We start from the raw sequence: 57,671 nt of genomic DNA, 5'->3' as shown, positions 1-57,671 counted from the left end.
CCGACACTATTTGCATTAATATAACGACGAGCCCAAGACATTCCAGACCATGCAACAGTAACGGTTTTACCATTTTGCATTAAGGCTTCAAAGCTATTGCTATTTACCTTAACCACCTTAGCTGGGAAAGTGTTGGCATATGGATAGAATTCTTCTAGTGGTTTGTCATGTGCCTCAGCACCACGCCAACCATGACGAATATCATAAGCTTCTAAGCCCTTACGTACCGATTCTTCAGCGTATTCCTGACGTTTTGAGTCAATAGTTGTATATACTTTATACCCAGAATCGATCGCTTGTTCCCCAAATTTGTCGATCATTTCAGCGCGAACCATTTCCCCTACATAAAGGAAACGGTTGTTGACACTGCGATCGGGCATATCTAGGTTAATCGGTTCAGCAACTGCTTTTTGGTATTCGGTTTGATTAATATAACCTAACTGTAGCATACGCCCTAAAATCCAATTACGACGTTCTAATGCTCGCTCTGGATTTACCACTGGGTTGTATTTTGATGGTGCTTTAGGGAGACCTGCGATCATCGCCATTTGGGCAATGCTGAGCTCATTTAAGTTTTTGTTATAGTAAATCTTGGCTGCTGCAGCAATACCATAAGCATTTTTACCTAAGAAAATTTTATTTACATATAAAGATAAAATTTCTGGCTTAGTTAGGTTTTGTTCAATTTTACGTGCCAAAAATACTTCTGTAAGTTTACGCTTTAATGTTCTTTCAGGGCTTAGATAATAGTTCTTTGCAACCTGCATGGTGATGGTTGAACCACCTGTTTGCACATCAGAGCCAGATAAGCTTTCACTTAATGCACGTCCCAAGCTTTTAAAGCTAATACCACTGTGTTCAAAAAATGATGAATCTTCAGCGGCAAGGAAGGCATGAATAAAGTGTGGTGGTATTTGTTCATATTCAACTGGAACTGACAATTTACCGCCAAACTCAGAAATTAATTGATTATCAGCACTGTAAACTTGCAGAGGTTTAATCAATGGCGCTTTTTTTAACGATTTCATATCAGGGAGCGATGGAGCGATGTAAAGATACATCCCATAAAAGCCCATAGGAATCGCAATCAACAAGATGATGATCAGCAAAAAAAACGGATGGACTGAACCTGAACTGGATAGCTTTTTCATAACAAGTAAGTTTTAATATGAGCTCTTGGCAAGCATAATTGCTGGTCAGTATAACTTCTCATCTAATTGATTGTTAGATGAAGATGCCAGTCTAAGATAAAAATAAGACCAACAGCTTTGCGTTTAGGTTACTGGGCAAAATAAAAAGGAAAAAACCGTGCTTAGACTATTCCATAGGCGAAACAAGCGGCTACTAATAGGTGTAGATATTAGTTCTACAGCTGTAAAAATACTAGAACTTTCTAAAAAAAATGGGCGATATCAAGTTGAAAGTTATGGTGTAAGCCTTTTAGATGAAGGCTGTGTGTTTGAAAAAAATATTCTCAATTCAGATGCTGTTATTGAGGCATTAAGGCAGGCTTTACGGATTGCCAACCCTCGAAGTTCGAGTGCAGCTATTGCAATTCCAACGGCCTTAGTTATTGATAAATTAATTGAAATTGATGCAAACCTAACAACACATCAACGTGAATTACAAATACGTATTGAGGCTGAGCAATATATTCCTTTCCCTTTGAATCAAGTCAATTTGGATTTTACTTATTTAAAAGAGCAAGAGCTTTTGTCTGGTCGTTATAAAGTACTCTTGGCTGCGACGCCAACGGAACATGTAGATACACGTATTGAGTTATTGGAGTTGGCTGGTCTAAATGCTCAGATTGTTGATGTAGAAGCTTATGCTTTAGAACGTGTTTATCGGTATTTAATGATGCTGTTGCCTGAACAAATCGACACGGTTGCTTTACTTGATATTGGACATTACAACACAACACTTACCGTATTTGCACAAGACAAAACAATTTATAGCCATGAACAGCTGTTTGGTGGACAACAATTGACTCAACATATTCAGCGTTACTATGGCTTGTCTTTGAGTGAGGCTCAACGTGCAAAACAACAAGGTGTGAAGGCTTTACCTAAAGATTATGAAGTTGAAGTACTATCGCCTTTTCTACAAGCAACAGTACAACAAGCTGCTCGTGCATTACATCTTTTTCAAGCTTCTGAGGTTGCACGACCCATTCAACATATATGGTTAGCTGGAGGTAGTGCTCAACTTGCAGGTCTAGTGGTATTGCTACAGCAAAAGTTGGCTTATACCGTTTCGCTTGTAAACCCCTTCATGCAAATGAATATATCTGCGCAGGTGGATAAAACACAATTAATGCATGATGCACCAGCCATGCTATTAGCTTGTGGTTTAGCACTTAGGTGTGCGACGTGAAGGGTGAAATTAATTTATTTCCGTGGCGTGAACGACAGAGAGAAGAACAGAAAAAAAATTTTGTGATGATTTCTGGAGGGGCAGGTTTCTTGGCATTGTTTTTGGCATTCATTGACTGGTCGTATCAAGCGTATAGATTAGACGACCAGATTCAAGCGAATCAGTTGATTTCAAGTGCCCAGCAAGATTTGGATATAGAACTCAAACAGATTGAGCAGATAAATACAAACGATCAAATACAATTTAAACAAATACAGTTTCTTCACCATTTACAAGGACAAAGACCAGTAACTGCACGATTGATGGATGAGTTAGTACGTTTATTACCTGAAGATTTACATCTTGAGAAAGTGAGTCGAAATGGTAGTGGTTTAACATTAGAAGGCAAAGCAGTTCATCCAAGTACAGTCTCTACTTTACTGCGTCAATTGGAACATTCGATCTGGTTTCAAAATGCAGTAATACGCTCCTTTGTCATGCCAGATGAACTTCCGTCTTCACAGTCTGCTGATGTGCATCATGAGGGCCGTTATGGACGTTATGTGGTTACTGTTGATTTAAGTAATATTGCACTTGATTTGCCGCATTCTAAGTCTCCTTAACGAAAAAAATAGAACTGCTGAATATTAGGAAATTTCGATACCTTAAGTTATGAAAAGCATAAAACAAAAGTTAATTTTCTATATCCATGCCTTACAAAAAATCGATTTGCAGGATTATGCTCATTGGCCACGTTTACTTAAGTTTTGTTATTTGATTGTACTTTTTACTGTGGTGTTGGCTCTAGCTTATGGTTTATTTGTTTATCCTAAAGTTGTGGAAATTGAGCAGGCAAGAATTCATCAACAGAAGTTACTTAACACCTATCGTTCTCGTTATTATCGACTGATGCGTGCAAGGTATGAACAGCAAAATATGCAGCAGTTAAGAGCTTATTTTTCAAAACAATTACAACTATTAGTTAGGCCTGAGCAGTTACCTGAGCTCATTGCAACACTGCATCAAAGCGCACGAGTATCGGGTCTAAAGATTAAAAATATACAGTTAGAGACAACAGTTCAGCAGGATTTTTTATTGATACAGCCCATTTTGATTGAAGCACAAGGTGACTATCATGCTTTGGGGCACTTTGTAAGTGAAATAGCTAAGCTGCCACAGTTAATAAGTTTGCATGATTTTAGTATTGAGTTGGAGAGTGAAGCCAACCAACATTCAGCAGCGACATTACTCAAATATCAATTGCAGATCAAAACTTATCATCAAGCTCACTTGTAAAATAATAGCCGATGTGTAGGTGTGTAAATGACATGAAAAATTAAAGATCAGTGTATAAATAAAAAGTGATATATGAAAATACCTTTGATAGAAAAAATAAGACGTACTTTCTATGCCTTGCCACTTTTGATTTCTGCGTGCAGCTCTCAAATTGATACGGTGAGTCATGATTTAGCAGAAATTCACCAGCTAAAATTAAAAAATGATGTGGCTCTATACACTTTTCAGCCAGCCCCACATTTTCAATATAATGCACAGCATTTAAGAAGCCCATTTGTACCGAGCACAGTTTTAACTGAATCGGCGCTGCAAAAGCCTTTGAATTTACCATCAGAAAGATCACAGCCATTGGCACTGTTTTCTTTGGAGAGCTTACTTTTTAAGGGCAGTCTACGTAATGCTACAGGTGAATATGTTGCGTTAGTTCAAACACCAGAAGGTGATTTGGAATGGGTACATCGCGGAGCAACTTTAGGGCCTAACCAAGCAAAAGTAGTACACATTGATGCCTCGAAAATTTGCTTAGTAGAAAAAAAATATGATGCAAAGCAAGGATATATTGAGGTCAAAAAAAATATTGCACTGAGTGCCAAGTAATGAAAACTAAATTTTTCATTGCTAGAGCATTTAGCAGTAAATCATAAAAATATTCAGTCAGTTAGCGTGTCTAAATAAAAATAATGAAAAGGAGGCAAATGTGATGAAGCTTAAAGTGCTATGGGGCGTTCTTTTCTTGGTTTGGGGAGGAGAGATAGAGGCTCAGCCACAAGTGATTGATCAAATACCATCAGCACACCACCAAGACAAGGATTTAACATTAGAATCCAAGGCACTTGAAGCGACAGAAGTGGGTGTAAATGTTTTGAATAAGCAATTAGCTCAATCTAAGTCAAATTTAGCTGAAGATAAGCTGGCTGATACGGAAGGGCTGACAGAAGCTATAAGCACCCCTGTTTATACAGGTAAAAAAATTTCTTTAGATTTTCAGGACATTGATATTCGCCGTGTTTTACAGCTTTTAGCCAGTTATACTGGACAAAATATACTCGTTGCAGACTCGGTGCGAGGCAATATTACTTTACTTTTAAAGGATATTCCTTGGGATCATGCACTGGATTTGATATTGAAAAGTAAGGGGTTGGCGAAGCGTCAGCAGGCAAATGTGATTTGGATTGCGCCTGCTGCAGAATTAAATAAAGTTGAGGATGAAGAGGCGCGTGCAGAAACACAGCGTTTAAAAACTGCGCTGCTGCATACTGTTTATATTCAACTGAAATATGCTAAAGCAAGCGATATTGAAAAACTAATTGATCGAAACCAAGCAAATTATTCACAGGCATCTGGTAGTGAACATGCGACTAAATCTACAGCGCATACAGAAGATGAGTGGAGCAGTTTATTAAGTCATAGAGGACGTGTTTCGGTAGATCAACGGACCAATACTTTAATTATTATAGATACCAAAATTAAATTAGAACAAATCAGTAAAATGATTGAACTACTTGATGTACCTGTACGTCAGGTCATGATTGAGGCACGCGTTATACGTGCTTCTACGGATTTTACTAAAGAGCTAGGGGTGAAATGGAGCGCTGTGACTAAAGGTGGTGATCGTGGTTTTTTAACCAGCAACTTAAATATAGATTTGGGAGTGAGTAGTGCGAGTGTAAGTAAAATTGCATTTGGCTTAATTCATTTAGCAGATACTGTATTGGATTTAGAGTTATCTGCCTTACAAGCAGATGGTACTGCCGAAGTGATTTCGAGCCCTAAAGTTTTAACTGCGGATAAACAAAAAGCCAATGTCGCAGCAGGCCGACAAGTACCTTATCAAACTCGGGAAAACACAGGAGGGGTAACAAATACCGCAACATCATTTAAAGATGCATTACTCAGTTTAGATGTAACACCAAGTATTACCCCTGATGGTCGTGTAGAAATGCAATTGCATATTACCAGTGATTCTCCTGGCGAACTTGCTCCAAATGGTGAGTTTATTTTGAATAAAAATCAGATTAATACAAATGTCTTGGTAAAGGATGGTGAAACAGTGGTGCTTGGTGGAATATTTGAGCAAGATAATAGGCATACTAAGACTAAAGTTCCATTATTGGGCAATATTCCGGGAATAGGTGGATTATTTAGACGTACAGAGAAAATTGATAAGAAAAGTGAGCTATTGATTTTTGTGACACCAAGAATTGTTAATGACAGTTTGCAGATAAATCATTAAGATGGATTTCAACGCAGTAATAAAATAGGTGACTCCTTGCCAAGCAAAGAGTTTAATAGTCTGCCCAATATTTATTTGGTCGGACCTATGGGTGCAGGGAAGACCACAGTAGGACGTCATCTGGCTGACTTCTTAGATCGGCAGTTTCTAGATAGTGATCATGAAATTGAACGTAAAACTGGGGCAAATATTCCGTGGATTTTTGAGAAAGAAGGTGAGGTCGGATTTCGCCAACGTGAGACCACGGTGATTGACGAGTTAACCAATAAGTCTGGTATTGTGCTTGCAACTGGTGGCGGTGCTGTTACTCAAGCAGCTAATCGAGAGTTTCTGAAGCAGCGAGGTATTGTTATTTATCTCTATACTCCTGTGGAAATTCAGCTACAAAGAACATATCGGGATAAGAATCGACCACTATTACAAGTGGAAAATCCAGCAGAAAAGTTAAGCAGTCTTCTCGCGGCACGAGACCCGTTATATCGAGATGTAGCACATTATATTATTGAAACAAATCAAGGTGCTGCGCGTGATCTTGCACAGCGCATTTTACAAATGATCATTGACAAGAAAATTAAATAAATTGTGATGATCTGTTTTTAAGCAACCGTTCTTTAGTTTAATCTAGAGGGCGGTTTGGATTTTCTGGAATGGCACAACACCTCATGCAAACACTTCATGTTGAACTCGGCGATCGTCGTTATCCTATTTTTATTGGTAGTGAATTAGATACTGCTCAATTGCTTGCTCCTTATATTATGGGGAAACAAGTTATGATCGTGACCAACACCACTGTGGCTGCACTTTATTTAGAGCAATATCGTTCAGCTTTACAAGGCTTGGGTAAAGATGTGTCGACATGTGTTTTGCCAGATGGTGAAAAATATAAAAATATTGAACATTTGCAGTTAATTTTTGATGCTTTATTACAAGCTGGTTTTAATCGCGACTGTACTGTACTTGCACTGGGTGGTGGTGTGATTGGAGACATGGCTGGTTTTGCTTCGGCATGTTTTCAGCGTGGTGTGTATTTTATACAGGTTCCTACCACACTCTTGTCACAAGTTGATTCAAGTGTAGGTGGCAAAACAGGGATTAATCATCCACTGGGTAAAAATATGATTGGGGCATTTCAGCAGCCGCAAGTGGTTTTGGCTGATATGTCTCACTTAAAGACATTAGACAAACGTGAATTGTCAGCTGGATTAGCTGAAGTGATTAAATATGCACTTCTTGGTGATTTAGATTTTCTAGTCTGGCTTGAGACGCATATGGAGCAATTGGTTGAGGGTGATCTCAATTTACTTGCTGAGGCAGTTTATCGCTCATGTGCACATAAAGCACGTATTGTAGCAGCAGATGAAAAAGAGCAAGGTGAACGTGCATTGCTTAATTTAGGTCATACTTTCGGTCATGCAATTGAATCATATCTTGGCTATGGTCAGTGGTTGCATGGTGAGGCTGTCGCTACGGGTATGGTTATGGCTGCTGATTTATCTATGCGTATGGGATGGATTGACCAAGCAGATCTAGATCGTGTTAAAGATATTATTGAACGTGCTCAATTACCTGTGACTTGTCCTGCTATTCCGTTAACAGAATTCTTGGCATATATGTCGCATGATAAAAAAGTATTAAATGGTCAATTACGATTAGTTTTGTTGAAACGACTTGGTCAAGCTATAATCTGCAAAGATTTTGATGTTGAACATATGCATCAAGCGATATTAGCCAATCAAAACTTAAGTTAAGGATTTTTATTGCATGCAGGCATCTCATTCAATTTGGCAAAATATTCGATCTTCAGTATGGTTGATTGGAGGCGTAGTTTGTTTATTTAGCGCACTGATATTTTGGGCAATTACAGACACCTCTAAATTAGTTGAAGTTAGTGAGCCTATTGAAGAGGTTCAGGTTCAAATACAACCAGAAAAAGTTGCAGCAAGTACAGATTTAGGTGTGCTAAGTGATGAAGTTCGACCATTAGAGATAACGACTCGGGTGGTCGCATCAGGCAATCATGATCCTGAATTTCGAGGCACGCGTTTTATCGAAGAAAACCAAAAAAGTTGGACCATTGAACTATTTCGCGCTAGTGAAGAAGATGTCATTAAAAGCTTCTTACAACGTCAACCAGAACGTAAGAACTTTATCTACTTTCGCTTAAGTGGTGAAAATCAGGCTGAACAATATGTTCTCGTATATGGGCTCTTTAAAAAACAGGCTGATTTTAAACCATTAATGGATCAACTTAATATTAAGTTGCCAAGTTCAGTACGCCCTCAAGTGCGCCAGTTAAAGCAATATGCTGGTCTGGTGAATGATCTTGGGAGCGAAGAAATGGCAAGTAATCAGAAGATTTATGAAATTAATTTGAGAAATGCGCCATTACCCGTCATAGATGAATCTGTTTTAGCTCAAATTAAGGCAGCACCAACGATCATTACTGATGCAGTACGGTCAACACCAACACCTTCTCCTGTTGATAAACCGAAGTCAGATCCAGTTGTTGAAGCACCAAAAGTGAAAACGGAGCCAAAGCCAAGCGTATCTTCTAATCCCGATAGACCTGCTGCAGCACGTAATCCAGCATCAAATAACCATAACAGTCATGAGTCAATTGATCCGTTCAATTAGAAATATGATTTTTAGGTGCTAAAATAGAGCATCATTTTGATCGGTTTTTATTAAATTGCACTTTCAAAGTGCAATTTTTTTAATATAACTAAAGTTAACATCTACTCATTCAAATTTATCTTGAAAAATTAAAGCACTTTATTGAATAATTTTATTGGCATCATTTTTGCTTCTATAGCGTGCTAATAGACGGAAATCTCCCTATTTTGGCGCGGTCAAGCCTATTGGTGTGTAATTTAAGACGTTTTACTTGCTTTAAATAAGTGCAGTTTTGAAAAATCTGTTTGCAATTAAAGTAAATGTAAATTACAGCAAAGTGTCCGTCTCATGCTTTACTAAAACCTAGCGGTTTCACTATCACTGTTATGCTACATAAGTAATATACTAAACGATTCGCCCTAGTTCAGGGCCTCTAATATAAGGGTACGCTATGCACATGCCATCGCCGAATACTATAGCCCCCCAAGGTTTATATCAACCGGATGAATTTAAAGATAACTGTGGATTTGGATTAATTGCCCATATGCAAGGTGATGAGAGCCATCATCTTGTTAAGACAGCAATCCATAGTCTGAGTTGTATGACCCACCGTGGCGGGATTGCTGCTGATGGTAAAACGGGAGATGGATGTGGTCTGCTCTTAGCGATGCCTAAGGCATTTTTCAAAGAAGAGGCGAAAAAGCTTAGCGATATTACTTTAAGCGAAATTTTTGCAGTGGGTACAGTATTTTTAAATGTAGACCCTGCACTTGCGGCTCATGCGAAGTCGGTTTTAAACAAAGAAATTGAAACTGAAGGTCTAAGAGTATTGGCTTGGCGTGTCGTGCCAACCAATAATGCTGCTTTGGGTGAAATTGCACTACAATCTTTACCTGTTTTTGAACAGATTATTGTCAATTGTCCTATGGGGGTAACAGAGGTTGAGTTTAACCGTAAGTTATTCCTTGCACGTCGTCGTGCAGAACAACAGTTAACACAAGATCCGCTTTTTTATGTAACAACGCTATGTTCAACTGTGATTAGCTATAAAGGCTTGATGATGCCTGAAGCAATTGCAGATTTTTATACTGATTTAGCAGATGAGCGATTAGCATCGCACATTGTGGTCTTCCATCAGCGTTTTTCTACAAATACTTTGCCTCGTTGGCCATTGGCTCAACCATTTCGTTATTTGGCACATAATGGTGAAATTAATACCATTACTGCTAACCGTAACTGGGCTATGGCACGTACACCAAAGTTTGCTAACCCATTACTGCCTGGTTTAACTGAGCTAAATCCGATTGTAAACCGTACAGGTTCTGACTCTTCAAGTCTTGATAATATGCTTGAAATTTTAGTTGGCGGTGGCATGGACTTATTCCGTGCCCTACGTATGCTCGTACCACCAGCTTGGCAGAATGTTGAAACATTAGATGCAGATCTTCGTGCATTTTATGAATTCAACTCTAAGCATATGGAAGCATGGGATGGCCCAGCTGGTTTGGTTATCCAAGATGGTCGTCATGCCATTTGTATGCTGGACCGTAATGGTTTACGTCCTGCGCGTTGGGTGATTACCAAAAACGGTTATATTACTTTAGCTTCTGAGATTGGTGTTTGGGGCTATGAGCCAGAGGATGTACTTTCCAAAGGCCGAGTGGGTCCTGGGCAAATCTTGGTTGTTGATACATTAACTGGAAAAATGCTCGATACAGAGGATGTCAGTCATCATTTGAAAAAGATGCGTCCTTATCGTGAATGGCTACGAGATAATTCGATTCGTGTCCAAGGTAGTCCAGAACTTGAAGAATATTTATGTGATCAGGGCTTAAAAGGCGATGCACTTAAGTCTGCACAAAAAATGTTTATGGTTACTTTTGAGGAACGTGATCAATTATTACGTCCGATCGCAGAAAGTGGTCAGGAAGCGGTAGGCTCAATGGGTGATGATACGCCAATGGCAGTATTATCACGTCAGATTCGTCACGTGTCAGATTATTTCCGTCAACAATTTGCACAAGTAACTAATCCACCTATTGATCCTTTACGTGAATCGATTGTGATGTCTTTAGAGACATGCATTGGTCGTGAGCAAAATGTCTTTGAACAAGGCCCTGAGCATGCAGATCGCTTAATTATCTCAAGCCCAGTTTTGTCAAACTCAAAAATGCACCAGATTCGTACGCTGGGACGTAAAGGCTATGAAATTGCAGATATTGATTTGAATTATGCAGGAGCTGAAGGCTTACAGACAGCAATTCAACGTATTTGTGAAGAAGCGGCTCAAGCAATTCGTGATGGTAAAACTTTATTGGTTTTATCTGACAAAAAAATTCGTGAAGGTTATTTACCTGCCAATGCCTTAATGGCAACAGGTGCTGTGCATCACCACTTGATTAAACAAGGTTTACGTACTGATGCCAATATCATTGTTGAAACAGCATTAGCACGTGATCCTCACCAATTTGCAGTTATTTTAGGCTTTGGTGCGACTGCAATTTACCCATATTTGGCTTATGACGTAATTAATGATTTGATTGCGAAGGGTGAGTTATTAGGTGATCCAATTCATGCCCAAGCGAATTTCCGCAAAGGGATTGAAAAAGGCTTGCTGAAAGTATTATCCAAAATGGGTATTTCTACTGTTGCATCTTATCGTGGTGGGCAGCTTTTTGAAGCGGTTGGTTTATCTTCTGAAGTTGTTGATCTATGTTTCAGTGGTGTACCGAGCCGAATTCAGGGTGCGACTTTTGCTGACCTCGAGAATGATCAGAAAAAACTTGCAGAAATTGCATGGAAGCTTCGTAAACCTATCGATCAGGGCGGCTTACTGAAGTTTGTATTTGATAAGGAATACCATGCTTTCAATCCAGATGTAATTAATGCACTGCATAAAGCTGTACGTAGTGGTAATTACGCTGATTTTAAAGCCTATGCTGAGCTAGTAAATACACGTCCAATTGCAACGATTCGAGATTTATTTAAATTAAAAACAGATCAATCGATTGCACTTGATCAAGTAGAATCTGTTGAAGACATTTTACCTCGCTTTGACTCAGCAGGGATGTCTTTAGGAGCTCTGTCACCAGAAGCACATGAAGCCATTGCCATTGCAATGAACACGATTGGTGGACGTTCTAACTCAGGTGAAGGCGGTGAAGATCCAGCGCGTTACGGTACAATTCGTAATTCGAAAATCAAACAGATTGCTTCTGGTCGATTTGGTGTAACACCTGCTTATTTGACATCTGCTGAAGTACTTCAAATTAAAGTTGCGCAGGGTGCTAAACCAGGTGAAGGTGGTCAGTTACCTGGCGGTAAAGTAAATGGTCTTATTGCACGTTTACGTTACTCTGTGCCTGGGGTTACATTAATTTCTCCACCACCACATCATGATATTTATTCAATCGAAGACTTATCACAGCTGATTTTTGACTTAAAACAAGTTAATCCTAAGGCAATGGTATCGGTGAAATTGGTTTCTGAACCTGGTGTGGGAACTATCGCAGCTGGTGTAGCTAAAGCCTATGCTGATTTTATTACTATTTCTGGTTATGACGGTGGTACAGCAGCATCACCATTATCTTCAATTCATCATGCTGGTTCACCGTGGGAGCTTGGCTTATCTGAAGCACACCAAGCTTTACGTGTGAATGATTTACGTGGCAAAGTTCGTGTACAAACAGATGGTGGCTTAAAAACAGGGCTTGACGTTGTTAAAGCGGCAATTTTAGGTGCTGAAAGTTTTGGCTTTGGTTCAACACCAATGATTGCTTTAGGTTGTAAATACTTACGTATTTGTCACTTGAATAACTGTGCAACTGGTGTAGCGACTCAACAAGATCACTTACGTGATAGTCATTACATTGGCGAACCTGAAATGTTAATTAATTTCTTCCATTTTATTGCAGAAGAAACACGTGAATGGCTTGCCGCGCTTGGTGTATCAAGTCTTAAAGATTTGATTGGCCGTACAGATTTGTTGGAAATTTTACCTGGTAATACTGAAAAACATGCTCATCTAGATTTGTCAGCATTATTGCAATCGCATCCTGCTGCTGATGGTAAAGCACAGTACTGTCAGGTACAGGGTAACGCACCATTTGATAAAGGCATCTTGGCTGAAAAAATGGTAAGCGATATGTTGCCAGCATTAGAAGCGAGTATGGGTGGTGAATTCCACTATACAGTGAGTAACTGTGATCGTTCGATTGGTGCACGTATTTCAGGTGAAATTGCTCGTCGTTATGGTAATTTGAGTATGGAAGCACATCCAATTAAACTCAATTTAGTTGGTACTGCAGGTCAATCGCTTGGTGTGTGGAATGCAGGTGGTTTACATATTAAACTCGAAGGCGATGCTAACGATTACGTGGGTAAAGGTATGGCTGGTGGTCGTGTATCGATCTTCCCACCAAAAGGATCTCCATTCCAAACACAATTGACCGCGATTATTGGTAATACATGTTTATATGGTGCTACTGGCGGTAAATTATTTGCTGCGGGTACAGCAGGCGAACGTTTCGCGGTGCGTAACTCTGGTGCATTTGCTGTAATTGAAGGGGCAGGTGACCATTGCTGTGAATATATGACTGGCGGTATTGTGACTGTGCTAGGTAAAGTTGGCCATAACTTTGGTGCAGGTATGACGGGTGGTTTTGCTTATGTACTCGATTTAGATAATGATTTTGTAGATCATTACAACCATGAATTGATTGAGTTAAATCGTATTTCGACAGAAGCGATGGAAGAACACAAAGAATTCTTGGGCCGTATTTTAGATGAGCATATTGCTGAAACAGGTAGTGCTTGGGCTTATAAAATTCGTAATGAGTTTGACTATTACAGCCGTAAATTCTGGTTAGTTAAACCTAAGGCTGCGAATTTACAAACCTTGCTTAAAACAACTCAGGCTGACCCTCAATAATTTTACGACTCAAAATTTCAGGCAGGTGTGGATAACTTTTTGTTTATCCACACTCACCTACGGAGAGAGAAATGGCAGAATGCCTAAACAATGATTTCCAATTTTTGGATGTCGCACGCCAAGATCCAGAAAAAAAAGATGTTGCTGTCCGCAAAGCTGAGTTTGTGGAAATTTACAAGCCTTTTACTGCGGAAGTCGTTGCAAATCAGACTCATCGCTGTCTTGGTTGTGGTAATCCTTATTGTGAATGGAAGTGTCCTGTACACAACTATATTCCGAACTGGTTAAAACTGATTACTGAGGGGCGTATTTTTCAAGCAGCTGAACTATGCCATCAAACCAATACATTACCTGAGGTATGTGGCCGTGTGTGCCCACAAGATCGTCTTTGTGAAGGTGCATGTACCTTAAATGATGGTTTTGGTGCAGTAACGATTGGTAATGCTGAAAAGTATATTAATGATACGGCCTTTGCCCTAGGGTGGCGTCCAGACATGTCACATGTGAAATGGACGAATAAGAAGGTTGCTATTATTGGTGCTGGTCCTGCTGGCCTTGGTTGTGCTGATATTTTGGTGCGTAATGGGGTCAAACCTGTTGTATTTGATAAACGACCTGAAATTGGTGGCTTACTTACTTTTGGTATTCCAGAATTTAAAATGGAAAAAGATGTAATGAAACGCCGCCGTGAGATTTTTTCGGGGATGGGTGTTGAATTCAAACTCAATGTTGAAGTGGGTACCGACATTAGTATTGAGCAATTACTTTCAGATTATGATGCTGTCTTCATGGGTATGGGTACATATACTTATATGAAAGGCGGTTTTGCTGGTGAAGAGTTAGAGGGTGTACACGATGCCCTAGATTTTTTAATTGCCAATGTAAACCGCTGCCAAGGCTGGGAAAAAGATCCAAGCGAATATATCAGTGTTGAAGGTAAAAAAGTCATTGTCTTGGGTGGTGGTGATACAGCAATGGACTGTAACCGTACCTCAATTCGTCAAGGTGCTACACAGGTGAGTTGTGCTTATCGCCGTGATGAAGCCAATATGCCAGGTTCACGTCGTGAAGTAACCAATGCACGCGAAGAAGGTGTTGAGTTCTTATTTAACCGTCAACCTATTGAAATTGTAGGTGAAAATGGCAAGGTTACAGGTGTTAAAGTAGTCACAACTCAACTAGGAGAAGCTGACAGTCGTGGACGCCGTAGCCCTGAACCTATTCCTGGTTCTGAGGAGATACTTGACGCTGATGCGGTTTTATTGGCTTTTGGTTTCCGTGCTAGTCCAGCAGACTGGTTTGCTGGGGCGAATATTGCGTTAGATGGTGCAGGTCGTGTTGTTGCAGCAGAACAGCAGACATATAAGTTCCAGACATCGAATCCAAAGATTTTTGCTGGCGGTGATATGGTACGAGGTTCTGACTTGGTTGTAACTGCAATTTGGGAAGGTCGTCAAGCTGCAGAAGGAATTTTAGATTACCTTGATGTTTGATCATTGCTGACTAACAAAAAGCCCACTGCATTATGCAGTGGGCTTTTTGTTGGAATAAGGCATTTGTAAATCATCTATAATCATGCGAACAAAAGCTTGAAGTAAATTGTTTTATTTAGGCGTGAGATCTTGCAATATCTGTTGAGCAGTGTCTTGGCCACTGATATAAGCGCCATGTACCGTACCTGAAAAGCGTTCATGGCAGTGTTCGCCTGTAAAATAAAGTTGTTGATCAATTGATTGTTGAAATGCCTGACTTAGCATTACATTATGTTCTGGCAGAGGGAAACTGAAACTGCCATAACTATAAGGATCACTTCCCCAGCGTGTAATATGTAGTGCTTTGGGGGATGTGGGGATATCTATGAAGTTATCCACAAGTCCTGTTCGAATTTGCTGCCAAACAGCTTCATCTGTATTTTGGTCAATCCACTTCGATTGTGGGCCACCAAATAAAAATAAGTAGACAGGTTTTTGATAAACAAAGAAAAGATCCAATATGTTATAACAAACTTGATCATGAAAATAAAAAATACTTTTCTGCTGTTGCTTTGAGGCTTTCTGTAGGGGTAATTCCTGTTCTAGCTCAATAAAAACCTTGTTAAAAGAACCAAACCCATAGTTTTCAATGGCATGATTGAGATATTTAGGCAAAATGGGTTCAAACTTAATCACTTGTTGTTTGAGTACACCTAATGGAATACTCAGTACAACTTGCTTTGCCAAATGTTTTGTTCCATGTTGGTCAATAAGTTCTACATGATTTGCATGTCTAATCACTTCTTTGATTTCGACATTACATTGAATATGGATATCTTGAGCAATCGCATCAATGAGTTGCATATAACCATCTGGAAAAATAACTTCATCACCAGTGAAATAACCTTCAAAGTCATTAAAGTGAGTACAAAGCTGCGTCAGGGTTGTTGCGAATGGATCATTGGCAAAGCGTTCAAAGTAAAGTCTTGCTAGATCATCTAACTGTGATTTAGAGAAATGCTGATGCTGTGGTTTTAGCTTTGGTAAAATTTGTTCAATTGCGAGAGCGGCATTGCTGGCTTGACTAATTGATAAAAGTTTTTCAATTTCAGCTATATACTGTAAAAAAACTGACTTTTCTTCAATAGAAAATAACCGACCACCTGTATGATAAAAATCTGCTTCAATGTAGTTAAATACGGTTGTTTTAATACGATTGCGCTGAGTGATTTCCCAGATAGGATTATCTTGAATGCCATGAATCCAAGAGGCGCCAAGATCAAATACGCTAAGCTGTTGTTGAATCGAGTGAATTCGACCACCAAGACGTGATCTAGCTTCAAGTATATGAACATTCTGCCCAGCATCCTGAAGCATTTTGGCGCAGCTTAGACCTGCAGCACCAGCACCAACAACAATAATAGGAAGGCTAGACTTAGAGAGAGAATTGGGCAGAGTATTCATAGGGTTGTATTTAGTTTAACGCGTTATTTAATCTGTTGAATGCTACTTTTTAGGAAAAAGAAGTTTGGTTGTTTTAGGGTCAATTGCACTACGTTGGTTATTAGCTTCAAAATAACGATCTACATGGCATAACTGTGTTTTAGTGTCACAGAATACACCATTAGCAAAGGTAAATTGTGTGGTATCAAACTCACCTTGAGAAAAAGCTTTATTCGCCTGTTTTTTACCTAAATATTTAGTTGTTAATGTTTTAGAAACACCTTTTTTATCAGCACAGATATATTGATCACAGACCACACCTGCTGTCGGTGATTTTAATGGTGTTGTTTTAGCAAAACTGTTAGCACTGCATAACAATGCTACACAGGTAAACATAAGTGGTATTGTTTTCATGATTGGGTACTTCTGATGATTTATTTGTAGTGCTTCAAAGCATAAAGGAAAATTGTGTATATACTGTCAAGAAATTTGATTAACATGTGATTAATTGTTGGTTTTTTACTTCAGTAGATAAAATCAACTAACGACAACTAAATCGTATGCGTTTTGGCATGTTTGAAGGACTTTATTCAATGACGTGTAAAACTTCACGTTCAGGGAAAGGATGTCAGTAAGTCTATTAATTCCCTAGAAGCTTTTGATAATGCTTTCCTTTTTAATCCAATAAGATATATGGCAGTTGGTAAATGGTTTTGAGTATTTTGAAAATTGAGTTGAATAAGGCGCCCACTTTTAATTAAAGGCTGTACCAGTGAGAGTGGGAAGTTACCCCAGCCAAGGCCAGTTTCCACCATGTTAATTGCTGTATTGATATCATTTGTTTTCCAATAAGACGCTGCCACAACGGGTCTGACATCACTGATTTCTAATTCACTACTTGCGACAACAATTTGCCTAATATTGATTAAGTCTTCGATATTTATATCTTTTTTGAGTATATCTTTAATCAGAACATGCTTTGGTGAGATTGTTGCAACAATAGTTTCAGTGGTGACCAATTGCAGGTGTTCTTCAATATTTATACGGATTGGCGCGCTAGAAAGGCAAAGCGCAATTTTTTCAGAATAGAGTAATTTAAAGAGATCATCTTGAGGAGCAGTGATAATTTCAATGTTTAATAAGGGATACTTAAGTGAAAGTTGTTGAATGGCACACAGCATTTTTTGATGATTTACATCTGAGGCAATACCTAGCTTGAGTGTGCTCTCTAAGCCCAATGACATTTCATAAGCATGTTTATTTAACTGTTTTAATTGTTCCGAAATAATTCGAGCTTGTGGCGCTAAGGCAAGTGCCTCTGCTGTAGGAATGACTTTACGTGGGGTGCGTATGAATAAGTCGATTCCTAATTCAGCTTCTATATTTGCGATATTCATACTAACTGCAGAGGGCACCCGATTTAGGGCACGTGCTGCAGCAGAAAATGATCCTGTATCTAAAATTTTTAGAAATACGTCTATATTTTCAGTCGTAAAATTCATTTTGGTATCAGTCTAACTGAAAGCTGTTGTCTTTATGTGTGAGTATAACTGAAATTAGAATGACCCAAAGTTATTTATTGGGGGAAAAAATGCAAGGTATCAAACGCAGATTAGTTTATGTCAGTACATATGAAATATTTGGACTCGTCATATCTTCTTCAATTCTTGCCATACTTTCACAATCGCAGTTGAGTCATACTGCATTATTATCTGTAGCGATAACGACAATCGCAGTGCTATGGAATTTAATTTATAACTTCATATTTGAAGCTTGGGAAAGTAAACAAATATCGAGAGAACGAACCTTTAAACGTCGATTACTTCATGCAGTTGGATTTCAATTGACGCTGATTATATTTTTAATTCCTTTGATTGCTTGGTGGATGAATATCTCTTTAATTCAAGCATTTATATTGGATGCGGCACTCATTGTGATTATTCCAGTGTACACATTTGTATTTAATTGGAGTTTTGATCGAATTTTTGGTGTTCCACTTTCAGCTCAATAAGTTTGAGCTGAAAGTCATAAAACCTCATGAGGGTACTGCGGTATCCTATAGGGGATTAGAGTTCATCTTTATCCGATGGAGCGTAAAACCTCATCGTTCAGGATGAGGATATAAGCGACTGGCGTAAGCCATATGACACATTTCGTCGCTTAACCTTATGCTATAAAGCTTTTGGTATATTAAATTGCTATAATTTGGCTATGAAAACCCTTAAATTACGAATAAAAGACAAACATTGTAAGATGCTAGATCAACTTGCATCAGAGGTTAATTTTGTCTGGAACTATGTTAATGATTTGTGTTTCAAACATCTTAAACGTACAGGGCATTTTTTTAGTGCCTACGATGTCAATGAATATACTTCAGGTACATCAAAACTGTGTAATTTGCATAGCCAAACTATTCAAGCAATTACCGAGGAATTGGTCACACGTAGAACGCAATTCAAAAAAGCAAAACTTAAATGGCGTGTGAGTAACAAGAAATCTGCTAGACGTTCACTTGGATGGATACCCTTTAAAAAGGCTGCAATTAGATGCACGGATGGATCTGTTCAATATGGCAAGCGTCAATTCAAAGTATGGGATAGCTACGGCTTAAGCAAATACAGTGTTAAGACTGGTTCATTCGTTGAAGATAGTCGTGGTCGTTGGTATGTTTGCCTTGTTGTGGACTCACCGAAGCAAGAACAATCCACTGCAAAGCAATCTATAGGTATTGATCTGGGCTTAAAGGATGTGGCGACTTGTTCTGATGGCACAGTCATATCTAATCCTAAATTCTATCGAAAATATGAACAGCAACTCGGGATTGCCCAACGAGCAAGGAATAAAAAGCGTGTACGTGCCTTACATGCCAAGATTGTAAACTGTCGCAAAGACCACTTGCATAAGGCAAGTACGATGCTTGTTAAGAATAATGCACTGATAGTCGTTGGTAATTTAAGTGCAGCCAAACTGGTAAAAACTAAAATGGCTAAGTCTGTTTTAGATGCTGGTTTTTCGGCACTAAAAACAATGCTCAAGTATAAATGCGAGAACGCAGGGGTATCGTTTGAAGAAGTCAATGAATCCTATACCACCCAAACTTGTTCGTACTGCAAGAGTATATCAAGCAGTAGTCCGAAAGGTAGATCAGGGCTTGGAATAAGAGCATGGCAGTGCATCTTGCGCAGCAGTGCTGCTCAGGTACACTCCATGATCGGGATATAAATTCCGCACTGAACATACTTGCGCTTGGACATAAGCGTCTAGCAGGAGGAATCACCGTCCTTTAGGTCGGGGAGGATGTCAAACTTAGGAACACGACGCTGTTTTTGCCAAGGCAATAAACGATCAATAGATTCTGGTACGTCACCACCTTTTGAGCGCAAACGAAGGTGAATTGCGGCTTGTGCGATTAAATTTGCAGATACTGGTGCTGTTACAAAAGCCAAGAAAGTAATCAGTAGCTCAGCAAATCCAAGACGGCCATGAAATGCAGCATAAATCATTGCTGCAATTAAAAAACTTCCTAGACCTAATGTGCTGGACTTAGTGGGTGCGTGTAAACGCATGAATAAGTCAGGCAAACGAATCATTCCTACTGCGCCAACCAGTGTAAAAAATGCACCGACGAGCAAGAAAAAAGAAACAATAATTTCCATTGCAAGTTGCATAAGTTGTGCTCCTAGTCGATGACATGTCCAGTCGTAAAGTAGCGGGCTAAAGCTGCTGTTGAGATAAAGCCTAGCATTGCAACTAACAAAGCACCTTCAAATAATGAAGTGGTACTCCAGAAAATTCCCAAAATAATAATCAAACAAGTCGCATTTAAAAACAAAGTATCCAAAGCAAGTAGTCGGTCTACAATCGAGGGTCCCATAATCATGCGAATCAGACATAAAAACATAGAAATGGTGACTGCAAGCGTACACAGTCCTAAGACATAAGGTAGAATAATCATGCATTATCTCCTTGTTTTACATTGAATATTTCAATGAGTGGCGCTTCGTAGCGAGTTTTAATATCTATGATATCTGCTTCGGTATCATCACAGCTTAGCGCATGCACTAAGATGTCACCACGTTCTTGATCAATACCTGCTGTGACCGTGCCAGGTGTGGTTGTAATGATCATTGCCAATAAAGTATTAACATAATCATCATCTGTATCGAGTGGAACGCGATACCATTTGGGATGTAGTTGATCAATAGGTCCCAATACTTGTTTAGCAACACGAAGGTTTGAAAGAATGATGTCTTTTAGTACCACGAGAAAGAGTGCAGCAGCTTTTGCCCATTGAATTTCGGGTGTGTGAATAATAAAGGGTTGTACTAATTTGGGGATAATTAATCCTAAAATTACTGCAACGACAATATCAAATGGGTCTAAGCTGTGATTAAGCATTAACCAGCTGACTGTCACCAAGGTGCTCACAAAAGGATATGGCAAAAGGCGGTTAAATAAATTTTGCATCATAACTTAGGGCTCCACTGCATTGAGCTGAGCTTGATCAGGCGTATTTGCCTGCTGATTCTGTTGTTCAGCTTGTTGTTTCTTATACGGTGATATATGTGGACCTTGCCAAGTATCTTCACTGACTAAGTCTGGAATCAACTGTGCATAAGGGTCTGCTTGCTCACCATTATATTTTGTTTCTGGAACATAGTTAGGATCAAAAGGCTGAACAGAAATAACTTCGCCTTGCTGATCCTGTTTTAGGATTGTATCAATGTACTGTTGAGAGTTTTTCAACTGTATAGCTGTTTGTTCAACATAATTGAAGATTGGTGCAGCGCAGACCACATAGATAACTAAAGCAGAGAGTAAAAGATAAATGGCCTTATCATTACGTGGGGGGGCATGTTCTGGCAGTTTTTGGTATGCAGCATATGCTTTTTCTTGAGGATCATCCTCAGGAGCACTGGCTTGCCAAAACAGCACAAAGCCTGCGCGTGTAAAAGCAAGGATACTGATTAAACTCACCAAAAGAACAATCGCAATCACCCAAGCCTGTGCGTGGAATTGAGCTGTAGCACCTAAGATGAGTACTTTGCCCCAGAAACCGCTAAAAGGGGGAAGGCCTGCCATCATTAATGCAATGGCAAAGAAACAGAGTGAGACCACATGTGCTTGCTTCATTTTAGGGGCAACATAAAGATGATCAGTATGTTCGCCTCTTTGTGAAGTGATCCAACCACAAAGCAGATAAAAAGCAGCTGCGATGAGTGTACTATGCACCAGATAGTACAGGGCGGCTGCCCATGCCGCAGTGTTCATCATCGACAATGCAATTAAAATTGTTCCGACTGAAGATAACACCATAAAGCCGACAAAACGGCGTAAACGTGCGGCAACAAGAGCCCCTAATGCACCATAGAGTGAGGTAAGCAGCGCAATAGGTAATAACCATGTACTGAAAATATTTTGGCTCAGTTCATCTTGGAAAACTGTTCCATTGACACGTAAAATTGCATAAATCCCAACTTTGGTCATGATGGTAAATAATGCTGCAACAGGTGTACTGGCCACGGCATAGGTCTTAGGTAACCAAAATCCTAAAGGTAACATCGCGGCTTTTATGCCAAAGACAACAAAGAGTAATAAGCTGCCTGCAGTTGCAAGACGATGCTGCTCAATTGGAAGTGTTGGCATAATACGTGCGACATCTGCCATATTTAGGCTACCGACACTGCCATAAATGATGCCTAATCCAATAAGAAATAAAGCAGATGCGAGTAAATTGATACTGACGTAGTGAATGCCTAATTGGAAACGTGGTTTGCCTTGCGCATGAATCAACAACACATAAGATGCCATTAATAAAATTTCAAAGAAGACAAAGAGGTTAAATAAGTCACCTGTGAGAAATGCGCCACTTAGGCCCATTAATAGAAAGTGAGACATGGCATGGAAGAAACGGCCACGTGCATCCCATCCCTTACTTGCAAACCACAATACAGGTGCAGCAAGCGTATAGGTGAGCAGCAGCATCATGGCAGAAAGGCGGTCAAGAACCAGTACAATACCAAATGGGGCTGACCACTCACTCAATTGATAAACTGTAATTTGTCCAGTGTTGGCAAGGAGTAGATAATTGATTGCAGTCGCTAGACCCAAGCCAACAGAGAGTAAACTTAACCCGCGACGCCAAGGTTGACGCCAATCATGTGTTAATGCCCCAGCACCAGGGTTGCCAAGTAATACCAATATAAAAGCAGTGAAGGCTGGGATTAAAATGGCAAATATAGGTGCATGACTATACCAAAATTCGAAAAAACCCATCATTGATCCACATCCTCATTGCTGTTGTCTTGAGTCTGAAGTTCTTTACCATCTACATGGTCTGAACCTGTTTCGAAGCGACTACGCAATGCAAGTTGCACAATAAAAGCGGTCGTAGCAAAGCCAATAACAATTGCAGTTAATACTAAGGCTTGAGGTAGAGGGTCTGTCACTGTATCTGATTTAATGAGTAGGGCAGGCGCATTGATTTGGATACGCCCAGTCATAAATAAAAATAAATTGACAGCATAACCAATGACAGCAAGGCCAAGCACAACAGGGAAAGTACGTGCACGTAAAATCAGATAAACACCAGTGGCAACGAGTAATCCAATTGCTGATGCCATTAAAAATTCTAAGCTCATTGAATTACTCCTTTGGTAATGGACCAGACATGGTGGAGTGTCGTGAGTCACCAAGTACTGAAATTAACAACATACTTGCACCAACAACAGTGAAATAGACACCAAGGTCGAACGCTGCAGCTGAAGCTAAATGCATGGTACTAAACAAAGGTGGATCAACATAAATGTGGGCGCTGGTCAGGAATGGACGTCCCCAGAACCACGCGGCTACACCAGTACCACCTGCGATTAAGAGTCCTGTACCTATCCAAGATTCATAGAGACGGCCAGAGTTTGCTCTGAGCAATTGCTCAGCGCGATCTTGTCCGAGTGCGATATATTGAACAATGAGTGCCATTGCAGTGATGAGACCTGCAATAAAACCACCACCAGGTGCGTTATGCCCACGAAGGAAAATGTAAAGACTGACAACCAGTGCTAAAGGTAAGATCCATGCTGCCGTCATACGGAACATTAATGGTGATGGATTAAAACGATGCGTTAGACCTGGTGTAATCGCAGTACCATGAGCACGCATACCATCCATCATACACATCGCACCAATTGCAGCGATCCCCAGTACGGTAATTTCCCCAAAGGTATCAAAGCCACGAAAATCAACTAAGATGACGTTAACGATGTTACTGCCACCACCGAGTGGTAAGGATTGCTGAATGAAGAACCATGAAATTGAATCGTGATCACGTGTAAGTAACATCCAAGTGATCCAACCAATACCAAGCCCTGCAAGTATAGCAATGATTGCATCACTCCAACGGCGTGTACGCTGTGACTCATAAGGGGTAAGCTGTGGTAGTAGCGATAAACTCATCAGGAGTAATACCGTTGTTACAACGTCAACACTAATTTGTGTAAGTGCTAAGTCTGGTGCTGACATGGTCAAGAAAGCCATAGTTACAACCAACCCAATCGCACCACTAATAAGTACCGCTTTAATGCGTTCATGATGAAACCAAAGTAACATCCAACAAGCAGAGAAAAGCAATAACCACAACACGATGGCAATCCACGTTGCTTGGGTTAATTCACGACCACCAGCACTAATGCCTTGATTAAATAGAGGTGCAGCAACAATGGCGACACTGAATATAATGATCCAGAAGAAGTAATTCTGTAATGAACCCGACTCGGTAAATTTTTTTAATTTAAGCGCCAAGTTGGACAGTTGTCGTAAAAGTGATTCAAATATTAATTTACCTTGTAATGGCCCAAGTGCGGGGTCAAGGTCGATTCGACGAATACGTCCCCCTCGTGCCAAAGCAAAGTAAAATAGCACTCCGCCAACTAAAGCGATCAAACTCATAAGCAGTGGCAAATTAAAGCCATGCCAAATAGCCAAATGTACACCAGTAAAATCAGCGCGTTGAGTGCTTGCTAAAGTTACTGCATTGACTATAGGTTCAACCAATAGTGCAGGGAAAATACCAACTAAAATACATAAGCTTGCTAAGAGTAAAGCAGGTGCACGCATACCAAAGGCAGGCTCATGAGCAGCCTTATTCGGTACGTTTTTACCAATCTCGCCATCAAAAAATACGCCATGTACAAGTCGAGTCGAATAGGCGACTGCAAATAAGCCTGCAAAAGTTGCAACCACAGCAGCCAAAACCATAACAGGGCCTGAAAGACTCGATAAGAGTTCAGTAAAGAACATTTCTTTAGAGATAAAGCCATTGGTTAGAGGAACACCAGCCATACTTGCAGCAGTGATCATGGTCAATGTGCCAGTAAATGGGAGCAGCTGCCAAATTCCACTGAGCTTTCTGAGATCACGGGTTTGTGTCTCATGATCAATAATGCCAGCGATCATAAATAAGGCCGCTTTAAAGGTCGCATGATTGATAATATGGAAAATTGCTGCTGCAACTGCCAAAGGTGAACCAATGCCTAAGAGGCAAACAATTAAGCCTAAATGACTGATTGTTGAATATGCCAAAAGTCCCTTAAGATCTTCTTTGAAAATTGCAAAGAATGCAGCCATGCAAAGGGTAAACAGACCAATACTGGTGACAATGTTGTGATAGAGCGCTGCACCTGCAAAGATTGGCAATAAGCGCGCCAATAAAAAGATCCCTGCTTTTACCATTGTGGCGGAATGCAGATACGCAGATACAGGTGTAGGTGCAGCCATGGCATTAGGTAACCAAAAGTGAAATGGAAATTGCGCACTTTTGGTAAATGCACCCAATAAAACCAACAATAATATTGGTGTAAATAAAGGGTCTTGTTGAATTTGAGGAGCTAAAGCTAAAATTTGATCAATTTGATAGGTGCCAGTAATTTGGCCCAGCAAGACAAAGGCCCCCAGCATTGCAAGTCCACCCATGCCTGTAATGGTCAGTGCCATTCTTGAGCCTTGTTGAGCAGCCTCGTAATTACTCCAATAGCCAACCAATAAGAAGGAGGAAATACTGGTGAGTTCCCAAAATACCAATAATATAATTAAGTTATTCGACAAAGAGATGCCGAGCATGGCAGCCATAAACAGCATCAATAGCAGATATAGCTTACTCAGTGAGTTTTTCGGGCTCAGGTAATAGTAGGCATAAATATAAATTAAAGTACCAATACCTGTGATTAATAAAGAAAATACTAAGCCTAAGGCATCAAGCCTGAAACTAAGGTCAATACCAACTTGACTGAACCAGGGCCAGCTTTGAACTAAGCTATTGCCTTGAAAAACTGATTTCGCTTGGCTAAGTAATAATAAAAACGAACTGAGACTTACGCCAACTGCCGCTATAGCCATTACCCCACGTGAAGCGTTCTTCAGCCACGAAACTAAGGTTGTACCGAGTATAAGCGGTAACAAAATAATAATGGGTAGCACACTCGTATCCAATGTCGTGTATAGGTCGAAACCTAGAATGAATGTTAATTTTCGGTAATTAAAGGAGCTCAATGAGAGGTCCAAGTGTTTACTGTCGAAAGTGTTTAATTTTCTACAGTAAAAGAACAAGTTGTGTTGCGCGACTTGTAAAAAAACAAAAAAACAAATTCACCCTGTTGAGAGTGAACTAAGTAACTAAATCTTATTACAGGGGAAAAACAACATCAAATGTTTTTGCGCACAGTTTTAAATTATATGCCGATAATGTGGAGCATCTAGCTAAACAACGCAGATTTGTACAAAACACCAACTAATAAGTGCTTATTTCTGTAGAACAATCATCATCGGCTTGTAATAAGCGTTGTAGTTCAGCTTGTTGTTGATGGTTTAGTTTTTGAATTTGGTCGAAAATTTCTTGTGCTTTGGATAATTCATCTTGATTGTTTAATTGTTCAACTTCTACAGACGAGAGCTCTTCTTGAATGATTTGATCATAATAATGTTGATGTTCTTGCCAAATTTTCTGGCGTGGAATTTCACTAATTCCATTTTTATTCAGATTAAAGTATTGAAAATATGCAGAGTTTTCAAGTATAGCCTGATGTTGTGCGCTGACGATAATTTGCAGTTGAGGGAAGGTTGTATGTAAGCGATCAAGTATAATACTGCAAAACTCAGGGTCCAACTCTGCATCAATTTGATCAATAATCAAAATCCCTTCACCTTCTTGACAGGGGGTGATGCTCATTGGATTAAGTAAACAAAGACGTCGAACAACATCACCAATTAATGCAATCCAAATTTTTAAACTGCTAGAAAGCTGTAGATAGTTCAGCGTTTGTTGTTGATAACAGACGACTAATTGAAGTTTAGGATAATACTCAAGATAAATATCGGTCAGTTCTGGAAAAATTTGATTGAGTGCATTTTTTAAAATAAAGAGACTTGAACTATGCTGCTGTGATCGAAGTTGCATAATTTTTTGTTCAAGTTGATTTTCTGTCTGACCTTCAATTTGCGGTATATTCAGTAGTTGTTGTAATAGATAAGTGCTTTGGGCATTTTCGATGTCGGAGCTTTCACGTAACCACTCAAAAAAACGAGAAAATGTGGTAACGGTAAGGGCGGTGAGTTCATAGCCAGAATGTGTTTGCCAAATATTGGGAGTATTCTTACTCATCAAACTAATTTCATTAACAAAACGTGCACTTGGGTAATAAGCAATTAAGGGCATGCCTTGTAATGGATCTTGTTTAAGTGCGTGGTGATAGAGCGTTATACATTGTTCGAGTTGGGTACACTCAACTTTGCTTACACCTAAGCCATCTTGACGTAAGACTTTAAAAAGTTGCCATTGGCACTGATTAAGGCTATTACTTTTTGCATTGCTTGACTCTGGAAGTTGACCAATTTCATTTGGAATTTCTATGCAAATATCAATTTTAGAGTAAGTAGCATCATGTCGAATGTCTTGATCTGGCATCACAATGCCTGAAGTGCGTAAATCTTTAAAACGGGCAGGGAACCAACTGAGCGCATGATAAATGTTTTTAAGAATGGCCGTTTTTCCACTCGCTTGTGTACCGATGAATGCGGTAATAGGGTACTGATTGTGTTGGAAATCAATTTTGATATGTTGAAAGCAATAAGTTTGTTTTAACTGTATGCTGTTTAGCTTCATAAATTCACCTTATGAGAGCCACAGCTAATTTATTATATTTAGACTGTGACTTTATTCTTGGAACGATCGGATGTCGTTTTGATTTTAAGTTGTTGTACTAAATCATAAATATGGTGAATATTTAAGCTAACTTTAGCTCGAGTACACGCCACATATAATAATCTCAGCTCTTCATCACTAATTTTATGTTCTAAGCCATTAATTTTAAATTGATAGTCATCTTCTAGATGCACACGGTTCCATTCTAGGCCTTTGGCTTTATGTGCAGTTGAAATCACGTAATCTGCTTCTGTGATCGGTGTGATCTTTGCAAGTGCCTTTTTCAATGGGTCTGTACCATGTTCATCAACTAACTTTACCAAAGGTTTGATATCACTACCATCATTTGTTTCGCAATATTCATGAACATCATGCCATGAGTTAAACCAAGCTAATTCTGGAACATCAACGACCCTTTTGCCCTGTTTTAACAAACTTGCTGCATCAACAAAGCGATTGAGTTTGACATGATCGGCTTGCAAACTGACTTTATCTCCTTGAACTAAGCCAGAGAGTAACAGCTCCATTGCACGGGCATTGGTACGGCATAAAATTGCATCACGCATTTTCGTATGAGGCTTATTGACAACACGTGATTTAAGCTCAGGATTTCCCAGCAAAGGAACTTTCTCATCAAGTGCCCCTAAAAGAGCATTGGCAACATGAGCAATATCTTCACCAAAACGAAATGAGGTTGTTAAACGAGACTCAGGTAAGGGAAGTTGTTGCATGGCATTGACTGCACCTCTCCATGCATAAATTTGCTGATGTGCATCACCAACATAGATAACCTGTGTATTACGCTGACGTAACAAGATACCTAACATGAGTGGATCTGCATCTTGAGCTTCATCAAACAAAACATAATCGGCTGGAATATTAGGGTCAGAAAGTGCCCAAAGTTTTAAGTACACATCATGCCCAATACCTGCTTGATGCTGTGAGTCAGTAGATTCTAACCAGCGTCTTTCTACAGCTGGGTAAAGATACTGTTGCAGTGTTTCAATATCATCGGCATGTAACCAAGATGGAGCCTGAATATGTCGTGGTGCGGGATATTGTGAACTGGTTGAACAAAAATAACTGACAGCATTAGCAACGAGACTTGCTAAACGACTCGGCATCAAAACAAATTTTTCATAGCGCCCCCCCATTAACCGACGTAAGGTTATTGGTTCTAAACGATACGCTTTGGCCATAAAACTTGGGCTTAAACGAGGTAAACGCAGTTTATCGGTAATGCCACGGGCTACACTTCGATATGCCAAGGAGTGAAAAGTACGACAGTCCACATTACGATGAAACTTTTGTTGGGCTTCACTAGCAATTGCCTTGTTAAAAGCCAAATACATTCCACGGCGCTGAGGCATAGCAGCACTGATCATTTGTAAGGTTGTGGTTTTACCTGTACCAGCATAAGCAATCACTTTGAAGGATTGACCTTGTTGTGCTTGATTAATCGCAAGTACTTGTTCGGCTGTAGGATGAAGCAGTTCAGAAGCAGTCATGATTTATGGGTCGTTATGGGCATACCGAGTATAGCAAAGAATAACTAAAGAAGCAGAAGCACAAAGAGGTGTTTATCTGCTATGCGTATCTCAGGCTATCAGTGGTGAGTTGTATAAAAATAAGCGTCTTTTTTATATCGATATTTTTGTTCGAATGATAATTGTCTTGAAATTGAAGGATTGCTGCAATTGAAATGTCACCTAAATTTCTTAGATTGCTTTGTATCTTTAGGAAATTCTTATGATTAGGCCACATTATGACTCAACCAGCCAGCCAACATACACGTCGTGAAGTGATTAAATGGTTAGCCAGTATTCCTTTCTTACCACTTGGGGTAATGGCAACTTCAGCAGCTTTAACCGGTTGTGGTGATGACAAAGATACAGCAACCGTAGTACCCCCGATTAAGCCTGCGAAATTAAAATCAGCAACATTTACACCTATGGATGCGCCGTCATTAAAAAATCCGGCAGCAATGGCAATGACAGCCGTTGCTTCAGGACTTTCATTGACTTGGGATGACAACAGCAAAACAGACTTTAAGTTGGCACATAAAACCTTCTTTAAAACTGGTGAATTGGTTGTTGACCATGCTGGTAATAAAGTGATTGCTGGTGGTTATGTTGATATTAATCAACAGCCAATTATGGATAAAACAGGAACACCACGACAGTTCTTCTCAGATTGTCCAGATGGTAGCTCAATGTTGACTGTTAACGATGCAAAAGTTGCTGGTGTTAAAGGTAATCCAGTATTTGCTGTTGTACAGTTTGAATATACAACACGTGACCAAGGTGGCAATGATATGTATGGTAAGTTGCCATCACCTATTGCGATTTTGAGCTTAGACCAAGATCCTAAAACGGGTCATTTAGAACTAGTGAAATATCACAATGTAAATACTTCTGCTGTAAATGGTTTGTGGATTACATGTGGTGCGAGTCTATCGCCATGGGGTACGCATTTATCAAGTGAAGAATATGAACCTGATGCTTTTGACCAAGACATTGGTACTGGACTGAAAGTACTAAAAGCTTTTAGTAAAAACCTCTATGGTGATGAGAATAAAGCAAATCCTTATAACTATGGTCATATGCCTGAAGTAATCGTAAATAAAGATGGTACAGGTAGCATTAAAAAACACTATTGTATGGGCCGTATTTCACATGAATTAATTCATGTAATGCCAGACCAACGTACGGCTTTGATGGGTGATGACTATACCAACGGTGGCTTATTCTTATTTATTGCAGATAAAGAAAAAGATTTGTCAGCTGGTAATTTATATGTCGCTAAATACACATCACAGCTTACAGAAACTTCAACTGCACAAATGAAATGGATTCATTTAGGCCATGCAACAAGTAAAGAAATTGAAGATCTTGTTAAAAAAGGCATTAAACCTGAAGACATCATGGAAAGTGTTGTAGTTAATCCAAATGATGCGAGCTTCACGGAAATTGTTCTAAATAAAGTTAAGCTCTGGGTTAAAGTTAAACCGGGTATGGAAAAAGCAGCTGCTTTCCTAGAAACACATCGTTATGCGGCACTTAAAGGTGCAAGTATGGCCTTCACTAAGATGGAAGGTACAACGATTAATATTAAAGATAAAGTTGCTTATTCTGCACTTGCAAATATCCAAGACTCAATGATTAAAGACGGTAAAGGATGGGTTGCAGCGCATAATGTGGCGTTTGCCAGTACGCTTAAAGCGGGTGGTGTTTTGGCACATGATATGAAAGGTAATATGTTTGATGACAAAAATGCTGCTATGAAAAGCGACTGGGTGCCTTACCAATCTAAAATGCTGTTGATGGGACAAGATATTGCTGCCAATACTGATCCTTTAAAAATTGGTAACACTGCACATCCTGATAAAATTGCAAGTCCAGATAACTTGAAGTTCTCTGAAACATTACGCACCCTATTTATTGGTGAAGATAGTGGTAACCACGTAAATAACTATTTATGGGCGTATAACGTGGAAAGTGGACAACTTGACCGTTTGTTATCTTGTCCTGCTGGTGCAGAATCTACAGGTTTACATGCCGTAGATTCAATCAATGGTTGGACTTATATTATGAGTAATTTCCAACATGCAGGGGATTGGACTAGCCTTCATAATGAAGTAAAAGACCAATTAGATCCATTGATTCGTGCAAGCTTTAATGATCGTTTTGCAGCTGAAGTGGGGTATTTGACCGCAGACCCAGTTGCACCATCACTTGAGAACAAAGTCAGCAAATAATAACTGATTGAATGACAATGATCCTCCTGATCACGCAGTGGTCAGGAGGATTTTTCTATGTCGTAAAGGTGCACAAATGCTTGCAGCAGCTTAGATGGGTGAGCGTTATGCCATAACATATAAATGTTTTGACTTAGGTCGGGAATAGCAAAGCAATATAGTTGATGCTTTGTTGCTTCTGTGATCATAGTAGATGGAATGATGCCAAACCCTAAGCCTTGTTGTACTGCATCTATAACATGGCTGTCACTGTCGAGTTGACAATGGCGTTGGTACTGTAGTTGCTGTTCTAACCAAGCATGTAGATGAGTGGGGTGTTGGTTGGTCGATTGACTTGTGAATAAGGTATATGCAGTTGAGTGATGCTGTAGTTCAACTAAACTGGCTGCTTGACTGAGTAAGTAATAAGGTTCAGTGGCAATACATAGCGATTGAATATGATCTCGATAGATTGGATGGTCGATAAAAATGATATCCAGTTCAGCTTGAATGAGTTTATCTATCAAGTCCTTGCTTGTGCCAGTATGTAGGTTGAGTTGAACCTGATGTTGCTGTTGTAAAAATATCATGCTTTGTGGCTGAATATAGCAATGGAATAAGGAATTTAATCCACCAATGTGAAGGGTGCCAATTGCATGTGGTGAGCGAAATAAATTTTGACACTGTTGTGTTTGTTCTAAAATTGCTTTGGCTTTGAAATAAAAGATTCGCCCTTCTGGCGTAATATTTAATTTTCGATGTTCACGATAAAATAAAGCAACATTTAGACTTTGTTCTAAGTCTTTAATGCGTGAGGTAATATTGGAAGGGACACAATATACTTTTTCTGCAGCAGCGTAGATACTTCCTTCTTCAACAAGGGCACAAAATATTGCAAGTTGAGATAACTTTAAAGCCATAATCTTGTGATCAATACTCAAAAACAAGTTTTCAATCTAATGGTTGTGCTAGGGGGAAACTGTTTGTTTTTTAGGTAGCTCAGCATGAGTTCTGCAATACTTGTAGCATCATGTTGATAAATTTTAGATTTGATCTGACAGCAAGAAAAATAATTTAAGTAAGCAGGTTATACCAATATTTGAGAAGTGAGATTTTGACTGGCTTAATGAGTGTGTAACTTGTGATAGGGGGCAGATTTATTCAAGATGATGTTGAATCGAATTGATATAAATGATTGAACTTATATTACAGTCGTTAAACTAAATGTGTGTATAAGATCATTTGAAATAAAACAAACAAAGTATTATGACTTTTCCCCCCACATACAGAAGAATCATGTCTGTGGGGAGAATTATGGTTAGTGTGTACGGTTGGCTTTTTCAGTGAGACCAGATAATCCTTGGCGACGTGCAAGCTCATCTAATATTGTATGAGGTTCTAGATCAAAATAACCCATCATTACAATACAGTGGAACCAAAGGTCAGCGATTTCATAGATGAGGTCATTTTTGTTGTCAGCACTTTTCTCTTGTTGATATTCTTTTGCTGCCAAAATGAGCTCTACACTTTCTTCACCCACTTTTTCTAAAATTTTGTTTAAACCCTTATGATAGAGCTTTGCTATATATGATGAATCTGGATTCGCTTGTTTACGCTCAGCCATCATCTTGCCTAGGTAGTCGAGTACCTCTACAGCCTCAGCTTTTGCTGTTGAATTTTGCATTGCGAGAGTATGAGGATTAGTCGATTTCTCAGCATAGATTTGCTCTGGGTCCTTGATTTGAGCATCTACAATTTCCCAGCCTTGAGGGGTAAGCTTGCGATAGAAACAAGAATGACGACCTGTATGACATGCAATACCACCATGCTGTTCCACTTGAAGGATAATCACATCTGCATCACAGTCTAAACGGATTTCATGTACGGTTTGAAAGTGGCCAGATTCCTCACCTTTATGCCATAACTTAGAACGGGAGCGTGAAAAATAAACGGCTTGATTTTTTTCAGCTGTCAGTTGTAACGCTTCACGGTTCATCCATGCAACCATCAAAACTCGCCCAGTGTGATGCTCTTGAGCAATTGCAGGAATTAAACCTTGTGAGTTAAATTTTACTTCATCAAGCCATTGCAGATTGTTCATAGAAATATCACCAAAATAATTGATCAAAAGCGGTATCTGATTGCACCAGTGTACTAGTGTAAGGTAAAGAAAGTGTTTACCCAATCAATTTTGCGTACAAGTTAAAGGACTTGCAAGCGTTCAGCAAATTTTTGTTGCTGTTGTAACTCTAAAAACTCATCGCCCATACGCTGACTTTCAGCAATACATTGTTGCCAAAGTTGAATGCGTTTCTGACGTGTCATTCCTTTTAAAGTGAAGTCTTTACGATCGGGTAGACGTCCTAAAGGTAAGCGTTTGAGGTATTCTGCAGAGGGTGAAATTAAGAGTGTGCGTGCTTGATTGTTCGGGTTGGATTGTCTTGATTTCCACATTTTGTCGAACCACCCTGGCACAATTTGGTTCACAAAATGTGGATAGAGCACAATCCCTTTACTGTGAAAGTCAAGATCTAAATGATAGTCAATTAAACCACCATCACGGTAACTTCCAGTTGGTGCGTGGGGAATATGGCGTACAGCATTCATTACACCTGGAATAGATGCAGAAGCCATTAACCATGCTTGTAAGTTCTCATGATTGAGCGTTTGATAGTGGGTTTCAAAATCATCAGGTGTGACCCTAAACTGCTGTTCATGGAGCGGTTGACTAATAACACGTTGCATAAAATATTGGCAGTGTTTACGTGCTATAGCATTACTGCCTACGATTCCTGCAATTGAGGTAAGTAGAGCTAGATTATGATCACTTTGAAACAAATGCCGTGCTTTTGCCGAAATGATCGTTAGATGATAATCAGGGTTGGTTAAAAGTTTGTCTGCACGATCAGCAAGGAGATTTTGCAGCATTTCTGCGCAAATTTGACTAATTTCATTGCGTTTGGCTTTTTGGGGAAAGTCTAGGTGAGTATAAAGTTCTGCTAGACGTTCAGTCCCTTTTTCTGCACCCCAAGCGAGAATGCTTGCAAAACGCCAACTACCAATGGAAGAACCAATTAAAGTTCGGCGTTTAGGACTCTGTGGTAAAAAATTTGCAAAAATTGCTCGGTCCAAACCTTGTAAACCTAAACCTTTAGGACCACCTGCAGCGCCAGGAATAACATCAATCTGTTCTGCATATAATCCATTTTGCTGAATGAGACGTGTTGCGGTAGAGCCTGCACGAATATCCAAAGCAGCGGGTTGTTTTTGCAAAATTTGGAACATAATACATCACTTAAAAAGAAACCAATGGCATATTAACAAAGCCATTTATAGTCACAATGGCGAAAAATAACGCATGGTGACTATGCAGTCAAATCTATATAAATGAATAGCTTAAATCCATTTTTTCCATCTGAAATAAATAATAGGGCCAACAAAGAACATAATTAAGATCGTGATGACTACCATAAAACTTGTTGCGCCGTGAGCAAAAGGCAAGATCTCTGTATTCATACCATAAATACTAGCAACCAGCATTGGAGGGGCTAACATGCTTGGTAAAATGGAGAAGCGACGAATCGTGTCATTTTGCTCTGTATTAATGAATCCAGAGGTTGTATCAAGTAAAAAACGTACTTTTTGGAATAAGAATGCATCGTGTTCAACCAGTGAGCGGACATCTTCACTGAGCTCTCGAATATCTGCGTCATAAATATGACTACCAAGCGCACGTGGTCGAGATAAAAAGGTGAGTACTCGGCGTAAATCAATCAAACAGAGTTGAGCTTTACCAAGTATGTCTTCTTTCTGAGCGAGTCGAGTAATCATATCGTCCAAATCTAAAATTTGTTCACGATGACGGTTATTAAGTACTTCCGTGGAGTAAATTTCTAAGTCTTTATGAATGTCTTCAAGAATATCTGACAATTCATCCAATTTTGCTTCTAATAAACCTAATAGTAACCAAACAGGATCTTTATAGTCCATGTCATAGTCATTACGTCGAGTACGTGCGCGAAAGGCACGAAACGCAACGAGTTTTTCACCACGAAGCGTAAATAAACGATCCTTATGCAAAATGAATGCAACAGTTTGCACTGTAGCTAACATATTGTTATGGTCTTCACTGTCAGTATCAACTTGATAGTTTTTATTCTTCGTTAGAAAATACGTGCTGATATGTAAGATGCCATCATCATCGCGATAAAAACGCGCAGATGATGAGATGTCTTCAAGAGATTTAAGCGTAGGTAAATTTTGTTGGTATGCATCTAATACCCATTGTTGTTCTTCTTGTGTAGGCGCGATTAGGTCTACCCACACCAATTCTGGGTGTAAGTCAAAGCCGCCATTAATGGTGGCATCTACCAAGCTACCGCGTTCAGTGGCATAAAAGGCTTCGAGCATATTGACTTCTCTCCCCAGTGCAGTATTGATTCTTAATGGGACGAGTGTATTTTAGACAAGGAATTGCCTAAAAGCACAATTTGTATCGTTAAATGATTAAAAAACTTGCATGCTCGATAATTTTTCAATTTAACATCTCGAAAAGGTGATGATTTATGAAGTCTATTGCAGTTTACTGCGGCTCTTCTTTTGGTTCAGTTTCAGAGTTTACAGTACAAGCAAGACAAACTGGTGAAATGATCGCAAAGCAAGGTAAAACCTTGGTCTATGGTGGTGGTCGTTCTGGTTTAATGGGTGTTGTTGCCGATAGTGCAATTGCTGCTGGTGGTAAAGTGATTGGGGTTATTCCCAAGCATTTGGTAGATGCAGAACTGGCTCATCCTAGTTTGGCAGAACTTTATGTTGTGGATGATATGCATCAGCGTAAAACAAAGATGTCAGAGCTTGCAGATGGCTTTATTGCGATGCCTGGTGGTTCTGGAACTTTAGAAGAAATTTTTGAGCAATGGACTTGGGGTCAATTGGGAATACATTTAAAACCATGTGCATTTTTAAATGTTGATGGCTTCTACGATGATTTAATCCGTTTTATTCAGTTAACTGCTGAAAAAGAATTTACTAAACAACGTTTTGTTGATGGCTTAATTTATTCAGATCGTGTTGAAGATATTTTATCTGCTTTTGAAGATTATGTTGCACCAGAACCTAAATGGGGGCAGCAAGAGCGTCCTCAATATACATCGAGCAATGAATGAATACGATTACTGTTGCAGCTGCCATTATTAGTAATGCGGAAGGACAATTACTCTTGGTACGCAAGCATAAAACGCAATACTTCATGCAAGTCGGTGGTAAATTAGAAATTAATGAAACTGCAGAGCAGAGCATGTTGCGTGAAATTGCTGAAGAAGTTGGGGTGGAAGCTGAGATCGTACAATTTGTAGGTCGTTTTGAAACCGCGGCAGCGAATGAAGCCAACCATCTTTTGGTGAGTTATCTTTATCAGGTGCATTTAAAGGGAGAGCCTAAAATTGCAGCTGAAATTGCAGAAATGCAGTGGATTGATCCTGATAACAGTACACTTCCCTTGGCACCTTTAACGAAAGAGATTGTTATTCCGTGGTATCAAGAACATGTAAAGTGAACACTGAGCATGTGGTTTTATGTAGGACGTATTTTAGAGTTTGCTACCGCAATGCAGGCAAATTCAACTTGTGTGCAGCCTAATTGTTGTAGTGCATCACGCATAGCAACAAATGAGCTGCCTGTTGTCACGACATCATCTATAACCAATACCCGTTGATAGCGTTTGTATTCTTCGGCCTTAATTTTAAATTGTTGATGAATTGCTTGTAGACGTTCTAATCGAGACAGTCCTTTTTGTGAATGCTGAGCAGTGCGAATGATTGGTTGCCATAGGGCGATTTTTTGTTGTGTGGCAATATTTTTGGCAATAATTTGCATTTGGTTGTAGCCGCGTTGTATCAAGCGTTGCTTGGAAATCGGCATGGCTACAATCGCATCTACTTTGGGTAAGCTAAGTTGAAGTAAACAGTGGCTTAACACAGTCTGGTAATGTAACTGTTGTTGATATTTATAATGATGAATTAGACGGTCGATTGGAAATTGATAATGACAGGCCGCTAAAATTTGACAATGTTGACGCTGAACATGTTGTTTCAACCAAGGTAAATCATTCCAACAATCATGACAGAGTGTATGTGCTTGTTGATGATCCAAACCACATAATTGACAGGGCATGAAGTATTTCAGCTTACAGAGTTGATGTAATGGTTGCCATAGACTCATTTTGTTGTATTCAGTTCATTTTAGGTTTAAGACCAGCTGTTGACTTTATATCCTTTGTTTTATGCTTAAAACTAGCCCAATTGTGTGTTAATCGACAAAAGTAATATCGGGGGGGTAATCATTGAGGAAAATATAGAATTATCTATTTATTACTTTACATCATTCACTTAAGCCTATGTAATATTTCCATTTAGAGAAACTACAATGCAGCGTTTTTTATTACTGAGCCTACTCACAGCATTAACCTCAACACTTACCCATGCAGATGATCAAAGTTCAATACAAATAAATTTTATGAAAACAACATATACCCACTTATTGAATAATCAATTGTCGGGTATAGATGTGCTCAAAAAGTTTAGTACTACTGATCTCAATCAGTGGATTAAGAAAACTGATGCAATTGCAGATGCTCATTTGGGTGAGATGTGTGATTGGGTCTATGATCCGATGCTGCCAGGACAAGACCATGACATTCGTTTAAATCAATTAAAATATACTATTTTGCATAATGGTCGTGTTCGTGTACAAGGAACAAACTTTGGTGAAAAGTTTCAAATTGATTATGAATTAAAGTGTGATCACCAACGCTGTAAAATTAATGATCTTTATGATCCCCAAAGCTACAAACAGAAATTGAAGCATATAGCAAAACAAGGTGCATGTTAAAATTGGTCAGTTTAGATATGAAAAAAATGCGAAAACAACTGCTCATTATTTTTGGATTATCTATATGGATGCAGTTTGCTTGGGCTGTGACGCCGCAATGGGACTTTGTTGAATTACAACACAAGGCACGTAAAGGCGATCAGCAGGCACAGTTCAATTTAGCAGGACGTTATTATACTGGTGATGGTGTACAGCAAAACTATGCTCAGGCTTTAAAGTGGTTTGAAAAAGCTGCGGCAAAGGGTAATGCAACAGCTTTACTGAATGTAGGCCTTATGTATCAGCAAGGGCAAGGGACAAGTATTAATGCATTAAAAGCCCGTCAATATATTCAAAAGGCAGCGGATCAAGGGGATCGTGAAGCAATACGAGGCTTGGCCTATTTGTATGAACAAGGGATGGGTGGTGAACAAGATATGGCTAAAGCAATTTCTTTGTTGGAACAGGCTGCGGCATTAGGCTCTAATGAATCGCGTTTGAAACTCGGTTTTTTGTATGATCAGGGGCAGCTTGTCAAACAAGATTATCAAAAGGCATTTTATTGGTATAGCCAAGCTGCTGAAGATGGGTTTGCTGTTGCTCAGTTTAACCTTGCTGTAATGTACCAAGAGGGAATGGGGTTGGATAAAAATCCTAAATTGTCGAATCAATGGTATTTGGCAGCAGCTCAACAGGGAAATAAAGACGCACAACTTAATTTGGGATTAAACAACTGTTATGGCAAAAATGGATTAAGTACCAATCGTGCTCAAGCAGAACAGTGGTTCCAAAAGGCAGCTCAGCAAGGCGATGCCAATGCTGAAAAGTTATTAAGAATTTTACAAAATAATGTGAAAATGTGTACTACATTATCTTAGTTGATCAGGATAACAGAGCACCATGCAATATAATAAATTGGTTCCAGAACTCATCGTGAGTAATCTTGCTGCCAGTAAAGTCTTTTGGATAGATTACCTTGGTTTTGAGCTGAGCTATGAACGCGTTGAAGAAGATTTCATCTATCTCGATCTTCATGGTGTGCAATTTATGCTTGAACAAGTTCAGGAAGGTCAATGGATTACAGCAGCATTAGAAGCACCTTTAGGACGTGGTATTAACTTTCAAATTGAAGTATTGGCCTTAGCACCTATTTTGAATCGATTATCTGCTGCTCATTGGCCACTTTTTGCTGAGCCAGAAGAACGTTGGTATCGTGCAGATCAAATAGAGCATGGTCAACGGCAGTTTCTTGTGCAAGATCCTGATGGTTATTTACTACGTTTAGTTGAAGTATTAGGTGAAAGACCTGTTGTAGAGGCTTAAACAGGTCAGCTTTTATGAGTTAAACATAGGCATAGCGAGGTGCTTGTGGCAACCAGCGTTTAAGCAGTGCTTCGACTTGATTTGGATGTTCAGCCAAAATTTTTCCTGCGACCTGATGCGCCTGATCAAGCAAGTGTTGGTCACGTTCAAGTTTAGCAACTCTAAAACCTAAATCACCTGTTTGTTTCGTACCTAGAAGCTCGCCTGGACCTCGAATCTCAAGATCTTTTTCTGCAATAACAAAACCATCATTACTTTCACGTAAAATTCTGAGACGTTCCTGACCATTTTGCGATAGTGGATACTTATAAAGCAGAGCACAGAAGCTGGCTTGAGCGCCTCGTCCAACACGACCACGTAATTGATGTAATTGAGAGAGTCCTAAACGTTCAGCATTTTCAATCACCATAATTGAAGCATTGGGTACATCAACCCCAACTTCAATTACAGTGGTTGCAATTAATAATTGTAGTTCATTATTCTTAAACTGCTGCATGACACTTTGCTTATCATCCGCTTTCATTTTGCCATGGACTAAACCAATCTTTAGATCAGGATAACGAGTTTGAATATCTGTAAATGTTGCTTCTGCTGCTTGTGCATCTAAAGTTTCAGACTGTTCCACGAGAGTACACACCCAGTAGGCTTGTTTCCCTTCACCACAGTTTGTTGCAATACGTGCTAATACTTGTTCACGACGATCTAAAGGAATAGTGACCGTTTGAATGGGTGTTCGTCCGGGAGGTAACTCATCAATTACCGACGTGTCTAAATCGCCATAGGCAGACATTGCAAGTGTTCGTGGTATTGGGGTTGCTGTCATGACAAGTTGATGAGGTGTTGTATTGTTTTGTCCTTTATTACGTAATGCTAAACGTTGATCAACACCAAAACGATGTTGCTCATCAATAATGACTAAGCCTAATTTATGAAATTCCACATGTTCTTGAAATAGGGCATGAGTACCTACAATAAGTTGAGCATCACCAGTTTTGATTTGTGTTTCTGCTTCTGCACGTTGTTTGGCTTTTTGCTTACCTGCTAACCACACCACCTTGATTCCTAAAGGCTCAAACCATTTTTTAAAATTTAAATAATGCTGTTCCGCTAAAATCTCAGTAGGGGCCATCAGCGCCACTTGCCAGTGTTCCTCCAGGGCATGACAGGCAGCAATGCCAGCAACTAAGGTTTTACCTGCACCAACATCTCCCTGAACTAAGCGAAGCATCGGTTTATTTTGTGCAAGATCGTTGGCAATTTCCTGACTCACACGCTTTTGAGCTTGAGTCATTTCAAAAGGTAGACTTTGTAATAACTGTGCTGCAAATTTTTGACTTGATGCAAAAGCAGGTGCTTGAATATGCTGAATATAAGCTCGGCGAGTGAGTAAGCTCAGTTGATGTGCAACGAGCTCCTCAAAAATTAGGCGCTGTTGTGCAGGATGCACAGCCTGTGTCAGCTGTAGCATATTGGCATCGACAGGAGGGTGGTGAATATAATGTAAGGCTTGTTTAAGTTCGTAACCATTACAATAACGCTTTGGCAGTAGCTCTTCTAGCTCATGACTATATTGCTCAAGTGCTTGATGAATATAATGACGTAATTTGGGTTGAGTTAAGCCTTCTGTACTTGGGTAAATTGCTGTGAGCTGAGTATCTGGTAGTGGTGTATATGCTGTAATAACTTGCATTTCTGGATGATACATTTCTAAGCCACGAGCACCAACTCGGACTTCACCAAATACACGAAGACGATTACCCACTTTAGCACGTTCAGTGAGTGCTTGATAAACATGATAAAAACGTAAAGTAATGCTGCCGAATTCATCTTGTAATGCAACAGCCATAGATTTGCGTTTTCCAGGTGGAAAATCAGTAGATTTAACAATTCCTTCTAGTAGATAACTACGACCAACTTGTAACTGGTTCATCGCAATAATCGTGCTACGATCCTCATAGTCACGAGGAAGATGAAACAGTAGATCATCTGTGTTAAATATATGTAGCTTTTCAAGTAAAGCTGTAGAGGCTGAACCAACCCCTTTTAATTGATGGACTGCTGCCATGTCCTCTCATCTTCGTATGTCATCTAGGGAATGCAATGCATATATTATTCATTGGTTATGGTAAAACATCACAACGTGTTGCCAAACATTTAATTGGTCACGGTCACCAAATTAGCACAATCAGCCGTAGCCCGAAAGTTGCTGATGGTGCAAATCATCTGATTCAGGATATTCATTCCCTTGATTTAAGTGAACTTTCTCCTATAGATGTTGTTTATATATTACTTAGTCCTGAAAACTCAAGTGTAGAAGCCTATCAAGATTGTTTTCTTGACAGTATACCGGCAATGCGCAAAGCACTTGCTTTGCATCCAATACAGCGGATCATTATTGTATCTTCTACACGTGTGTATGGTGAACATCAGGGTGAAATTATTAATGATGAAACTGTGATTATTCCAAACGATGCACAAGGACAGATTTTGTTGAAGATGGAGCAAGCTTGGCAAATGGCTTATCCAATGCAAAGTATTATTGTGCGTCCAAGTGGCATTTATGGTCGTTCGATTCAACGAATGTGTAAGTTAGCTGAAAGGACCCATAGTTATCCCAATATTCATTGGACGAATCGGATTCATATAAATGATTTAGCAGCTTTTCTTGCATATTTACTTCACGTGGAACCTCATGCTGCCAGTTATATTGTAAGCAACCAACAGCCCATGCCTCTACATTTAACTCTGCAATGGTTTCAACAACAATTATCTTTGCCACAGTTAAATTTAGAAAGCGAAGTGTGCACAGGAAAGAGGATTTATGCTACCCGGCTTCAGCAGTCTGGTTTTCAGCTTAAACATATTGATTGTTTTGCGGACTATAAAGTGGCTTTAGATGAATTAAGTTAATTGAAGGTGTTTAAAATCTAAATGAGCACCCTCTCAAAGTGCTCATTTACTTCATAAATAGATGAACTGTCTCTTTATAGATATAAATGATACGAAGTACATTAAGCTGTTAAATATCAATTTTTTTAAATAAAAAGAAAGGAATGTGGCGAATAATAAACATTAGTAAACGCCATTTGCTTGGGGTGTAAAGTGTTGGTTTACTGATTTGAATCGCCTGTACAATATCTTGAGCAACATCTTCAGCAGAAGCGAGTTTTCCTTTGCTAGTCATACCAAGTGTCATGGTTGTTGCAGTTGGGCCAGGCTTAACTAAAGTAACATCTACTGATGAGTGAAGTAGGGCCAAACGATGTTGTAGACCTTGTATGTATTTATCAATCATCGCTTTGGCAGAGCCATAGATATAGTTAGATTTTCTAGCACGATCTGCTGCGACTGAACTGATAATAGCCAATTTTCCATGGTCTTTTTCTATCATGTGTTTGATGATTGTTTCTGTAAATAATAGGGGGGAAATCGCATTCACCTGCATAGTATATTGGCATGATTCAAGATTCGTTTGACACTTTTCTTGGTCTGGTAATACGCCATGAGCGATAAGCGCAATATCAATGGTGTGATGTTGGTAGAGCGTATTAATATATTGTTCTATTTCTACAGCATCGAGAAAATTAAGTGTTTTTAGATGTAACTCTGCCTCAGGATATCTCACTTTTAAGTCCTGACTAACACGTTGCAATTTTTCTAAATTACGACTACATAAAATGATTTCGCAAGGCTGTTGTTTTAGCCATTGTCTAGCACAATGTTCAGCAATGGTTGATGTAGCACCAATAATTAAAATCTTTATTTTTTTTGACATTTATACACCTAATAGACGACGAGACATTTCTGAACTTATGCCTGGATCAATATATTTAAAAAATTCGTTAAAACGTGGATAACCCATCTCAAATAAATCACGAGACATTCGTGTATCTTTAGCTAAATAGAGCCGTCCTTCTGCTTCTGCAGTGATACGGTCTAATTCATTAAACAACTTTAATGTTTTGTCACCTCGGTTAGGGAAATCAAGTGCAAGGGTTACACCAGAGCGAGGAAAACTGAGTAGACCACCAGACTCCCGATCTCCAAAAGTCTTTAAAACAGCTAAAAAAGAACCCTCACCTGATTTTTTAATGATTTTCAGCATTTCATGTATTGCCTCTTGGCCGATATGACGAGGTACTACACATTGATATTGATAAAAGCCTTTTTTTCCATACATTTTATTCCACTGCTGAAGTGCATCTAATGGATAGAAAAACTTTTCATAATGAAGTCGTTGCGTTTTTGTTTTACGTTTATTGTTATGAAAATAGGCAAAATTAAATAGAGGTAAACTCAAACGATTAACTAAAGAAAAAGGAGGAGAAATAGGAAAGGTTTTATCTTGAATAGTGGGGAGATGTGGGTATTGATGTTGCTGATTAGCAAAATTACCACGTATAAATAAGCCGTTTGCTTCTTTTCCTTGCACACAGTCAATCCAAGAAACACTATGCTCCCAGTCTGCTATAGACTGATCAGATAAAGTGAAAAAGTCATTTAAGCTATAGTAGGGAACAGTCTCTGCTTCAATCCACCCCCCCTCAATTGCACGTAGTTGAAGAGTCGCTTCAACGATGACACCAGTTAATCCGATACCACCCAATGTTGCAAAAAACCATTCTGGATTTTCTAAGCGCGAACAATTGATAACCTCACCATTGGTTCGAACCAGCTTTATTGAAATTAAATGATCACCAAAAGAACCAAAATGATGATGGTTTTTACCATGAATATCATTGGCAATCGCACCACCCACAGTAATCATTTGCGTGCCAGGTGTTACGGGAAGCAGCCAACCTTGAGGCAGTAAACTACGTTGAATATCTTGTAATATCACTCCTGCTTCACACTGTAAAATGCCTGTTTTGAGATTAAAAGAAATAAAATGATTCAGTTGGGTTGTTAACCATATTGTATTATTCCGATTTAATGCGACATCTCCATAACTTCTACCCATGCCATGTGAAATACCCTTATTTGAAGTTAAATTAATTTGATTAATAACACTATTTGAATTAATGAGTGAAATTACTCTGTGTTTATTATTTGTTAATCTACCCCATGATTGAATTTTATTCATAAAAATAAACCGTTTGAAAAACAAAAAATTTATCAAGAAAGTACTTTAATATATAACCAATAATTAAACCAATTGCTCCACCTAAATATCGCATGGCATCACTTTCATATATAATTTGAAAACCAAATTCGAAAGCCCAAAATATAAAAGTAGTAAATATTCCCATTATTAGATAGAGAATAAATACTTTTGATTCATGTTTTAGGTTTTTAGTTTGGTATTTAAAAATAAATTTTTTATCTAATAGGTACTTAATTATAAGTCCTGTAGCGGTTCCCATAATAATTGAGGTTTGGATGTGGAATAATCCTGTATAAAAATGCATGGAAATAATCTGTGTGGATATGTTTGTGAGTGTGGCAACTATGGCAAATAAACCATAGAACGTTGCAATTTTAATTGAATTAATCATTTTGTAGTTTAGATTTTTATGAAACAGATACATAATATAATACAGAAGAGCCCATTTCTAGTGGAGCTTGATGGATTAATAAAGCTAGTTAGGATAAAACAATGGGTCAAGAATTTCTTTGTTTTAGCACCATTGATATTTTCTAGTCAGTTTTTAAATATTAATGCAGTTTATTCCGCATTTTTTACATTTTTTGTATTTTGCTTGGCTGCATCGGCTGTATATATTGTAAATGATCTAAGAGATATTGAAAAAGATAGGGCTCACCCACAAAAATCAAAAAAACGTCCACTTGCATCAGGTGCTGTAAGTCCTAAAAGCGCCATTATATTATTGGTTGTTATTTATATTCTGCTCGCATTTTCTTGGTTTATCTCTGCTAAAGTTATTTATGTGGTTGCATTATATTTATTACTTAATTGGGCATATACCTTTAAATTAAAACATGCACCTGTAATTGAAATATTTGTTGTTGCTGTAGGGTTTGTGCTGCGAGTTTATGCAGGGGCTGTTGCACTGAGTGTTCCTGTTTCTGATTGGATGTTTATTACTACTTTGAGCATTTCTTTGTATTTAGCTTCGATTAAACGCCGTCAAGAGCTGGTTGAGAGTGGGATTCAGGGTAGAGGTGTACTTGAATATTACTCAGTCTCTTTGATTGACCGTTTTGCTGAGATGTCTGCAATTAGCTCAATTGTGTTTTATAGCCTCTATGTTATGCAAGTACAGCCCAAGCTCATCATTAGCATACCTTTGGTCATGTTTGGTTTATTTCGATATTGGTTCATTGTTGAAACTTTAAAAGGTGGTGAGTCTCCTACTGATGTACTTTTACAAGATTGGCAAATCATGATGACCGTTTTGGTTTGGGCTGCTATTTGTACTTGGGCTTTATTAGCTGTTTAATTTTTTGGATTTTGTTGTGAATAATAATAGTTATTTGATTACTCCTTTTTTGGCGTGGTTAGCAGCCGGCTGTATAAAATTTTTAATTAATTCGATTCGGGCGAAAAAGTTAGCATTTTCGCTGATTGGCTATGGTGGATTACCCAGTAATCATAGTGCAATAGTGAGTAGCATGACTGCTTTAATTGTTTTAAACGAGGGTATTTATAGTCCAGCATTTGGTGTGGCACTGACACTGAGTTTTATTGTGTTATTAGATGCAAATAGTTTAAGACGTGCTGTAGGTCAGCATGCAGTACTCATTAATCAGCTGGTAAAAGACAATATTGAAGTTAAACCACTTCGAGAGCGTATGGGGCATAGTAAAGTTGAAATTGTCGCTGGAATAGTTGTTGGTATATTCGTTGCTATAATCATCAAGAGCTTTTTGGGGGGATATCTATGAAATTAGCTATGCCTTTTTTAAAATTATCTTTTTTTATATTTTTAATTTTAATTGTGGTCATTTTTATTCATAGTGATGGATTTGGCTTTAGTTTTAAAATAAATATAGATGATTATCTTTATACATCATGGTTGTTTAATTATGACTATGGGTTTATGAGGAGAGCCTTAATTGGTGAGTTAATTTCATTGTTAGGTTTTTCCTATGATTATAAAGTAATTCGCTTTATTTCTTTGATTATATATATTGTTCTCTTTTTTATTTTTTCAGTTTTTTTAGTAAAAAGTTTGAAGAAAGTTAAAGTTGATGGTTTGTACTTATATGTGGGATGTATATTAAGTTTTTCTTTTTTTACATCTCAGTGGTTGCTAGAATTGGGTAGGTTTGATCAAATTTTACAAATCTTAAGTTTGATTGTTTTATATGTATCATTAAAAATAAATAATTATATTTTTTCATTTCTCTGTATTTGTGTCGTTATTGTTCTTTCTGCTTTAATTCATGAAGCTTCTTTAATTATTTTTATTCCAACGCTTATTTTAATTTTCTATCTTAAATCTAAAAATATTTATTTAACAATTTTATTGTCATCTTTTTTATTACTGGCAGTGCTGTTGATGCTGGTATTCGGTAAAATTTCAATTTCGCAGGCTAATCATATCGTAGAGTTACATCAGGCAGATAAAAAATTTAATTTATATGCTGTGAGAACAACAACTTTAAGCTTTAGAGATAATTTTTTATCAAGCTATTATTCATTCTTCGATAATAAAACTTATATACCCTTAATATTAAGTTTTATTTTTATTTATCCTGTTTTTTCTTTTTTAAAGCATTGTTACTATAAAAATATTAAATTATATGTGCTTATACCAACTTTAACACCTTTAGCTTTGGCTTTAATTGCTTTTGACTATTATCGTTGGGTCGCATTGGCCTTGTTTAATATAACTATTTTGACATTCTATTTAATTAATTCCGAAAAAATAAGTGGTGTTAGAATTAAGGAATATTTTGAACAAAACAAACGTTTTTTTATTGTATATGCTGCAATTTGTTTATTTGTTGGGCCATTTGGCGTGGTGAGATTTTTACCGAATATTTATAGTGCCAATTCAGGTGGTTTAGCAACTACCCGCTTACCTAGCGAGGTTTTGCTCAAGCTAAATTTAGAAGCGTCAACTCAAGGACAACTATTCTCAGTCAGTACAAATAATGCTGGGTGGAGACTGGAAACCAATTTTATTCAAGATCACAATATTGAGAAAGCTATTCAATGGTATGAAGTTGAGGCAGCTGAAGGAAATCCACAGGCAAAAAATAACTTAGCGCTAATCTATACACGGGGTGGATTTATACAGATTGATTATCAAAAAGCACTAAGTTTATTGAAGTCCATAAGCTCAATAGATCCCGACGCAACTAATAACTTAGGTGTAATGTATGCGAATGGTCTTGGTGTAGAAGCTAACGGTGAAAAAGCTTTAATTTATTACCATCAAGCGGTTGAGCAAGGCTCTGCTGCTGCAATGTATAATATTGGCATCAGCTATTCACATGGGTTAAATGGTTTAAAGCAAGATAAAAAAGAGGCACAAATCTGGTTTAAAAAGGCTGCAATTTTAGGTTATCGCCCTGCGGTTAATAAAGTAAAAAACTAGCATAGATCGCGAGCAAAAAATTGCTCGCTCTTTTTTTACTGTGTATATGCAGTGAGTTGTTTTAAATCAATTCCAGCACCACCACAAACAATGACGAGGACGTTTTCATGTGGCTCGAATTGGATTTTTTGTTGATACAGAATTGAAAGTGAAGCACCACAAGCAGGTTCCACTAAAGTACGGTGATCATCTAAAAATGAGAAACAACTACTTACTGTTTCTTGATCTGTTACTTTTAGACTATGAACTTGATGATTTTGGCTCAGTTCAAATGCTTGTTTACATACTTGTTTGGCAGCAAGTGTTGTTGCAATTCCTGTGACCTCTTCTAAAGCAATATGTTTTCCTGCTTGCATTGCAGCATTTAAGGATGCCGTACCTTCAGTTTCAACTGCATAAATTGGGATATTAATATTATGTCGATCAAGCCCTTGAATAACCCCAGAGAGTAAGCTACCGCCACCTACAGATAAAACAACTGCATCTGGGTTAAGGCCAGCTTGTATTACTTCATCAATTAAATCTGAAACACCCTCCCACAGCAGTGGGTCATCAAAAGGGTGAATATAAACACTATCTTTATCTACAAGAGATAAGGCTAGACTATTTGCTTCAACCCATGAAGCGCCATGTACAATTAAATGAGCACCTTGTTGTTTAATTAAATCTTGAGCTTTATTTGATGTGGTTTCTGGTACAACAATCGTTGCTTTAAGATTAAGCATACGTGCAGCATAGGCTACAGCAATACCAGCATTTCCTCCTGAAGAGCAGATAAAGTGTTTGGCGCCTTGTTCAGCGTGTGTCTGACAAGCGCGCCCAATACTTCTCAGTTTAAAGGACCCTGTTGGTTGGCTAGATTCCATTTTTAGCCAAACTTGACAGTGATTCAGTTGACTTAATTTAGGGCTATGAATGAGCGGAGTTTCAATGCTGAGTTTCATATATTGCAATGAGTCTAGAAGTGTAGAGAACCAAGCAGCATGCAATAGTTGAGATTATTTGGTCAAGTAAAAAACAGATTATATTTCATATTGTGTATTATTGATTAAATTATGGAAGTGTGGATAATTCCATATAATATTTAATATATGATAATTGAATAACTATTATGAGAAATCAACAATTCATTCTGTCTCTAAGTTTATTGCTATGTACAACATTGGCTCAAGCAAAGCCCGAACAGTTTTATAAACCTTATGTGAGTAGCAATACTGTTGAGAATATACAGCCCAAACAGTATGTTATTCGTGCTGTGAACGTCACATTGAACAGTAAGATTGATGCTCCAAGCTTTTTAAATCAAGATCAAATTAAAGCGCGTTATATTGAAAAACTTAATGATGAATTAAAACAAAGAAATATGCTTGCAACAGCACAAACCAAGCAGCCAATTTATGTTGATTTTGATATCAAACAGACCCGAGTATTTGCTGGTGAAGGACTTAAGTTCATAAGCTCTAAAGTTGTTGGAAAGTATGCACACAGTACTTTACAGTATAGCTCAACCTTACAATCAGGAAATGCTGAACTGGCAAAATTAGTGGTTGGTGAACAGATTTCGATGGGGAATAAAGGCAGTCTAGGGAAAATTGTACGAGATTTATCTGGTGCGGCGAATGAAAATAATGAGCTTTCAGACATAGATAGCTTCGCGCATTTTATGGCTGAAAAACTACCAAAAGAATAGCCCTATGAAAAACGCCTTATTCAAATGAATAAGGCGTTTTTGAATTTACTTTTTCTTGCGTTTTAAACGTTTTTTCGCATTTTGTGCAGCAAGTGCATCTAGTGCTTCTTTTAGCTCTTCATCTGTAAACGAAGTAATGTGTTGTAGCATTTGTAAAGTTGCATCATCCAAGACTAGGTTTGCATACTTAGCAATATTACGGAACTCTTCGTCAAAGACTAAACCACCATCTTCATTAGTACTGATATAGCCGCGTTGTGTTAAAACTTTCATAAAGCTTTGGAAGAGTGCTTTATCAAAAAATTCAGGTGAGTTGAACTCATGTAGAACGGATAAACGTTGCCCCAACAAATGACTTAGTTCTTCAACTTGACGTGTAGAAATATTACCAGGCCCACGCTGAGTAATGAGCGCAAGCATCATGCAATAGCGTTCTAAACTATGAATAACAGGTGCGGCCAAAACAGCAAGCTGATTATGATCTTCTGTGTTACGTACAGGACTATTGAGTAAACCATCTGCATCAATATCAATAAGTTTAGCATTGGCTAAAGCGCTAACATATTGGTTAATGCGTTCTGCCAGCTCCTCATCTTGCCATTTTAGGAAAAGCTCTGCTTTTAGGAATGGGTAAAGTGTACAAATAACATTAATGAGATCTTTGGTTGAAATTTTACCATTATGCTCAACCAACGCCGCAATAAGTGAAGGCAAGATAAAGGCATGCAAAATATTGTTGCGGAAATAGGTGAGCAATACTGCTTGACCATCTTCAATTGCAATAATATCACCTAAAACATGCGGCACTCGTTTGATTAATTTAAGTTTTAACCCGTAACGAATGATTTCTTTGCCTGATAATGGCGTGACTTGCATACGGGTATCATAAGGTAATGCATGTAATAAATTACGATAAGTATCGAGTTGTTTGATACAGATTTCTTCATCTAAAGTATGCTTTGGTGTACCTAATAAAATCAGTGATAGCAATGAAACAGGATTAATCACTGCTGCGCGGTTGATATTTTCTAAAATGGCAATCGCTGAGCTGTTTACGACATTGGAGATCTCTGGTGGAATAGGATCATCATTGTGTTCAATACGAAAGTTTTCAGCATGATGCTGTTTGAGTAAATCATTTAAAAAAACAGGCTCGCCAAAATTGACATGAACTTTACCAAAGATACGTTCAATTTTACGTAGTGCTTTAACTAAACCAAAGATAGATTCAGCTTCTTTAGGTTTACCTTGCATTTCACCAACATAAGTCGAACCTTCCATCAGACGTTCATAACCAATATAAGTGGGTACAAATACAATAGGTTTTGATTTATTACCATTACGCAAGTGACTATGAATTGTCATTGCGAGCATACCTGTTTTAGGCGGTAATAGACGGCCTGTGCGTGAGCGGCCACCTTCTATAAAGTATTCAAGTGGCGTATTGCGCGACAAAATACTATATAAATATTCTTTAAATACCGCTGTATAAAGCGCATTGCCTCTAAATGAACGACGAATAAAGAATGCACCACCGCCACGGAGTAATTGACCTACAAATGGTAGGTTTAAGTTATCACCTGCTGCGATATAAGGCACCATCATGCCGCGTCTGAAGATTACATATGACAATAATAAATAATCAATATGGCTACGGTGACATGGGGTGTAGACAATTTGATAGTCTTTAGCAAGTTCACGAACCATACTAAAGTTATGAACTTCAACACCATCGTATAACTGAGTCCAAAGACGAGTTAATGCCATTTCAGCAAAACGTACAGCTGAGTAAGAATAGTCAGATGCAATTTCATTAACAAAACCTATCGCACGGCGTTCTGCCTCAACTAAACTGATTTTAGAACGTACACTTTCCTTACGAATAGCATCTTGCACTTCTTCTGATTTAATCAATGAATGCATGACATTACGACGATCTGATAAGTCAGGACCAAGTACGACTTCACGTTGACGATCTAAGTAACTATTTAATTGACTGGTAATACAAGTGGCAGGTGAAAGGTTAGGATGTTTAGTTGTTGCTTCAGCAATTAAAGCTTGTAAAGACTGGGCAGGGTGGAATTCTAAATAAGACTGACGCCCATGCAAACTAATGTTCATCAGCTGCTTAACTTTGCTTGGCGTTGCCCAGGTGTCAGTAAATAATAATTTAAATAGAGAATCTTCTTTATCTGGTGAGCGTCCCCATAATACGGTGACTGGCACAAGTTCAACATCACATGTTGGATGTTTTTGTAGGAACTCGATTAAACGTAATAATCGTGGTGGATAAGCATAAGGGGGCGGATTAACGAGATTCGTTTCATCTTGATGTTGTAAAAACAGTAAAGCAGTTTTTTCTTGGTGTCCTGAAAGTTGAAAAGGATCAAGTGCTGCTTGGAGCTTTAACCGACGGGTTTCACTATCAACAATTAGCGCATTGCTACGTGAATGATTTTGTAATACATAGCAAACAACTTTTTCAGTCGTATTTTGTTCAGTAGAAGCAGTTGATGTTTCACTAGGAACTTCGCCAAGTACGTGTGGTGTCACGACTAGATCGAGGAGTTTACTGGAAAGACGGCGATAAATTTGACCAAAACTACTCTTGGACATATAGGCTCCTAGCGAATGATGCAACGATTTCATTGATTATTAAGCAATTATTTTTACTAAAATTTAAACCTTAACCAGTGTGTAAAATCTAGTCGGTCATTTTAAAAACGTTGAATCTGCGTGGTAAGAAATAAAACTTGCAAGATTATATCAAATAACGATTATGACAATATAGTAAGTCAAGAGCAGATTTCGTCAAATAGGCGTTGTTGATCTGTTTCACATCCCTGAAAAAAGCTGTTCATTAATACGGTGAAATGTCATTGTGTATGATATCTGGCACAATGAGACATACGCAGTTGTCAATAATGGCATGTAATATATAGCTCAATTGACTGAGTTAAAAGGACATCAAACGAAGATGAGTGATCTAACCCAAGAATTGATTGAATTATTAACCCTTGAGAAACTGGAAGAACATATCTTTCGAGGACAAAGTCGAAATTTGGTAGGTAAACGTGTTTTTGGTGGACAAGTACTGGGTCAGGCTTTGCGAGCAGCCTCATATACGACTGATCGTCCCGCACATTCTATGCATGCTTATTTTTTGTTCGGCGGAGATATTCATGCTCCGATCATTTATGAAGTTGAAAAATTACGTGATGGAAAAAGTTTTCTAAGTAGACAGGTCCATGCAATTCAACATGGGCGTATTATCTTTTCTGCGATGATCTCTTTTGCACATCCTGAGGCTGGACTTGAATATCAGGTTGATGCTCCATTGTATCCACATCCAGAGCAATTGGTGTCTGAGCAAGATCTAAAATCAAAGGTTATTGATCTTGTACCTGAAAATTTAAGACCTGCTTTTATGCGTCCACGCCAAGTCGAAATTCGTCCGATTAATGTTGCTAACCCTTTTCAACCGCAGCCAGAAGCCCCACTTACCGCACATTACTTACGTACCTATAAGTCTATTCCACAAGAGTTTGCAGATGATGTGAGTTTGCATCAAGCGATTGTGGCCTTTTATTCGGATTACACTTTAATGGGTACTGCAATTCGCCCACATGGTTTAAGTTATTTTTCTGCAAGTCTGCAATGTGCCAGCATTGATCATGCTATTTATTTTCATAAACCATTACGAGCTGATGAGTGGATGTTATATGACATGGAGGCAACGGTGAGTGCGAGTTCTCGTGGTTTGAACTTTGGCCGTATGTGGCAAAATGGCGAGTTGGTTTGTAGTACAACACAAGAAGGGCTTATGCGCATACGTGAAATTAATGCGCCATAATATAAAAAGTAATAGACCACAGTACAATGTACTGTGATCTATAGTGGTGTTTAATTTAATGTCAATTAAGCAACTTTAGGCAGTGCTCTTTTTGCAGCAGGAGAACTTGCTAAGTAGGCCAAAGCATCTTCTGTTTTAGCTTCATAAGCAGGGTTGTACCAAGGCATGAGATAGCCCAATTGTTGAGATACAAGCCAGAGCGGATGGGGTAATAGTTGATGGTTAATTTGGGCAATACGATGCCATTCTAACCAAATCCATGGTTTATATATTGCTGGGCGATGTGCTTCGAAACGTGGATCTTGTTTTAGAATGTGCGCAGCACCATCAACCCAAATGCCTAAAACTAAAGCAATCACGATAATACTTTGATAGTAACGTGAAATATAGCCTCCACCAAGATGACGATATAAATCGAAAGATACACTACGGTGTTCTACCTCTTCAGCACCATGCCATTTAATAAGGTCGAGCATATTGGGATCTGCACCTAGTTCTTCCCAATGTTGATTATAAAGCGCATATTTTCCGAGCACACAGGTCATATGTTCGATGGTTGCAATGATACCCAGTCTAAATAGATCCCATCGTTGCTCAACCCGTGGGCTTAGTTTCATGCCAAAGGGACGATCTGCGAGTATTTTTGTGAAGAGTGTGTTCATTAAATCAATATTGCGCTGAATATCAATGTGGCGTTCAGTTAGATATTCTGTATTGGCAGAGCTATGCGCTTTGGCATGCATTGCTTCTTGACGAATAAAGGCTTGTACATCAGCTTTGAGCTTTTCATCGGTGATTTGTGGCAATACCTTGTTATAAAGTCGGCAAAACCAAAATTCACCGGCAGGTAAAATCATATTTATTTCATTAATAAAATAACTGACAAAAGGCTGATGAGGAACCCAGTCTAAAGGTGTTTGTTGCCATTCAAATTTTACTTTGCGAGGTTTGATGTCATAGCGCGTAGAAGGGCCGGTTCTACGTCTTTTAAATATCGAGAGTATATTCAAGATCATGTCCTTATTGTTGTTAGATGTAAATAAAGAGCTTTGATCCAGTTTAAAAAAAAATAATTGCGGTAACTAAGCAATAGGGGACATTATGACGTCAATAGGTGAAGTATTTTGTTAGACAATAATATTGCATCTTAGCAAGATGCAATATTTTAACTGGCTTAACGGCGTTATTATTTGCGCTAAAGGGTATTTATTTTTTTTCTAAGTAACAGTATGCAATATAAGCACGGCGCCAAACGGTTATTGCACAGCCTATATTGAGTATAATCAACGCAACGAGCATGACATAATCATGTGACCAAAAGTATTGTTCTATGGCACAGAGTACGCAAGCTAAAGTAAGTAGCGCCATACGATGTTGTTTTGCCATGGGGCCTGTAAAATTAGCTGGTGCACCTATAGAGACAGCAAGTGTTCTAACATATGCAGTGAGTACAGCCAGTAATGCTGCTGACCACGCTAGAGTATCTCCAAAGCTCACACATATTAATGAATAGCCTGCAGCAATAATGATTAAAGGATCTGAAATGCGGTCAGGTATATCATTAAATAATTCTCCTGATGCAGTTGATTTCCCCCCCTCAATTGCAACTAAGCCATCAAATAAGTTACACAGCAAACGTCCTTGAATAAATAATGCAGCAAGTAGATATAATGAAACTTGGCTCAATCCATTAAAATTAGGTGCAAAGAATAAACATAGTGCAGCTAATGCTGCAAAAAAAATACTGCTAATGGAGATGTGATTAGGTGTAATTGATTTTTGACTTAGCCAGCGTGCAAAACGAGAGACAAGGCCAACGCCACGTACTTTGAGAGGGCGACGATTTTCAAGAGATGGGTCTTGATGGTTTTGCTGATGTTCAGATGGTGTATTAGGTTTCATTATGTCTTTCGCATATGCTGGTGGTTTTTAGTGTGTTGGCATTTGTTTATATAGCTTAATATTCGTAAAGAATGCAAAGAGTAGTGCAACGGTTAATGCTGGTGAAACAGTTTTAATTATGTCAGGTGTATGAATTAATGAATGCACGGTAATTAAACAAGAACCTGTAAACACGACTGTGATAATTGGAGGAAGAATAAATTTTGCAAAGTTGCTTTTATACCAGTTAAATTGTTTTTCAATTAGAAAGGTCATAAAGAGTGTAATTAAGAAACTACAGACGCCTTGTGCTATACCAGAAATGAACCCAGCTTCTATACCAGCCTGTTGATTATTAACATAAAAAGACCACGAGCCCCAGAGGGCTAAGGCAAAAAAAGCAGACAGAAAATTATAACGTTGCGTATTTTTAATTGTCTGTTTCATAGGCAAAAAAAATTATATGTGTAAAATATCTGAATATTATGGGATATTTCCCTATATATCAATCGACAATACTGTTGTATTTATAACAGTGAATTTGAAAAATAGGGAATTGGGTTGTAGCAATGAATAATTCACCACCATCACCTTCCACCAGCCCGACTGATCATATTATCTCTAAGCAATTTGCACGGTTTCTTTCTTTTTGTGTGCGACGCGGAGCACGCTCGCTAACAGGGGCCCGTAGTTTGTGGGTAGGTTGTCAGCCTGAAGCAAAACAACGGATTTATTTTGCTAATCATAATAGTCACATTGATTTTATTTTATTGTGGTCTTCTTTGCCTAAAGATATTCGCCAAAAAACTCGTCCTGTGGCTGCCTCAGATTATTGGCTAAAAGATGGTTTTCGACGTTTTCTAATTCAAGATACTTTTTCTGGGATTACAATTGCACGTAATGCTGCTGGTGCTTCCGATCCATTAATAGCGATTAAAGAGGCATTAGATCAAGGGGATTCGATTATTTTTTTCCCAGAGGGTACTCGTAATTTAAGTGATGATACTGAGTTATTAGATTTTAAAAGTGGCTTATATCATTTAAGTCAACAGTATCCAGATGTTGAGTTTGTTCCTGTATGGATTTCCAATTTAAAACGAGTAATGCCTAAAGGGGTGCTAATGCCATTGCCATTACTGTCTACAGTTATTTTTGGCGAGCCATTACAGCGAAACCCTGATTGGAATAAAGCTGAGTTTTTAAGTGATGCTAAACAGCGTTTATTAGATCTAAAAGGACATGAGCTAAAATAATGCTAAATAATTTTCAACAAACTTATCTGCTATTTGGTATTTTTTCGGTCATTTTAGTGATCGCTTCTAGCATTGGTTTTATTTTGAAACGTCGAGCTGGGGATAGAGATTCTCCTGTTATTGATAACCTTAATGCACGTATTAATGCTTGGTGGGTAATGCTCATCGTTTTAGCCATTGCTGTGCTTATGGGGCAAACCGTTTTTATTATTTTATTCGGTATTATTTCCTTCTTTGCCTTACGTGAATTTGTCAGTTTGTTGCCTACTCGTAGGGGCGATTATTTCCCTCTATTAATTGCATTTTATTTTGTTATTCCTTATCAATACTATTTGGTATACAGCAATTGGTATGGGCTTTATTCTCTTTTTATCCCACTCTATGTCTTTTTGTTAGTTCCAATAGCAAGTTTAAAGGCCGAAGATACAACCCATTTTTTAGAGCGTAGTGCAAAAATTCAATGGGGTTTGATGGTGAGTGTGTTCTGTATTTCACACGTGCCCGCTTTATTTAATCTAAATATTCCAGGTTTTCATGGTGAGAAAATTTGGTTAGCCATTTGGTTAATTATGGTGGTGCAGGCTTCTGATGTTCTGCAATATGTTTGTGGTAAATTGTTTGGTAAACATAAGGTTGCACCTAATTTATCTCCCTCAAAAACAATTGAGGGTTTGTTAGGTGGTATTCTGCTTGCAACAGCTTTGGGGGTGGCAATGTCATGGTTGACACCATTTAACTATGTGCAAGCCGCATTAATGGGCTTTATTGTTTGTATTTTTGGTTTCTTTGGTGGGTTAGTCATGTCTGCGATTAAACGCGATCGTGGTGTTAAAGACTGGGGGAATCTCATTCAAGGACATGGTGGCATGTTGGATCGTATTGATTCTATCTGCTTTTCCGCACCAATTTTCTTTCATATTTTACGTTATTGGTGGAGCTGATTTTTAAGCTGTCGATAGGGTGAGGACGGCTATTCATAATATGCCGTTTCCCATGGCGACAGGGATGTCGCCTATGGGAAAAGAAGA

General features: G+C 38.6%; 50 protein-coding genes and 2 pseudogenes (1 of these 52 running past the window's edge). 26 read left to right on the top strand and 26 right to left on the bottom strand.

The genetic code is table 11. The annotated features are described in order from the left end of the window. Positions 1-1,151 carry the 5' end (the start) of a penicillin-binding protein PBP1a gene (gene ponA, locus RFH42_RS08815; RefSeq protein WP_308975215.1) on the bottom strand. The gene continues 1,471 nt to the left of window position 1, outside the view, so only the first 1,151 of its 2,622 coding nucleotides appear in the window; the start codon lies at positions 1,149-1,151; the stop codon falls past the left edge of the window. A 157-nt stretch (positions 1,152-1,308) separates the two neighbouring features. Here ponA and pilM point away from each other — a divergent pair, with 157 nt between their 5' ends. The 10 genes and pseudogenes from pilM to RFH42_RS08765 all read left to right on the top strand — a co-directional run bounded on the left by pilM (position 1,309) and on the right by RFH42_RS08765 (position 14,920). Continuing rightward, positions 1,309-2,376, top strand: a complete 1,068-nt coding sequence (gene pilM, locus RFH42_RS08810; protein ID WP_308975214.1) for a type IV pilus assembly protein PilM — start codon at positions 1,309-1,311, stop codon at positions 2,374-2,376. Beyond that, positions 2,373-2,978, top strand: a complete 606-nt coding sequence (locus RFH42_RS08805; protein WP_308975213.1) for a PilN domain-containing protein — start codon at positions 2,373-2,375, stop codon at positions 2,976-2,978. Before pilM ends, RFH42_RS08805 begins: the two co-directional genes overlap by 4 nt. Before the next feature lie 49 nt (positions 2,979-3,027). Continuing rightward, the gene (locus RFH42_RS08800; RefSeq protein ID WP_308975212.1) at positions 3,028-3,651 is read left to right on the top strand and encodes a type IV pilus inner membrane component PilO; all 624 of its coding nucleotides are present in this window, start codon (positions 3,028-3,030) and stop codon (positions 3,649-3,651) included. Positions 3,652-3,723: 72 nt separating this feature from the next. Next, positions 3,724-4,248, top strand: coding sequence for a pilus assembly protein PilP (locus RFH42_RS08795; protein WP_308975211.1), 525 nt, complete (start codon positions 3,724-3,726; stop codon positions 4,246-4,248). Positions 4,249-4,522: 274 nt separating this feature from the next. Further along, a pseudogene (locus RFH42_RS08790) lies at positions 4,523-5,884 on the top strand (type IV pilus secretin PilQ); the annotation flags it as partial. 36 nt (positions 5,885-5,920) lie between these two features. After that, complete coding sequence (gene aroK, locus RFH42_RS08785; RefSeq protein ID WP_308975210.1) at positions 5,921-6,463, top strand: shikimate kinase AroK; 543 nt, start codon at positions 5,921-5,923, stop codon at positions 6,461-6,463. A gap of 83 nt (positions 6,464-6,546) precedes the next feature. After that, the gene (gene aroB / locus RFH42_RS08780; protein ID WP_308975248.1) at positions 6,547-7,632 is read left to right on the top strand and encodes a 3-dehydroquinate synthase; all 1,086 of its coding nucleotides are present in this window, start codon (positions 6,547-6,549) and stop codon (positions 7,630-7,632) included. 13 nt (positions 7,633-7,645) lie between these two features. Continuing rightward, positions 7,646-8,518: a hypothetical protein gene (locus tag RFH42_RS08775; RefSeq protein WP_308975209.1), complete on the top strand. Its 873-nt coding sequence runs from the start codon at positions 7,646-7,648 to the stop codon at positions 8,516-8,518. 436 nt (positions 8,519-8,954) lie between these two features. After that, positions 8,955-13,427: a glutamate synthase large subunit gene (gene gltB / locus RFH42_RS08770; protein ID WP_308975208.1), complete on the top strand. Its 4,473-nt coding sequence runs from the start codon at positions 8,955-8,957 to the stop codon at positions 13,425-13,427. 71 nt (positions 13,428-13,498) lie between these two features. Continuing rightward, on the top strand, positions 13,499-14,920 hold the full coding sequence (locus RFH42_RS08765; protein WP_308975207.1) for an FAD-dependent oxidoreductase: 1,422 nt from the start codon (positions 13,499-13,501) through the stop codon (positions 14,918-14,920). A gap of 111 nt (positions 14,921-15,031) precedes the next feature. Here the strand turns inward: RFH42_RS08765 and RFH42_RS08760 are convergent, their stop codons facing one another. The 3 genes from RFH42_RS08760 to RFH42_RS08750 all read right to left on the bottom strand — a co-directional run bounded on the left by RFH42_RS08760 (position 15,032) and on the right by RFH42_RS08750 (position 17,844). Next, positions 15,032-16,363, bottom strand: a complete 1,332-nt coding sequence (locus tag RFH42_RS08760) for a flavin monoamine oxidase family protein (protein ID WP_308975206.1) — start codon at positions 16,361-16,363, stop codon at positions 15,032-15,034. A 42-nt stretch (positions 16,364-16,405) separates the two neighbouring features. Next, the gene (locus tag RFH42_RS08755; RefSeq protein ID WP_308975205.1) at positions 16,406-16,756 is read right to left on the bottom strand and encodes a YcgJ family protein; all 351 of its coding nucleotides are present in this window, start codon (positions 16,754-16,756) and stop codon (positions 16,406-16,408) included. Positions 16,757-16,956: 200 nt separating this feature from the next. Further along, entirely contained in the window at positions 16,957-17,844 is an 888-nt protein-coding gene (locus tag RFH42_RS08750) for a LysR family transcriptional regulator (protein WP_308975204.1), read from the bottom strand. An 89-nt stretch (positions 17,845-17,933) separates the two neighbouring features. On the opposite strand from RFH42_RS08750, the gene RFH42_RS08745 reads away from it, so the two are divergent. Together RFH42_RS08745 and RFH42_RS08740 are read left to right on the top strand one after the other, a co-directional pair. Then, positions 17,934-18,353 carry a PACE efflux transporter gene (locus RFH42_RS08745; RefSeq protein WP_308975247.1) on the top strand — a complete coding sequence of 140 codons (420 nt, stop codon included), beginning with the start codon at positions 17,934-17,936 and terminating at the stop codon, positions 18,351-18,353. 200 nt (positions 18,354-18,553) lie between these two features. Further along, positions 18,554-19,629: pseudogene (locus RFH42_RS08740) on the top strand (RNA-guided endonuclease InsQ/TnpB family protein). Here RFH42_RS08740 and RFH42_RS08735 read toward each other — a convergent pair. From RFH42_RS08735 to RFH42_RS08700, 8 genes are all read right to left on the bottom strand, one after another. Further along, positions 19,603-20,010, bottom strand: a complete 408-nt coding sequence (locus RFH42_RS08735; RefSeq protein WP_308975203.1) for a Na+/H+ antiporter subunit G — start codon at positions 20,008-20,010, stop codon at positions 19,603-19,605. The pseudogene RFH42_RS08740 and the gene RFH42_RS08735 overlap by 27 nt on opposite strands. 11 nt (positions 20,011-20,021) lie before the next feature. Beyond that, positions 20,022-20,297: a monovalent cation/H+ antiporter subunit F gene (locus RFH42_RS08730; RefSeq protein ID WP_308975202.1), complete on the bottom strand. Its 276-nt coding sequence runs from the start codon at positions 20,295-20,297 to the stop codon at positions 20,022-20,024. Then, the gene (locus RFH42_RS08725; protein WP_308975246.1) at positions 20,294-20,809 is read right to left on the bottom strand and encodes a Na+/H+ antiporter subunit E; all 516 of its coding nucleotides are present in this window, start codon (positions 20,807-20,809) and stop codon (positions 20,294-20,296) included. The genes RFH42_RS08730 and RFH42_RS08725 overlap by 4 nt, the downstream gene beginning before the upstream one ends. Before the next feature lie 6 nt (positions 20,810-20,815). Next, complete coding sequence (locus tag RFH42_RS08720) at positions 20,816-22,621, bottom strand: monovalent cation/H+ antiporter subunit D (protein ID WP_308975201.1); 1,806 nt, start codon at positions 22,619-22,621, stop codon at positions 20,816-20,818. Further along, entirely contained in the window at positions 22,618-22,983 is a 366-nt protein-coding gene (locus tag RFH42_RS08715; RefSeq protein WP_308975200.1) for a Na+/H+ antiporter subunit C, read from the bottom strand. Before RFH42_RS08715 ends, RFH42_RS08720 begins: the two co-directional genes overlap by 4 nt. A gap of 4 nt (positions 22,984-22,987) precedes the next feature. Further along, positions 22,988-25,825 (bottom strand): monovalent cation/H+ antiporter subunit A, encoded by a 2,838-nt coding sequence (locus RFH42_RS08710; RefSeq protein ID WP_308975245.1) that lies wholly within the window; start codon positions 25,823-25,825, stop codon positions 22,988-22,990. Positions 25,826-26,123: 298 nt separating this feature from the next. Further along, positions 26,124-27,494 (bottom strand): AAA family ATPase, encoded by a 1,371-nt coding sequence (locus RFH42_RS08705; protein WP_308975199.1) that lies wholly within the window; start codon positions 27,492-27,494, stop codon positions 26,124-26,126. A 38-nt stretch (positions 27,495-27,532) separates the two neighbouring features. Continuing rightward, a complete protein-coding gene (locus tag RFH42_RS08700; protein WP_308975198.1) occupies positions 27,533-29,041 on the bottom strand; it encodes a UvrD-helicase domain-containing protein in 1,509 nt (502 codons plus the stop codon). A gap of 257 nt (positions 29,042-29,298) precedes the next feature. Between RFH42_RS08700 and RFH42_RS08695 the strand changes: the two genes are divergently transcribed. Then, positions 29,299-31,290, top strand: a complete 1,992-nt coding sequence (locus RFH42_RS08695) for a PhoX family protein (RefSeq protein WP_308975197.1) — start codon at positions 29,299-29,301, stop codon at positions 31,288-31,290. A 41-nt stretch (positions 31,291-31,331) separates the two neighbouring features. Here the strand turns inward: RFH42_RS08695 and RFH42_RS08690 are convergent, their stop codons facing one another. The 4 genes from RFH42_RS08690 to RFH42_RS08675 form a co-directional block, all read right to left on the bottom strand. After that, positions 31,332-32,189, bottom strand: coding sequence for a LysR family transcriptional regulator (locus RFH42_RS08690; RefSeq protein ID WP_308975196.1), 858 nt, complete (start codon positions 32,187-32,189; stop codon positions 31,332-31,334). A 398-nt stretch (positions 32,190-32,587) separates the two neighbouring features. After that, the gene (gene hisIE / locus RFH42_RS08685; protein WP_308975195.1) at positions 32,588-33,370 is read right to left on the bottom strand and encodes a bifunctional phosphoribosyl-AMP cyclohydrolase/phosphoribosyl-ATP diphosphatase HisIE; all 783 of its coding nucleotides are present in this window, start codon (positions 33,368-33,370) and stop codon (positions 32,588-32,590) included. 101 nt (positions 33,371-33,471) lie between these two features. Continuing rightward, complete coding sequence (locus RFH42_RS08680) at positions 33,472-34,554, bottom strand: patatin-like phospholipase family protein (RefSeq protein WP_308975194.1); 1,083 nt, start codon at positions 34,552-34,554, stop codon at positions 33,472-33,474. A 111-nt stretch (positions 34,555-34,665) separates the two neighbouring features. Beyond that, the gene (locus RFH42_RS08675) at positions 34,666-35,679 is read right to left on the bottom strand and encodes a CorA family divalent cation transporter (RefSeq protein WP_308975193.1); all 1,014 of its coding nucleotides are present in this window, start codon (positions 35,677-35,679) and stop codon (positions 34,666-34,668) included. A 155-nt stretch (positions 35,680-35,834) separates the two neighbouring features. Here RFH42_RS08675 and RFH42_RS08670 point away from each other — a divergent pair, with 155 nt between their 5' ends. Together RFH42_RS08670 and RFH42_RS08665 are read left to right on the top strand one after the other, a co-directional pair. Then, positions 35,835-36,434, top strand: a complete 600-nt coding sequence (locus tag RFH42_RS08670; protein WP_308975192.1) for an LOG family protein — start codon at positions 35,835-35,837, stop codon at positions 36,432-36,434. Next, a complete protein-coding gene (locus tag RFH42_RS08665) occupies positions 36,431-36,823 on the top strand; it encodes an NUDIX hydrolase (protein ID WP_308975191.1) in 393 nt (130 codons plus the stop codon). The genes RFH42_RS08670 and RFH42_RS08665 overlap by 4 nt, the downstream gene beginning before the upstream one ends. Before the next feature lie 17 nt (positions 36,824-36,840). On the opposite strand, the gene RFH42_RS08660 is transcribed toward RFH42_RS08665, so the two are convergent. After that, on the bottom strand, positions 36,841-37,440 hold the full coding sequence (locus RFH42_RS08660) for a ComF family protein (protein WP_308975190.1): 600 nt from the start codon (positions 37,438-37,440) through the stop codon (positions 36,841-36,843). 252 nt (positions 37,441-37,692) lie between these two features. On the opposite strand from RFH42_RS08660, the gene RFH42_RS08655 reads away from it, so the two are divergent. Genes RFH42_RS08655 through RFH42_RS08645 form a run of 3 tightly spaced genes read left to right on the top strand, consistent with a single transcriptional unit; the run spans position 37,693 to position 39,459 of the window. Then, positions 37,693-38,157, top strand: a complete 465-nt coding sequence (locus tag RFH42_RS08655; RefSeq protein WP_308975189.1) for a hypothetical protein — start codon at positions 37,693-37,695, stop codon at positions 38,155-38,157. Between the two features lie 17 nt (positions 38,158-38,174). Then, positions 38,175-39,014 carry a tetratricopeptide repeat protein gene (locus RFH42_RS08650; protein ID WP_308975188.1) on the top strand — a complete coding sequence of 280 codons (840 nt, stop codon included), beginning with the start codon at positions 38,175-38,177 and terminating at the stop codon, positions 39,012-39,014. Positions 39,015-39,036: 22 nt separating this feature from the next. Next, positions 39,037-39,459 (top strand): bleomycin resistance protein, encoded by a 423-nt coding sequence (locus RFH42_RS08645; RefSeq protein WP_308975187.1) that lies wholly within the window; start codon positions 39,037-39,039, stop codon positions 39,457-39,459. Positions 39,460-39,478: 19 nt separating this feature from the next. Here the strand turns inward: RFH42_RS08645 and recG are convergent, their stop codons facing one another. Continuing rightward, complete coding sequence (gene recG / locus RFH42_RS08640; RefSeq protein WP_308975186.1) at positions 39,479-41,524, bottom strand: ATP-dependent DNA helicase RecG; 2,046 nt, start codon at positions 41,522-41,524, stop codon at positions 39,479-39,481. A gap of 35 nt (positions 41,525-41,559) precedes the next feature. On the opposite strand from recG, the gene RFH42_RS08635 reads away from it, so the two are divergent. Then, a complete protein-coding gene (locus RFH42_RS08635) occupies positions 41,560-42,369 on the top strand; it encodes an NAD-dependent epimerase/dehydratase family protein (RefSeq protein WP_308975185.1) in 810 nt (269 codons plus the stop codon). A gap of 109 nt (positions 42,370-42,478) precedes the next feature. Here RFH42_RS08635 and RFH42_RS08630 read toward each other — a convergent pair whose 3' ends face one another. The 3 genes from RFH42_RS08630 to RFH42_RS08620 are packed head-to-tail and all read right to left on the bottom strand — an operon-like array spanning position 42,479 to position 44,954. After that, complete coding sequence (locus RFH42_RS08630; RefSeq protein WP_308975184.1) at positions 42,479-43,234, bottom strand: SDR family NAD(P)-dependent oxidoreductase; 756 nt, start codon at positions 43,232-43,234, stop codon at positions 42,479-42,481. After that, a complete protein-coding gene (locus tag RFH42_RS08625; RefSeq protein WP_308975183.1) occupies positions 43,235-44,542 on the bottom strand; it encodes an FAD-binding oxidoreductase in 1,308 nt (435 codons plus the stop codon). It lies immediately after the preceding gene. Then, positions 44,535-44,954, bottom strand: coding sequence for a GtrA family protein (locus tag RFH42_RS08620; protein ID WP_308975182.1), 420 nt, complete (start codon positions 44,952-44,954; stop codon positions 44,535-44,537). Before RFH42_RS08620 ends, RFH42_RS08625 begins: the two co-directional genes overlap by 8 nt. 18 nt (positions 44,955-44,972) lie before the next feature. Here RFH42_RS08620 and RFH42_RS08615 point away from each other — a divergent pair, with 18 nt between their 5' ends. Genes RFH42_RS08615 through RFH42_RS08605 form a run of 3 tightly spaced genes read left to right on the top strand, consistent with a single transcriptional unit; the run spans position 44,973 to position 47,966 of the window. Continuing rightward, a complete protein-coding gene (locus RFH42_RS08615) occupies positions 44,973-45,860 on the top strand; it encodes a decaprenyl-phosphate phosphoribosyltransferase (protein ID WP_374990727.1) in 888 nt (295 codons plus the stop codon). A 16-nt stretch (positions 45,861-45,876) separates the two neighbouring features. After that, positions 45,877-46,305 carry a divergent PAP2 family protein gene (locus tag RFH42_RS08610; protein WP_308975181.1) on the top strand — a complete coding sequence of 143 codons (429 nt, stop codon included), beginning with the start codon at positions 45,877-45,879 and terminating at the stop codon, positions 46,303-46,305. Continuing rightward, positions 46,302-47,966 carry a tetratricopeptide repeat protein gene (locus RFH42_RS08605; protein WP_308975180.1) on the top strand — a complete coding sequence of 555 codons (1,665 nt, stop codon included), beginning with the start codon at positions 46,302-46,304 and terminating at the stop codon, positions 47,964-47,966. The genes RFH42_RS08610 and RFH42_RS08605 overlap by 4 nt, the downstream gene beginning before the upstream one ends. 35 nt (positions 47,967-48,001) lie before the next feature. Here the strand turns inward: RFH42_RS08605 and RFH42_RS08600 are convergent, their stop codons facing one another. After that, complete coding sequence (locus RFH42_RS08600; RefSeq protein ID WP_308975179.1) at positions 48,002-48,910, bottom strand: pyridoxal-phosphate dependent enzyme; 909 nt, start codon at positions 48,908-48,910, stop codon at positions 48,002-48,004. A 167-nt stretch (positions 48,911-49,077) separates the two neighbouring features. Here RFH42_RS08600 and RFH42_RS08595 point away from each other — a divergent pair, with 167 nt between their 5' ends. Further along, on the top strand, positions 49,078-49,656 hold the full coding sequence (locus tag RFH42_RS08595) for a hypothetical protein (RefSeq protein WP_308975178.1): 579 nt from the start codon (positions 49,078-49,080) through the stop codon (positions 49,654-49,656). 45 nt (positions 49,657-49,701) lie between these two features. Here the strand turns inward: RFH42_RS08595 and plsB are convergent, their stop codons facing one another. Then, a complete protein-coding gene (gene plsB / locus RFH42_RS08590) occupies positions 49,702-52,272 on the bottom strand; it encodes a glycerol-3-phosphate 1-O-acyltransferase PlsB (RefSeq protein WP_308975177.1) in 2,571 nt (856 codons plus the stop codon). Positions 52,273-52,633: 361 nt separating this feature from the next. Here plsB and RFH42_RS08585 point away from each other — a divergent pair, with 361 nt between their 5' ends. Further along, positions 52,634-53,509: an acyl-CoA thioesterase gene (locus tag RFH42_RS08585; protein ID WP_308975176.1), complete on the top strand. Its 876-nt coding sequence runs from the start codon at positions 52,634-52,636 to the stop codon at positions 53,507-53,509. 65 nt (positions 53,510-53,574) lie between these two features. On the opposite strand, the gene RFH42_RS08580 is transcribed toward RFH42_RS08585, so the two are convergent. The 3 genes from RFH42_RS08580 to RFH42_RS08570 all read right to left on the bottom strand — a co-directional run bounded on the left by RFH42_RS08580 (position 53,575) and on the right by RFH42_RS08570 (position 55,837). Continuing rightward, a complete protein-coding gene (locus RFH42_RS08580) occupies positions 53,575-54,525 on the bottom strand; it encodes a metal-dependent hydrolase (RefSeq protein ID WP_374990823.1) in 951 nt (316 codons plus the stop codon). A 190-nt stretch (positions 54,526-54,715) separates the two neighbouring features. Further along, a complete protein-coding gene (locus tag RFH42_RS08575; protein ID WP_308975174.1) occupies positions 54,716-55,411 on the bottom strand; it encodes a CDP-alcohol phosphatidyltransferase family protein in 696 nt (231 codons plus the stop codon). Positions 55,412-55,438: 27 nt separating this feature from the next. Further along, positions 55,439-55,837, bottom strand: a complete 399-nt coding sequence (locus RFH42_RS08570) for a hypothetical protein (RefSeq protein ID WP_308975173.1) — start codon at positions 55,835-55,837, stop codon at positions 55,439-55,441. A gap of 122 nt (positions 55,838-55,959) precedes the next feature. Here RFH42_RS08570 and RFH42_RS08565 point away from each other — a divergent pair, with 122 nt between their 5' ends. Together RFH42_RS08565 and RFH42_RS08560 are read left to right on the top strand one after the other, a co-directional pair. Next, complete coding sequence (locus RFH42_RS08565; protein WP_308975172.1) at positions 55,960-56,643, top strand: lysophospholipid acyltransferase family protein; 684 nt, start codon at positions 55,960-55,962, stop codon at positions 56,641-56,643. Then, positions 56,640-57,584 (top strand): phosphatidate cytidylyltransferase, encoded by a 945-nt coding sequence (locus RFH42_RS08560; RefSeq protein WP_308975243.1) that lies wholly within the window; start codon positions 56,640-56,642, stop codon positions 57,582-57,584. The genes RFH42_RS08565 and RFH42_RS08560 overlap by 4 nt, the downstream gene beginning before the upstream one ends. Positions 57,585-57,671 lie beyond the last annotated feature (87 nt).

Origin of the sequence: Acinetobacter rudis, from assembly GCF_031157835.1 — a bacterium.
Taxonomy (GTDB): Bacteria; Pseudomonadota; Gammaproteobacteria; order Pseudomonadales; family Moraxellaceae; genus Acinetobacter; species Acinetobacter rudis_A.
This window is presented reverse-complemented; position numbering and strand designations above follow the sequence as displayed.

Coding starts and splice junctions, on each gene's coding strand:
- aroB (WP_308975248.1), top strand. CDS start 6,547: ATGCAAACACTTCATGTTGAACTCGGCGATCGTCGTTATCCTATTTTT.
- RFH42_RS08645 (WP_308975187.1), top strand. CDS start 39,037: ATGCAATATAATAAATTGGTTCCAGAACTCATCGTGAGTAATCTTGCT.
- RFH42_RS08775 (WP_308975209.1), top strand. CDS start 7,646: ATGCAGGCATCTCATTCAATTTGGCAAAATATTCGATCTTCAGTATGG.
- RFH42_RS08690 (WP_308975196.1), bottom strand. CDS start 32,189: ATGGCTTTAAAGTTATCTCAACTTGCAATATTTTGTGCCCTTGTTGAA.
- RFH42_RS08600 (WP_308975179.1), bottom strand. CDS start 48,910: ATGAAACTCAGCATTGAAACTCCGCTCATTCATAGCCCTAAATTAAGT.
- RFH42_RS08705 (WP_308975199.1), bottom strand. CDS start 27,494: ATGAAGCTAAACAGCATACAGTTAAAACAAACTTATTGCTTTCAACAT.
- hisIE (WP_308975195.1), bottom strand. CDS start 33,370: ATGAACAATCTGCAATGGCTTGATGAAGTAAAATTTAACTCACAAGGT.
- RFH42_RS08750 (WP_308975204.1), bottom strand. CDS start 17,844: ATGAATTTTACGACTGAAAATATAGACGTATTTCTAAAAATTTTAGAT.
- RFH42_RS08655 (WP_308975189.1), top strand. CDS start 37,693: ATGCAGCGTTTTTTATTACTGAGCCTACTCACAGCATTAACCTCAACA.
- recG (WP_308975186.1), bottom strand. CDS start 41,524: ATGGCAGCAGTCCATCAATTAAAAGGGGTTGGTTCAGCCTCTACAGCT.
- RFH42_RS08670 (WP_308975192.1), top strand. CDS start 35,835: ATGAAGTCTATTGCAGTTTACTGCGGCTCTTCTTTTGGTTCAGTTTCA.
- RFH42_RS08680 (WP_308975194.1), bottom strand. CDS start 34,554: ATGTTCCAAATTTTGCAAAAACAACCCGCTGCTTTGGATATTCGTGCA.
- RFH42_RS08695 (WP_308975197.1), top strand. CDS start 29,299: ATGACTCAACCAGCCAGCCAACATACACGTCGTGAAGTGATTAAATGG.
- RFH42_RS08565 (WP_308975172.1), top strand. CDS start 55,960: ATGAATAATTCACCACCATCACCTTCCACCAGCCCGACTGATCATATT.
- gltB (WP_308975208.1), top strand. CDS start 8,955: ATGCCATCGCCGAATACTATAGCCCCCCAAGGTTTATATCAACCGGAT.
- RFH42_RS08735 (WP_308975203.1), bottom strand. CDS start 20,010: ATGCAACTTGCAATGGAAATTATTGTTTCTTTTTTCTTGCTCGTCGGT.
- RFH42_RS08745 (WP_308975247.1), top strand. CDS start 17,934: ATGCAAGGTATCAAACGCAGATTAGTTTATGTCAGTACATATGAAATA.
- RFH42_RS08720 (WP_308975201.1), bottom strand. CDS start 22,621: ATGATGGGTTTTTTCGAATTTTGGTATAGTCATGCACCTATATTTGCC.
- RFH42_RS08585 (WP_308975176.1), top strand. CDS start 52,634: ATGAGTGATCTAACCCAAGAATTGATTGAATTATTAACCCTTGAGAAA.
- RFH42_RS08665 (WP_308975191.1), top strand. CDS start 36,431: ATGAATACGATTACTGTTGCAGCTGCCATTATTAGTAATGCGGAAGGA.
- RFH42_RS08660 (WP_308975190.1), bottom strand. CDS start 37,440: ATGCCCTGTCAATTATGTGGTTTGGATCATCAACAAGCACATACACTC.
- RFH42_RS08675 (WP_308975193.1), bottom strand. CDS start 35,679: ATGCTCGAAGCCTTTTATGCCACTGAACGCGGTAGCTTGGTAGATGCC.
- RFH42_RS08635 (WP_308975185.1), top strand. CDS start 41,560: ATGCATATATTATTCATTGGTTATGGTAAAACATCACAACGTGTTGCC.
- RFH42_RS08650 (WP_308975188.1), top strand. CDS start 38,175: ATGAAAAAAATGCGAAAACAACTGCTCATTATTTTTGGATTATCTATA.
- RFH42_RS08765 (WP_308975207.1), top strand. CDS start 13,499: ATGGCAGAATGCCTAAACAATGATTTCCAATTTTTGGATGTCGCACGC.
- plsB (WP_308975177.1), bottom strand. CDS start 52,272: ATGTCCAAGAGTAGTTTTGGTCAAATTTATCGCCGTCTTTCCAGTAAA.
- RFH42_RS08595 (WP_308975178.1), top strand. CDS start 49,078: ATGAGAAATCAACAATTCATTCTGTCTCTAAGTTTATTGCTATGTACA.
- RFH42_RS08725 (WP_308975246.1), bottom strand. CDS start 20,809: ATGCAAAATTTATTTAACCGCCTTTTGCCATATCCTTTTGTGAGCACC.
- RFH42_RS08575 (WP_308975174.1), bottom strand. CDS start 55,411: ATGAAACCTAATACACCATCTGAACATCAGCAAAACCATCAAGACCCA.
- RFH42_RS08795 (WP_308975211.1), top strand. CDS start 3,724: ATGAAAATACCTTTGATAGAAAAAATAAGACGTACTTTCTATGCCTTG.
- RFH42_RS08630 (WP_308975184.1), bottom strand. CDS start 43,234: ATGTCAAAAAAAATAAAGATTTTAATTATTGGTGCTACATCAACCATT.
- RFH42_RS08605 (WP_308975180.1), top strand. CDS start 46,302: ATGAAATTAGCTATGCCTTTTTTAAAATTATCTTTTTTTATATTTTTA.
- RFH42_RS08700 (WP_308975198.1), bottom strand. CDS start 29,041: ATGACTGCTTCTGAACTGCTTCATCCTACAGCCGAACAAGTACTTGCG.
- RFH42_RS08715 (WP_308975200.1), bottom strand. CDS start 22,983: ATGAGCTTAGAATTTTTAATGGCATCAGCAATTGGATTACTCGTTGCC.
- RFH42_RS08615 (WP_374990727.1), top strand. CDS start 44,973: ATGAAACAGATACATAATATAATACAGAAGAGCCCATTTCTAGTGGAG.
- RFH42_RS08730 (WP_308975202.1), bottom strand. CDS start 20,297: ATGATTATTCTACCTTATGTCTTAGGACTGTGTACGCTTGCAGTCACC.
- RFH42_RS08570 (WP_308975173.1), bottom strand. CDS start 55,837: ATGAAACAGACAATTAAAAATACGCAACGTTATAATTTTCTGTCTGCT.
- RFH42_RS08625 (WP_308975183.1), bottom strand. CDS start 44,542: ATGAATAAAATTCAATCATGGGGTAGATTAACAAATAATAAACACAGA.
- RFH42_RS08620 (WP_308975182.1), bottom strand. CDS start 44,954: ATGATTAATTCAATTAAAATTGCAACGTTCTATGGTTTATTTGCCATA.
- RFH42_RS08580 (WP_374990823.1), bottom strand. CDS start 54,525: ATGATCTTGAATATACTCTCGATATTTAAAAGACGTAGAACCGGCCCT.
- RFH42_RS08760 (WP_308975206.1), bottom strand. CDS start 16,363: ATGAATACTCTGCCCAATTCTCTCTCTAAGTCTAGCCTTCCTATTATT.
- RFH42_RS08800 (WP_308975212.1), top strand. CDS start 3,028: ATGAAAAGCATAAAACAAAAGTTAATTTTCTATATCCATGCCTTACAA.
- RFH42_RS08755 (WP_308975205.1), bottom strand. CDS start 16,756: ATGAAAACAATACCACTTATGTTTACCTGTGTAGCATTGTTATGCAGT.